The sequence below is a fragment of the Streptacidiphilus pinicola genome, assembly GCF_003258295.1.
GTDB lineage: Bacteria > Actinomycetota > Actinomycetes > Streptomycetales > Streptomycetaceae > Streptacidiphilus > Streptacidiphilus pinicola.
In genome coordinates, this window is the sequence record NZ_QKYN01000132.1 from 1 (window position 1) to 41,348 (window position 41,348).

The window sequence follows — 41,348 nt, forward strand, 5'->3', positions numbered from 1 at the left end:
GGGTGGGGCCCGCACGTGGGACTCGGGAGGGCGGCAACGCAGTGGGTGCGGGCGGTCGGCGCGGTGGGCGCCGGGGCGCGGGGGCGCCGTCAGGCGTGTGCTCCCGCCAACTCGGCCGCCAGGGCGGCGGTGCTCTCGCGGCCCAGCAGCCGGCTGGCCGGCACCTGGACGCCGAGGTCCTGCTCCAGCAGACGGCGGAGCTGAACGGCCATCAGGGAGTCGAGGCCGAGGTCACGCAAGGGCCGTCGCGGGTCGACGCGGTCGACCGTGGTCCCGAGGACCTGCGCGGCGTGCGCGATGATCCGGTCCTCGGGCAGGTGCGTGGCCTGGACCGCGGCGCCTGCCGGCTCACGCTGGATCACCCGCTCGAGGGACGGAAGCGCGGGGGCCGGAGGCGTCACGACGGGCACGGGCACGGGCATGGACGCAGCACGCGCCGACCGCACGGGAGCCCCGCCTGGCTGCCGCAGCAGCGTGATGCCCTGGAACTCCGCCAGCACGCGGTTGTCCGCGGTGGTGAGCGTGACGTCGCAGCGGGCACTGTCCCCGTCACCCTCGGGTGCGAACCGGACCAGGCACCAGACCTCTCCCTCCGGCTGCGCGACCAGCAGCACGCGCTCGAAGGAGAGCGGCACGTACACCGGCGGCGGACCGTCCGTGCCGGTGTGGTGCGGCCAGGCTCCGAGCATGGCCAGGAGCCCGGCCTCCAGTGCTCCGGCACCCGAGACGGCGGGGACCCGCAGGCGGGCCACCGCCTCGCCCTCCCGCCGCCACATCTGACGGATCAGCTGCAGCTCGGGGGCCACGGAGTAGCCGAACGCCTCGGCCCTGCGGTAGAACTCCGCCCCCGGGACGAACTCCGCGCAGCGGGTCAGCATCACGTCCAGCGGCACGGTCTGCGACGTGCCCACGGGCGGGGCCCCCTCGGCGCCCGCGTCACACATGGCCCGGGCGACGCCGGTCACGCACAGGACGCTCTCGCCCGACCGGTCGAACAGCGCCTCGGCCTCGAACCCGAGCTCTCCCCCGGCGCCCGGACGGGCGCCGCCGGTCGCGTCCTCCAAGCTGATCGCCAGGGTCGTCCCGGTGGCCTCCGGCACAGACGGCAGGGTGTCGCCGATGCGGACGTCCCGCAGCTCCACCGGGCCCTCGCCGACCAGGTCGCGCACCGTCTCGGCGACCGCCTGGAGGTACAGCACCGGGGGAACGGGCGTCATCCCACGGACGGTCACCCCGACGCCCGCCGCCGCGACTCCGAGCCGGGACAGCCGTATCAGGCGCTGCTGCCGGTCGGCGCGGCCGGGCGTCTCCACCGGGGCGCTCGACTCCGGCTCGGCACTGTGGTCCTCCGCGTCCCAGGGGTAGAGGGGCAGGGGCACACGGGTGGTGTCGTCGCCGTACCAGCGCCGCCAGTCGACCGCCGCGCCCAGGCCGAAGGCGCGGCCGAGCGCCCGCGCCGACTGGGCCGATTCGCTCTGGTTCCGTACCAGCGTCGTGACGACCGTCGCCGGCAGAGCCAGCGCTCCCTGCACGTCCTCGATCGCCTGGCTGAGCACGGGGTGCGGGCTGACCTCGACGAAGACCACCGTCCGGCCCTCGACGACGTGCCGGACCGCGTCGGCGAAGCGCACCGGCTGCCGCAGGTTGTCCGCCCAGTAGGCCGCGTCCAGGACGGGGCCCTCCACCGCGGCGGAGCGGACCGTGGAGAACATCGGGGTGTGCGGCGCCGACGGCTCGAGGGCGGCGAGCTCGGCCAGCAGGTCCTCGCGTATCTCATCCATCAGCGGGGCGTGGGAGGCGACGTTGACCTTGACCTGGCGGCACAGGATCTGACGCCGGTCCAGCTCCCGGGCGATCTTGTCGAGGAGGGCCGGGTCGCCGGCCAGCACGGTGGCGTGCGGGGAGTTCTCCACCGCCACACAGACCTCGTCGCCGTAGCCGGAGACGAGCTCGCGCGCCTGATGCGGGGACAGCTCGGTGGCGAGCATCGCGCCGCGTCCCGCGAGGCGCTGCATCAGCCGGCTGCGCCGGGCGATCACCCGGGCGGCGTCCGCCAGGGACAGCGCGCCCGCGACGCAGGCGGCCGCGGCCTCACCCATGCTGTGGCCGACGCAGAGGTCCGGATCCACACCCATGGCCCGCCAGTGCGCGGCGAGCGCGACCTCCAGGGCCCACAGCACGGGCTGCACCACCTCGACGGCGTCCGGGAGATCGGCGGACGCGTCGAGCAGCAGCTCCAGGACGGACCAGCCGAGCTCCTCGCGCAGGGCCGTGTCGCACTCGGCCATGGCCGCTCGGAACGCCGGGGAGGTCCGCAGCAGCTCCCGGCCCATACCCCGCCACTGCGACCCCTGGCCGGGGAAGACGAACGCCACCGCGTGGGCGCCGCCGAAGCCCGCCTCGTGCAGGCCGCCGTCCGGGGTGGGCCTGCCCTCGGCCAGGGAACGCAGCACGTCGGCCAGGGCGTCGTGGGAGTCACCGACGGCCCAGAGCCGGAAGGGGTGCTGATCCCGGCCGGTGGCTGCCGACCGGCAGATGTCGCGCAGGGCGAGGCTCCGGCCGCGGCCGTCGGGCCCGAGATACCGCGCGTGACGCAGCGCCAGGCGCTGCAGCGCGCCCGGCGTACGGGCGCTGAGGACGAGCAGGTGCGGCGCGGCGACGTCATCTGCGCCCAACCCGCCCGCCTCCGGCACACTCGCGAACCCGGCCCCGGGCCGGGCAGCGGACTGAGCAGCGGGCACAGCCGCCGGCTCGGGGACGTACTGGCCGATCACCGCGTGGGCGTTCGTGCCCGAGATGCCGAACGAGCTGACGCCCAGCACCGCCCGCTCGCCCCCGGGGCGCAGCGCGGTGTTGCGGTCGACGACGGCGACGGGGAAGCCGGGCTCGGTGAGCTGGGCCTGAGGTGAGCTCAGGTGCAGGGACGCGGGGACCGTGCCGCGCTCGGCCACCAGGACCGCCTTGATCAGCCCGGCGATGCCGGCGGCCGCCTCGGTGTGGCCGATGTTCGTCTTCACCGAGCCGACCAGCAGCGGCTCGGCCGGGCGCTCCTCGCCCATCGCCTCGGCGAGGGCGCGCAGTTCCACCCCGTCGCCGACGACGGTGCCCGTGCCGTGCGCCTCCACGTAGTCCACCTCGGCCGGCGTGACGCCGGCGCTGCGCCAGGCGGCGCGCAACATCGCCGCCTGCCCGGACACGGCCGGCTGCAGCAGCAGGCCGCTGCCGTCGCCGTCGTTGGTCACCGCGCTGCCCAGCAGCAGCGCCCGGACGGTGTCGCCGTCGGCGAGCGCGTCGGAGAGGCGCTTGAGCAGCACCACGCCCACGCCCTCGCTGCGCACGAAGCCGTCGGCCGAGGCGTCGCCGAATTTGCAGCGCCCGTCGCGCGCGAGCATGCGCCCCTGTGAGTAGGCGATGGCGTCGGTGGGCGAGAGGATGACGTTGACCCCGGCGGCGACCGCCAGGCTGCACTCCCCGGCGAGCAGGTTCTGACGCGCGGTGTGCACGGCGACCAACGAGGACGAGCACGCGGTGTCCATCACCAGGCTCGGCCCGCGCAGGTCGAACGCGTGCGAGACCCGGCCCGCCGTGACGGACCGGAGCCGGCCGCCCGCCATGGCCCGTACGTCGGCGGTGGTGTGACTGCCCGTCACCTCGGCGTACTCGGCGGTGGCCTGGCCGACGAAGACGCCACCACCGCCGCCCCGGACCGAGGCCGGCGGGATCGCGGCGTCCTCGAACGCCTCCCACACGACGTGCAGCAGGAGGCGCTGCTGCGGGTCCATGGTGCGGGCCTCGCGCGGCGAGATGCCGAAGAACGCGGCGTCGAAGTCGTTGACGCCGTCGAGGAAGCCGCCGTGCCGGGAGACCAGCCGGCCCGGGGTCCCGGGCTCGGCGTCGTACCAGGCGGTGACGTCGAACCGGTCCGACGGGACGGGCACCACGGCGTCGGAGTTGCCCTCCAGGAGTCTCCAGAACTCCTCGACCCCGGCCGCCCCCGGGAACCTGCATGCCATGCCGATGATCGCGATCGGTTCAGCTCGGTACATTCCAAGACCTCCCCCAGTGGATGATCCAAGCATATACCCGAGGCCAAAGTTGTCCTCCGATTTTCCCCGGACGAGTGACGGGAGCCGACACCCTGTCAAGCGCGCCGAAACGCCTTGAGCCGTCCTTTAACAGGGTTTTGACGCGCCGTGCACTCCGGGCGAGGGGGAAGTCCATGTCAGTCCGAGGGGTGATCGGGGCTTGACTGGAGTCGTCTGTTGGACTTGAGTTCATGAATGTGCTTCAGTTGAGACGCCGGCCGCTGCGAGCGGGCCGGCCCCGGCCGTAGGTCCTTCAGACTTCTCAGGAGCAGCCGTGGACACACCTCTTTGGCAGAAACACTGGTTCGACCGCCGCGCGCCGTTCGCGGACGAGTGCCGGCAGGCCCGGGACTCGTTGTTGACCGATCTCAAGCAACCGGCCCTGGCCCAGCAGCGCGTCCTCGCCGACGTCGTCGACATGAGCGCCGGCTCGGTGCACTGGCGGGAGCGGGGCTACGACGTCGTGGCCGACGACCACCGGCGCTTCCGCTCGGTGCTGCCGGTGATGCGCTACGACGACTTCGTCCCGGAGATCCAGCACGAGACCCGCACCAAGGGCGGCACCCTGACGTGCAGTCCGGTCCTGCGCTGGCTCAAGACCAGCGGCACCACCGGGGCGCCCAAGCTGGTGCCTTACACCCTGCACTGGCTCCTCACCTACCGCATCCCCGCGATGAAGGCGATGTGGGGGACGTACCTGGAGTACCACCCCGAGCTGCTGGCCCACCCGTACGCGACGCTCGACACCCAGACGGTGCGCGAGGACGTCTTCGACTTCGTGCACGGCATCGGCCACCAGGCGATCAGCAACCGGCACCCCCGCGTCAACAGCCGCGACTGGAACCCGCCGTGGTACGAGTCGCCGTGGTTCGGGCCCGAGGTGCCGAGCAGCCACGAGGGCCGCATGTACCACCGGATCCGGAACCTGGTCGGCAAGGAGCTGCACTACATCTCCTCGATCAACCCGAGCACCCTGATCTCGCTGCGCGACCTGCTGGCCGAGCACCGGGATCAGCTGGTGGACGACGTCCGCTCGGGGACGCTGGAGGGCCGGCCGTACGCGCGGCCGGACGTGGCCGGAGCCCGTCGGCTCGAGGAGGCGCTGTCCCGGCCGGAGTTCACGCTCACGGACGTGTGGCCCTCGCTCACCCTCTACACCTGCTGGCTCTCGGCCTCCGCCGGCCTGTACGCGAGCAAGCTCGACGCCATCTTCCCGGGCGTCGACCGGCTGCCCTTCATGAGCTGCGGCACCGAGGGCGTCACCACCATCCCGGTGGACGACTCGCTGCACAGCCAACCGCTGGCCGTGTCCCAGGCGTTCTTCGAGTTCGTGCCCGCCTCGGTCCCGCTGGGCGAGCTGCTGGAGACCGGGGAGCCGGTGCCGACGCTGCTCTTCGACGAGGTCGAGCCCGGCCAGGACTACCACCTGATCATGACTCAGGGGAACGGCCTCTACCGGCTGTGGACGGGGGACGTCTACCACGTCGACCGCGTCGTCGACGGCACCCCCTGGATCCACTTCGTGCACCGCGACGGGGTCTTCCACTCCTTCACCGGCGAGAAGCTCACCGAGTCCCAGGTCGCCTCGGCGGTCCAGCGGGGCCTCGCGACCGAGGGTCTCGGCCTCGGGCTCTACATGTGCGGCCCGCGCTGGTCGGAGCCGCCCTACTACGACGTCGTGGCCGAGGTCCCGGAGCCCTCGCCGCGGCTGGACCGGGCGCTGTCGAGGGCCGTGGACTCGGCCCTGCACGAGATCAACATCGAGTACGCCTCCAAGCGCGACAGCGGCCGGCTCGGCGCACCGGAGGTCGCCACCGTGCCGCGGGACGCCATCGCCGCCTACGTCGAGAGCCACCGTCAGGCCGGCAACACCACCCAGTACAAGTACCGGCCGTTCCAGCGGGACGTCGACTTCGTCACCGCGCTCACCGGTCGCTGAAAGGGAGTTGGGACGTGATCGAGACCAAGAGGCCGCCGCAGAACACCCGCAGGGAGATAGCGGCGTTGCCGGTCGACGGCACCGAGCTGGCCCTGCACCTGTGGCGGCCGCGGGGGCAGGTCAAGGGCGCGGTCTTCTATTTCCACGGGCTCCAGTCCCACGCGGGCTGGCTGTGGGAGGTCGGTCCGCAGTTCGCCGACAACGACGTCGCCTTCTACGTGCTCGACCGCCGCGGCAGCGGCATCAGCGGGGGCGACCGTCAGGACCTCCCCGACGTGGACACCGTGGTCCGCGACTACCTCACCGCCGTGGCGCACGTGCGGCGCGAGATCGGCGACGCGGTCCCGCTGTCGCTGTTCGGGCACTGCCTGGGCGGCTCCTTCATGGCCGCCCTGATGCACCATCCGGAGTTCACCACCCGCTACGACGCGGCGATCTTCTGCTCCGCCTGGCTGGGCAGGCTGCACGCCACCCTGGACGAGGAGCAGCGGCGCGCCCTCGCCGCCGAGACCTCCCTGGAGCTGTGGGACGCCGGGCTCAAGTCCGAGGACTTCACCGACGAGGTCCGCCACCGCCACTTCATCGACCACGACGACCTGGCGGTGCGCGCGCTGACCCACCGCTCCCGCGGGGTCCTGCTCGGCCTGGAGGAGCTCTACGTGCGGCCCCGCAAGCCGCTGCCGCCGGTCCCGGCCGCGTACGTCTCCGGGGCCAGGGACCCGATCATCGACCTCGACGACGCCCGCGTCGCGTTCCGGCGCATGACGGGGGCGAACGGCGCGCTGCTCCAGTACCCGACGGACAAGCACTACCTCTTCTACACCGACGTCCGCTCCCGGCTGGTCGACTGGGCGTCCACCTTCACCCTGATCCAAGGGGTGGACCGCGATGTCTGAGCCGGCCATGGCCGAGCTGTACCGGGTCGAGCTGCCCATGGCTGTCGGCTTCGACCATCCCGCCAAGCGACGTGCCACCGCGGACAGCCTGCTGCTGCGGCTGGAGGTCGACGGCACGGCCGGGCTGGGCGAGTGCGCCCCCCGGGCGTACGTCACCGGTGAGACGAGCCACTCGGTGGCGGCTGCGCTCCAGCAGGTCCCGCTGGACCGGCTCTTCGCCAGGTTACGCGAGGCCGACCCGGCCGAACTGCTGGCCCGGGTCCAGCAGGAGGGTGTCTCCGGAGCCTTCGGCCTGCACGGCGGCAACAACCTGCTCTGCCTGCTGGAGACCGCGCTGCTGGACCTGCTGGGCCGCCGACTCGGCCTGAACGGGGTCGAGTTGACGCCGGCCTCGGGCAAGCCCGCCGCCGGCCCGGCCGCGCTCCCGGTGTCGCAGGTGCTCGATCTCAGCCTCGACGTCGAGGAGTTCCTCGACACCCGCAGTCCGTTCCACTTCGTCAAGGTCAAGGCGGCCGACGACATCCGCCGCGATGTGGCCACGGTCGGCGCGATCCGCGCCCGCCTCGGGGACGCGGTCCCGATCATGGTCGACGCCAACATGAGCTGGTCCGCGGATGAGGCCCCGGCCCGGCTGACAGCCCTGGCCGACGCGGGCGCCGACCTCGTCGAGGAGCCCCTGGCCAAGGGCGCGTGGGCGGAGCTCGCCCGGCTGCGCGCCGGTTCCGGGGTGCGCGTCGTGCTGGACGAGTCCGTGTGCACCCTCCACGACGCCCTGACGGCGGTGGAGTTCCGTGCCTGCGACGCCTTCAACATCCGGGTCGCCAAGAACGGCGGCCCGGTGAGCGCGGCCCGGCTGATCGACGTCGCACGCCACGCCGGGCTGGGCTTCCAGATCGGGGTGCAGGTCGCGGAGGTGGGTCCGCTCATCCACGCGGGCCGGGCGCTGGCCTTCGCCCACCCCGACGCGTTCACCGTCGAGGCGGGCCAGTCGGACCGGTTCTTCCCCGAGACGGTCGTCACGCCCCGCCCCGCGGTGGACCGTTCGGCCAACACCGTCGAGCCGCCGCCCGGACCGGGCTTCGGCCTCGCGCTCACCGACCGCGCCGCGCCCTGGGCGGTGGCGCGGTACACCGAGGGGGCTCCGGACTGGGCTCCGCTCGCCACGACGCCGTCAGGAGGGGTCCACCGTGACAATCGTCTATGAGTGCGAGTACGAGGGCGAGCGCTGGCTCGGCCTCGGCCTGCCGAACGATCAGGATCCGCTGCTGCTCCACCCCTTGGGCGAGGCCACCCCGGCTGGGGTCAGCCCGGCCGGGGCCACCCTGGTCGGCGGGCTGCCCGCCGCGGGCGGTGACGTGGCGGCTGCGGTCGCGCGGCTCACGGAGGGCCGCACCCCCGTCGAGGTCTCCCCCGCCCGGCGGCACCGCGTGCGGATGCTGCCGGCCCTGCGGCCGGCTCACGCGGGAGACGCGCTGGTCAGCGGCTTCATGATGACCCACAACGTCAAGGTCGACGCCGAGGTGCCGGACCAGCCCACCTGGTTCGTCAAGGGCTCCGGCGACAGCCTCCGGGTCCCCGGCGAGCCGCTGGCCGTCCCCGCCGACGCGGTCGCCGTCTGCGAGGAGGCGGAGGTGGTGCTGGTGTACGTCGGCGACGAGACGGGCGTGCCCCGCTACGTCGGCTACACCTTCGGCAACGACCTCACCGACATCGGCCGCTTCAAGCAGCACCCCGGGCACCTGTCCTACGCCAAGCTCTGCGACGCCGGCCTGGCGCCGTGGCTGCACCTGGCCGAGCCGCCGCGCTCGGTCACCGGCGAGGTCGTGGTCGAACGCGACGGCGTCCCGGCCTGGAAGGGCACCTTCGCCACCGGCACCGACGCGCTCCACTACGACGTGCCGACCATGATGGCGCGCCTCTTCGCCCACCACGCCCTGCTTCGCCCGGGCCTCGTGCACTACGTGTTCCTCGGCGCCGACCGCAGCAGCTTCCACGCGGGCTTCCGCACCCAGGACGGCGACGTGATCACCATCGGCTTCGCCAGTCACGGCGTGACCTTGTCCCACCCGCTCAGGTTCCACCCGCACCACGGAGGTTGATCCACATGTCCCCTGCCGTCACCGCGCGGCGCCGGCTGATCCTGGCCACCAGTTGCCTGAGCATGTTCATCACGGCGCTCGACAACTCGATCGTCAACCTGGCCCTCCCGGCCATCCACCAGGATCTGAACGCCTCGGTGTCCAGCCTCCAGTGGATCGCGGACGCCTACACCATGGTGCTCGCGACGCTGCTGCTGACCGCCGGCGCCACCGCCGACCGCTGGGGCCGGCGGCGGGTCTTCCTGACCGGCCTGGCCGTGTTCACGGTCGCCTCGCTGCTCTGCGGCCTGGCGCCCTCCGGCGGCTGGCTGATCGCGTTCCGGGCGCTGCAGGCCGTCGGCGGGGCGATGCTCAATCCCATCGCCATGTCGATCATCTCCACCACCTTCCCCGAACCGGCCCTGCGGGCCCGGGCGTTCGGCGTATGGAGCAGCGTCTACGGCGCGAGCATGGCGGCCGGGCCGCTCGTCGGCGGGGTGCTGGTGGGGACAGTGGGCTGGCGGTCCATCTTCTGGGTCAACGTCCCCGTGGGCGTCCTGGCCATCGTGCTGACCCTCGTCTTCATCCCCGAGTCGCGCGCGGAGAGGGCGCGCCGCCTCGACCCGGTGGGGCAGCTGCTGGTGATGGTGTTCCTGCTGCCGCTGACCTACGCGGTGATCCAGGCCACCGGGGTGGGCTGGACCTCGCCGCAGATCCTGGTCTGCCTCGGCGTCTCGGCGGTCGCCCTGATCGCGCTGCTCGGCTACGAGACGCGCCGCACAGAGCCTCTGGTGGACCTGCGCTTCTTCCGCAGCATCCCGTTCTCCGGCGCGACCCTGACGGCGGTGGCCGCCTTCGTGGCGCTGGGCGGCTTCCTGTTCCTCAGCAACCTCTACCTGCAGGAGGCCCGGGGCTTCTCCGCCCTGCGCAGCAGCCTCTACCTGCTGCCGATGGCCGCCATGACGCTTCTACTGGCACCGGTGTCCGGGCGGATCGCCGGCGCCCGCGGCGCGCGGATCCCGCTGCTGCTGGCCGGCGTGGCCGTGATGCTGAGCGGGCTGATGCTGACCGCGCTCGGCCGCGACACCCCGGACTGGTGGGTCCTGGTCGCCTTCGCCCTGTTCGGCGTCGGGTTCGCCATGGTCAACGCGCCGATCACCTCGACCGCCGTCTCCGGCATGCCGCGCGCCCAGGCCGGTGTGGCCTCGGCGATCGCCTCCACGAGCCGCTTCGTCGGCCAGGAGCTCGGGGTGGCGATCATCGGCAGCGTGCTGGCCGCGGGCCTCCACGGCCAGGTGACCGGGGAGTTCGACGCGGCGAGCCACGCCGGCTGGTGGATCGTCGTCGGCTGCGGCGCAGTGATCGCGGTCCTCGCCGTGACCACCACCAGCGCCTGGGCCAAGGACACCGCCAAGCGCGTCGCCGACCGGCTGGACCCGGCGGCCCTCGTCGCCCCCGGCCCCGGTGTCGCCCCCCGCAGCACCACCGACACCGCCGTCGCACCCCGCACGGCGAACTGACCTCAGACCGACCCGAGATCGGAGCCTCCCATGAGCCAGAGCCCCGCCCTGCGTGTCCTCGTCCTGAACGGCCCCAACCTGAACCTGCTGGGCGAGCGGGACCCCGCCCTCTACGGAACCGCGACCCTCGCCGACGTCACGGACAACGTGACCCGGCTCGCCAAGGAGCTGGACGTCGCGGTGGACTTCGCCCAGCACAACTCGGAGGGCGACGTCGTCGACGCACTCCAGCGGGCCCGTCACGACTACGACGCGGTGATCCTCAACCCCGGCCCGCTCTCCCACTCCAGCCTGCCGGTCCGGGACGTGGTCCACGTCATCAGCACCCCGGTCGTCGAGGTGCACATCTCCAACGTGGTCTCCCGCGGCGGCTACCACGAGAAGCTCGTCACCGCGCCCGCGGCGGCCGCGGTCATCTGCGGCTGCGGCATCTACGGCTACGAGCTGGCCCTGCGGCTCATCGTCCAGCGCTACGCGCCGGCCGCGGCAGCCGACCGCCAGGCCTGACCGGACGCACCCCACACCCTCCTGGAGCGAACAGTGACCGCCTCCCCTTCCTCCCTCTCCCCTTCCTCGTTCGGTCTGGACGGCCGCGTCGTGCTGATCACCGGAGCCGGCAGCGGCATCGGTCAGGCGGCCGCGGTGGCCTTCGCCGAGGCGGGCGCCCACGTGGCGCTCGCCGGCCGACGCCTCGAACACCTCGAGGAGACCCGCAAGCTGCTGCCCGACCCCGACGACGCGCTCGTGCTGCGGTGCGACGTCGACCGCGAGTCCGACGTGGTGGCGCTCGTCGACGCCGTGGCCGAGCGCTTCGGCCGGCTCAACGTGGCGTTCAACAACGCCGGCACCTTCGGCCGGTTCGGCCCGCTGCACGAGGACGACGAGGAGAACTTCGACCTCGTGGTGGGCACCAACCTGCGTGGCCTGTGGCGCTGCATGCGCCACCAGGTGGCGCGGATGCTGCAGAACGGCGGCGGCTCCATCGTCAACTGCGCCTCCGTGGCGGCCCACCTGGGACACGCCAGGAGCCCCCTGTACTCGGCGACCAAGCACGCGGTGGTCGGCCTGAGCAAGTCGGCGGCGCTGCAGTACGCGGGCTCCGGCATCCGCGTCAACGTCGTCAGCCCCGGCTCGACCGACACCGACATGCTGCGCTCCCTGTACGAGGACGCAGGAGCGCTGCAGGCGCGCTCCAGCCGGGCACCGCTCAAGCGCCTCGGCACCCCGGCGGAGGTGGCCAACGCCGCGGTGTGGCTGGCCAGTCCGCTGAGCGGCTACGTCACCGGCCAGACCCTGCCGGTCGACGGCGGCGTCACGGCCGGCAGCAGCGCCTGACCGGCGGCCACCTCTTCATCCCCACGACCCCGAGGAGCCCCTGCCCCATGGCGTCCACCCTGTACCGCAAGGTGTTCGATCAGCACGTCGTCCGTGAACTGGGCGAGGACCAGTACCAGTTGTTCATCGGCCTGCACCTCATCCACGAGGCGACCAGCGCCCAGGCCTTCGCCATGCTCCGCGAACGCGGCCTCCAGGTCGCCTATCCGGAGCGCAACGTCGCCACGGTCGACCACATCATCCCGACCGACGACGTCGCGCGGCCCTTCGCCGACGCCCAGAGCGAGGCGATGCTGGCCGCGCTGGAGAACAACACCGCGTCGTTCGGGCTGCGTTTCCTCTCCGCGGAGCGGCGCGAGAACGGCATCGTGCACGTGATCGGCGCGGAGCGCGGGCTCACCCAGCCCGGCCTGACCATCGTCTGCGGCGACTCGCACACCGCCACCCACGGGGCCTTCGGCGCCCTGGCGTTCGGCATCGGCACCTCCCAGGTGCGGGACGTCCTGGGCACCCAGTCGGTGATCGTCAACCGGCTCAAGGTGCGCCGGATCGACATCACCGGCGCGCTGCGGCCCGGCGTCTCCGCCAAGGACGTCATCCTCTACGTGATCCACCGTCTCGGCCCCAAGGCGGGCGTGGGGTTCGCCTACGAGTTCGGCGGGGCGGTCGTCGACGCGATGTCGATGGACGAGCGGATGACCGTCTGCAACATGGTGGTCGAGGGCGGGGCCCTGGTCGGCTACTGCAACCCCGACGAGACGACCTTCGCCTACCTGCGGGGCCGGCCCAGCGCCCCCGAGGGGGAGGACTGGGACCGCGCGGTCGACTGGTGGCGCTCGCTCGCCTCCGACGCGGACGCCCCGTACGACGACCGGGTGGTCTTCGACGGCGCCGAGATCAGCCCGATGGTCACCTGGGGTGTCAACCTCGGCCAGTCGGTTCCGGTGGACGGACACGTCCCCGGCGCCGCCGCGGACGCGGCGGCGGAGGCCGCCCTGGCCGACGCGCGGACCTTCATGGGGGTGACGGCAGGGCAGCCGGTCGAGGGGATCGGCATCGACGTCGCCTTCCTCGGCTCGTGCACCAACGGGCGCCTGTCGGACTTCGTCGAGGTGGCCGAGGCGCTGCGGCGCAGCGGCGCCAAGGTGGCCGAGGGTGTGCGGGCGCTGGCCGTTCCCGGCTCGCAGGAGGTGCGGGCGCAGCTGGTCGAGCGCGGCCTGGACAAGGTCTTCGAGCAGGCCGGCTTCGAGTTCCGGCAGCCCGGCTGCTCGATGTGCATCGCGATGAACCAGGACCGCCTGAACGACGGCGAGACCGCCGCCTCCTCGTCGAACCGGAACTTCAAGGGCCGCCAGGGCTCCCCGACCGGCCGGACCTTGATCATGTCCCCGCTGTCGGTGGCAGCGGCGGCCGTGCGGGGCGCCGTGGCCGATCCGCGCGAGGTCTTCGCGACCAACCGCTGACCGCTCGCCCCGTCCAGCCGTTCCCCCCCAGCACCCGAAACAGCGTCAGAAAGGCAACCCCGCCGTGGTCTCCCTGCAGCCCGTCGTCACCGTCAGCGGCACCGCCATCGCCATGGAGGGCGACGACATCGACACCGACCGGATCATTCCGGCCCGCCATCTGAAGTCCCTCAGCTTCGACGCCCTGGGGCGGTTCGTCTTCGAGGGCGACCGCCGCAACGCCAAGGCGGCCGGACAGGTCCACCCCTTCGACGCACCCGAGCACGCCGGGGCCCGGGTGCTGGTCGCCGGGGAGAACTTCGGCTGCGGGTCCTCCCGCGAGCACGCGCCGCAGGCGCTGCACCGCTGGGGCATCCGTGCGATCGCCGCGGTCAGCTTCGGCGAGATCTTCCGGGGCAACTCCGCCACCATCGGCCTGCCCTGCGTGCTGCTCACGCCGGAGGTCTCGGCCGAGGCCCGGGCGGCGATCGCCGCCGACCCGACCGTCGAGGTCACCGTCGACCTCGAGGCCAAGCAGCTGCGGTTCGGCGGGACGGTCCGGCCGGTGCGGATCAACGAGTCGCTGCGGCAGCGCTTCGTCTCGGGCAGCTGGGACAGCCTGACCACGCTCGCCGAGGGGAGCGGGGCCGCCGCCGAGCTGAGCCGCCGGCTGCCCTACCTCAACCACTGGCACGCGGCCTGACCGGCACCCCCGGCCGACCAAGGAGCGACAGGAGCGACTGGTGCGACAACTCGTCATGCCCGACGCCACCGGGTATCCGCGTCTGGCGGAGCTGGTGCGCGGCTGCCCCGACGGCGACCGGGTCGAGCTCTTCGCCGAGCGGGCGCGCACCGAGCGGGAGCTCGCCGACCGGATCCGCGGATCCGCCGACGTGCTGCAGTTCTTCCACGGCACACCACTGCGGGCCGAAGCCCTGCTGGCGGCACGCCCGGCCCGCGTGCTGGTGGCCGGCCCCGCGGGCGGGGCGGTGGACCTGGACGCGGCCCGGTCCGCCGGGATCCACGTCTACGACACCCCCGGCCTGGCGGCCGCCACGGTCGCGGAGTTCACCCTCACCCTGCTGCTGGCCCTCGCGCGGCGCCTGCCCGCCGGGGTGGGCGCGGGTACCGCTTGGCGCCCCACGGCCGGGCGGGACCTCGCCGGGCGGCTGCTCGGAGTCGTGGGCTGGGGCGCGATCGGCTCGGCGGTCGCCCGGCTGGCCCTCGGCATCGGGATGCGGGTGGCCGCCTGGTCCCCCTCGCTGGACGCCGCGACCGCCCACACGGCCGGCGTCCAGCGCCTGGAGCTGGACGAACTGCTCGCCGCCGCGGACGCGGTGAGCCTGCACCTGCGGTCCGCCCCCGGAACGGACGGAATCGTCGACGCCCGTCGGCTCGCCCTGCTGGGCCCGCACGCCCTGCTGGTCAACACCGCCCGGGCCGCGCTGGTGGACATGGCCGAGCTGCGCCGCCGCCTCACCGCCGGCGCGCTGGGCGGGGTGGCGCTGGACGTGTTCGACGTCGAGCCGCTGCCCGAGGACGACCTGCTGCGCACGCACCCCGCCGCGCTGCTCACCCCGCACATGGCCTGGATGACCGACGACGCCGTCGGCCGCTTCCTGGCCGCCGCGATCGCCTTCGGCGTGCACGGCGACGACAGCCGGGTGCGGCGGCTCGCCTGAAAGAGGGCTCACCTGATCAAGAAAGGAGGTTCACCCATGCCCGCCGAGATCTTCGTCGGCGACGACCACGTGCTCGGGGACGTGCTGAACCGCGTGGCCGCACGCCTGCACGAGCAGGGGCTGACGGTGGTCCGCGGCCCCGCCGCGCCGCCGCCCCTGCGCACCGAGTATCCGCAGCCGGAGTGGCCGCACTACTTCGGCCGGGCCGAGGCGGCGGTGATCAGCTCCCGCACAGTGGTCACACCCGAGCTGATGAGCTGGGCCCCCCGGCTGCGGGGGCTGGTCTTCGCCTCCAGCAGCACCGCCTCGTGCGACCTCGACGCGGCCACCGAACGGGGCCTCGTCGTCGCTCACGGGGCCACCCCGCCGAACATGGAGGGCATGGCCGAGGCCACGGTCATGCTGCTCTCCGCGCTGATGCTGGACCTGCCGCTCAAGCAGCGGCAGTTGGCCCGGGGGCTGCCCCGCCCGGCCTCACACGCGCTGACGGCACGTCAGCTGGCTGGGGCGACGGTCGGCCTGGTCGGTCACGGCCGGATCGCCCGCGAGGTCGTCGCCCGGCTGCGGGGCTGGAAGGTGGCCCGGATCCTGGTCGCCACCCGGCATCCCGAGCGCCACCGGTCGGCTCCCCCGGTCGAGTTCACCGACCTCGACACGCTGCTCGCCCATAGTGACGCGGTCAGCCTGCACCTCCCGCTGACCCCCGCGACCCGCGGCGTCATCGGCCCGGCCGAGCTGGACCGGATGCGGCCCGACGCGGTCCTGGTGAACACCGCGCGCGGCGGACTCGTCGACGAGACCGCCCTGGCCGAGCGGCTCGCCTCCGGCCGGCTGCGCGGCGCGGCGATCGACACCTTCGACACCGAGCCGGTGCCGGCCGACCACCCGCTGCGCGGCCTCGACAACGTCGTCCTGACCGAGCACATCGTGGGCCACACCCGGGATCTCTTCGACTCCCTGGTGCCCACCGCGGTCGAGCACGTCCACGCCCTCCTCGCCGGCCGGCGCCCCCGCTACCTGGCCAACCCCGCGGTCCTCGACCAGGGCCGCCGAGCCGACCGACCACCACCCACCGCCACCAACCACTGACACCGGCCACACGACAACGCCACGCAAGGAGAGATGGGTATGCGCAAGCAGACGCCTTCGACGTACGACCTGGAGACGGACGTCGTCGTCATCGGTTACGGATACGCCGGCGCGGTCGCCGCGATCACCGCGCACGACGCGGGAGCCGAGGTGACCATCCTGGAGAAGATGGCCCAGCCCGGCGGCAACTCCCGGGTCAGTGGTGGGAACTGCGTCATACCCCGGGACAGCGACGAGGCGGTCGAGAGCTTCACCGACTACCTCGTGGAGCTCTGCTTCGGGACGACCCCGCGCGACGTCGTCGAGACCCTGGTCCGGGAGGCCCGCGGCCTGGTCAAGTGGTGCGCGGACCTCGGCGGCGAGCTGCACATCCCCGAGCAGCTGATCGTCGCCGGCACCTACCCGCGCACGGTCAAGGGCCCCGGCTTCCCCAAGGTGCCGGGCGGGCAAGGCACCTTCGACAAGTACTGCCTGCGCGGCGACGCCGAGGTGCCGCCGTCGCTGCGGCTGTGGAACCTGTTGTCCGCGAACGTGGCCGAACGGTCCATCGACGTGCAGGTGCGGACCGCGGCCCAGGAGCTGATCACCGACGACTCCGGCACGGTCGTCGGCGTGGCCGCCGAACGGGACGGCCGGCGCATGACGGTGCGGGCCCGCCGGTCGGTCGTGATGACCTGCGGCGGGTTCGAGAACAACCCGCGGCTCAAGCAGGACCACGTGCCCGCCAAGCCGTTGCGGTTCGCCGGGAACCCCGGCAACACCGGCGACGGGATCACGATGGCCCAGGGCGTGGGGGCGGACCTGTGGCACATGGCGCCGACCTCCACCATCATCGGCTTCCAGGCACCGGAGTTCGAGGCCGCGTTCGGGATCTTCTTCCCCTCCGACGGTTTCGTCTACACCGACCGGCACGGCCGTCGCTACGTCGACGAGACGGGCGTGGAGCTGCACGAGTTCACCCGTGTCTGCGCGCACTTCGACACCGAGGAGGTCGAGTTCCCGCGGATACCGAGCTGGGGGATCTTCAACGAGCAGACCCGCCTGGCCGGTCCGCTCACCTGGAATACCAGCGGGTACAACCGCGACCTGTACCGCTGGAGCCCTGACAACTCGGCCGAGATCGACCGCGGTTGGATCCTGCGGGCCGACTCGGTCGAGGAACTCGCCGAGCGGCTCGAGGTCTCCCCGGAGGTGCTCGAAGCCACCCTGAGCCGCTACAACGCGGCCTGCGAGAGCGGCGTGGACACCGAGTTCGGCCGCTCCGCGGAGACCCTCAAGCCCCTCGAACCGCCGTACTACGCCCTGCCGCTGCATCCGACCGTGCTCAACACGCAGGGCGGCGCCCGACGGGACCGCGAGGCGCGCGTCCTGGACCCGCAGGGCGAGCCGATCCCCCGGCTCTACTCCGCCGGCGAGTTCGGCTCCGCCTGGGGCTTCCTCTACCAGGGCGCGAGCAACATCACCGAATGCCTGGTCTTCGGCCGGATCGCGGGCACCAACGCGGCCGCGCAGGCCGCGAGCTGACTGAGCCTTCTTTCCCGCGGCCACAGCGGTGGCGCCCCCGTCCGGGCGTGCTGTGGCCCGGTGGCGGGCCGGGGCTCCCCCGTCCCCCCGGCCCGCCACTCTCCCGTTCCCAGCTGAGGAGGAGTCACCTCAATGACCGTTCGCACCGCCCTGATCGCCGGCGCCGCCGGGGGCATCTGCAGCGAGCTCGCCCGCGCGCTTGCCGTCCAGGGGCATCGGATCGCGCTGCTCGACCGCGACGCGGCCGCCCTCGAGCGGCTCGCCGAAGAGCTGTCCGCCACCACCGAGGTCCGCACCCTGACCGCCGACGTCCGGGACGCGGCCGCCGTCGAGAAGCAGCTCGCCTCGCTGACCGGCGGATGGGCTCCGGCCATCCTGGTCAACGGTGTCGGCGGCGACACCCGCGTGGTGGGGCTGGAGGACCTCGACGAGTCGTTCCTGACCGATTCCCTGGAACTCAACGTCCTGCCCGTGCTCACCACCATGCGCCTGTGCGCGCCGGCGATGAAGCGCGCCGGCTACGGACGGATCGTCAACTTCTCGTCCGCGGGCGGACGGACCTACAGCCACTTCAGTAACGCGGCCTACGTCGCCGCCAAGTCCGCGGTACTCGGACTGACCAAGCAGGCGGCCTACGAACTCGCCCCCTTCGGCGTCTGCGTCAACGCCGTCGCCCACGGTCCGATCGCCACCCGCCGCATCGCCGACGCCTGGGCCGTCCGCCCCGAGCAGGAACAGCAGGCGGTCCTCTCCCGCATACCCGTCGGCCGTCTCGGCACCGTCCCGGAAGCCGTCGGCAGCGTCCTCCACCTCTGCTCCGAGGAGGCCGGCTTCACCACGGGCGCCGTCATCGACGTCAACGGCGGCCTGTTGATCTAGAGCCGGCACGGCCACCGGCCGGGACGCCACCCCCCGTTCGGGTGGGACTGCCGGGCACCGGATGTGGGCATGAGCAAAGAACGGCGACTCAGCCGCCGCCTGCCAACCATCGATGGAGGGACAAGCCATGAGCCTGACGGTCGCGCAGGTCCTTGCCGCCAAGCCCGACGGTGGCCGCACCGTGCACACCATCCGCAAGGACAGTTCCGTCCTGGACGCGCTCAAGTTGATGGCCGAGATGAGGATCGGCGCCCTGGTCGTGGTCACCGCCGGGCAGATCGCCGGCATCGTCACCGAACGCGACTACGCCCGCAAGGTGGAGCTCTGCGACCGCACGGCCGCGACCACCCTGGTCGAGGAGATCATGACCCCACGGGTCCGCTATGTGGAACCCTCACAGAGCGCGGACGAGTGCATGGCGCTGATGACCGAGCACCGCATGCGCCACCTGCCGGTCCTCGACACCGGCCGCCTGAGCGGCATCGTCTCCATCGGTGACCTGCTCAAGCAGCAGATCGCGGACCAGCAGTTCACCATCGACCAGCTGGAGCACTACATCCACGGCGCTCCCAGCGCGGCCCACCTGCGGTAGCCACCCGACGGGCAGGGATCAGCCCTCCGCGTGCTCGAACGGGCCGAGCCTGCGACGGCGCGGGGTGACCGCGGTAACGGCGCTCTCGCGCAGCTCCGGGTCGGCGGCGGCGGCGCGTTCGTACCAACGTCCGTAGCGCGCCGCCAGCCCCGCGGCGGAGGTCCCGTGGAGCAGCACGCTGAGCCCGACCGTGACCGAGACGACGTCGCTGATCAGGCCCACGCCGTGGATGTGCTCCTCGGCGACCAGCAGTCCGAAGACGACGGAGGCCAAGCCGCGCGGGCCGAACCAGCCGACGTACGCGACCGTGGGCGGCTTCAGCCGGCCGCCCGCCAGGGCGAGCGCCACCGGGACCATCCGGATCACGGTGAGGCTGAGCACGGCGTAACCCACGATCCGCCAGCTGAGGTGCTCCAGCGCCGGGCCGAGCAGCACCGCGCCGAAGAACGTCAGGCTCAGCAGGCCGAGCATGCCGCCGAGGTACTCGGACAGCTCCGTGGTCGCGGTCACGTCCAACGGGCGCGAGGAGCCGCCGCCGCGCAGTGCCTGGGCGAAGAACAGCCCCGCGACCCAGGCCGCGATGAACCCGCTGCCGTCCGTCACCGCGCCCAGCATGTACGCGCCGACGGCGTCCGCGAGGACGAACAGCTGCCGCCACTCCCCTGTCACCCAGCCGCGGTCGTGCGACAGCGTCAGCAGCCGGCCGCCGATACCGCCGACCGCCACGCCGATCGCCGGGCTGAACAGCAGGGCGCGCCAGAACGCCCCGGACATTCCCTCCTGCGCGTACGAGGTGCCGGGCACAGCGGCGAGAAAGAGCACGAAGAACGGCAGCACCAGGCCGTCGTTCAGGCCGCTCTCCACGTTCAGCGCCTGCCGCACCAGGCTCGGCACACGGGTGTCGGAGATGGCGCTCTTGCCGAGCGCGGCGTCGGTGGGCGCGAGGATCGCTCCCACCAGCGCCAGTTCCCACACGCTCAGGCCCGGCAGGAGCGGCCAGGCCAGCAGCCAGCCGGCGCCGATGGTGAGCAGCAGGCCGACCGACAGCAGCCGCCCCGGCAGAGCCCCGCCACTGCGCAGGTCCGGCCAGCGCACGGTCGTCGCGTCGGTGAACAGGACCAGCGTCAGGGCGGCCTCCACCAGGGTGCGCAGTTGCTCGGTGTCCTGCCCCAGGCTCACCAGGTCCAGGCCGACCGGCCCGATCAGGATGCCGCAGCCGACGAACCACATGGCGGCGGAGACCGGGGTGCCGGTCAGCCGTCGGGACACCAGCGCATAGGCCGCGGTGACCCCGGCCACCGCCACCCCGGTCCAGGCGGCGCCGCTCATCGGGCCTGCCCTGGCGTGCTTCTTCCGGTCACAACGATCCCCACTCGCGCCGCGGGAACAGCCTGTGCGCCAACTCTGCGTCACCTCCTGGCGGCCTACCGGGACCGACACGTGACCGTCAGGGTGATCCGGCAAGGCTCCTGACGGACCGCCACCAGGTCACCTGTCCGGCCCCCGACGGCCACGTCCTCTGCGGTCGCGGCCGGACCCGGAGCTAGATTCGCACCAACCGAACCGGTCAGCGCGCCGAAGCGGTCGTGGAGAGCCGCAGCAGGCTCGGGCGGGCGCGCGGCGAGCGAAGGGCAGGACATGACGAGTCGCCCCAACATTCTGCTGATCGTCACCGACGAGGAACGCGTCTCCCTCCCGCGGCCGCAGGGCTTCTCCCTACCCGCTCGGGAACGGATCGCGGCCCGCGGCACCACGTTCGAGCGCTACTACACCGCCTCGGCGATGTGCAGTTCCGCGCGGTCCGTCATCTACACCGGACAGCACCTGCCGATCACCGAGATCTACGACAACGACAACATGCCGTACATCCGCCCGCTCAACCCCGAGCTCGGCACGCTCGGGACGATGCTGCGGTCCGCCGGCTACTACACGACGTACCAGGGCAAGTGGCACCTCTCCAACGCCTACCTCACCCCCGACCACCCGGACCCCACCACGGACGCACTGGAGCCGTACGGCTTCAGCGAGTTCAACGACTGGGGCGACATCGACGGCGGCGCCTGGGCGGGCCTCAAGATCGACCCGGTCATCGCCGGCCAGGCCGTCAAGTGGCTGCGCGGCCGGGCGCCGGTGGTCCGCGAGGACCAGCCGTGGTTCATGGCCGTCAACTTCGTGAACCCCCACGACATCATGAGCTTCGACTACGGCGGCAGGTCCCAGGTCCAGCTCCCCTTCGGGCTGGCCCACGCGGTGGTGGCCCGTGCCGCCGCCGACATCCCCGTCTACCAGCGCCGCTGGGACTTCGACCCGCCAGCAAGCCTGCACGACGACCTCTCCGGTGCGGCGCCCGCCGTGGCCGAGTTCGGGCGGATGCTCGACACCGTCTTCGGACCCGTCGCGGACGACCAGCACTGGTACGACGGCCTCAACTTCTACCTCAACGCCATCCGCGACGTGGACCGCAGCGTCGAGTTCGTCCTGGACGCCCTGGAGGCGTCCGGCCAGGCGGACCACACCGTCGTCGTCTTCACCTCCGACCACGGCGAGATGGCGGGCTCTCACGGTCTGCGGCAGAAGGGCAACCTCGTCTACGACGAGAACTTCCACGTCCCGTTCATCGTCGCCCACCCCGACGTGGCCGGCGGCGCCCGCACCGAGGCCCTCGCCTCCGCCGTGGACCTCGCGCCGACCCTGCTGGAGATCGCCGGGGTCGACGCCGCCACGAAGGCCGACCGGCACCCTGCCCTCAAGGGGCACTCGCTGATGCCGGTGCTGCACGGCGGGACCGTGCGCGAGGGCGCGCTGACCGCCGTCGAGTCGATCACCACGCTCGACGCCGCCTTCTGGTTCGAGTTCGCCGACCCGGAGGCGCCCCAGCGCATCGCCTCCGGCGACCTGCGGCCCGACTGGAACAAGCGCGGCTTCCTGCGCGGCTACTCCGACGCCCGCTACACCTTCGGCCGCTACTTCTCCCCGCTGAACCCGAATCGCCCCACCGACACCGAGGCCCTGCTGGCCGACAACGACGTCGTCCTCTACGACCGCGCCGAGGACCCGGCCGAGCTGATCAACCTGGCCGCCGACCCGGCCCACCGCGACCTGGTCGAGCGCTACCGCGCCCTGCTGGAAAGCCTCATCGACACCGAGATCGGCGCGGACACCCGCGCCTGGGTCACCGAACGCCCCCGTCTCCTCGGCTGGCCGACCTGGCACGGCGACACCGACCGCCCCGAGGCCCTCGCCGGCAAGAGCTGAGGCCGCCTGACAGCCGGTGGTTGTCGAAGCGGCCGATCGGCTGTTGGCCCGTGCTCCACGGCCCGGGGTCCACTGGTGATCACCACCACGGCCCCGAACGGAAGCTGGAGCGCCCGCTCACGATGACCGCCTTCTTCGACACCCCCGGGCTGCTGCCCGCCTTCGTCTCCACCAACCGCTCCCGCGTCGTCGGCGCGGGAGCGGACCCGTTCGAGTACGACCGCGTGACGGGCGCGCTGCAGGACCTGCTCGACTGGCCGCAAGCGCTGGAGCGGGCCGGGCGCGGCCATCTCGCGCGGGCGGTGGAGGCGGAGACGGCCGGCCACCATCTCTCGGCGGCAGCCGGGTATCGGACCGCCGCGGCGTGGCTGCACTGCGCGACGGTGCTGCCGCACCCGGACCGGGACGCCCTCGCGCGGGCCGAGGCCACCGCCGACGAGGCGATGGGACGCGCGCTCGCGCTGACGGAGCCTGACGCGGCACGGATCGAGGGCCACGGCTTCGTCGGGTGGCTGCGGTTCCCTTCCGGTGTGGTCCGCCCCCCGATCGTGGTGATCGTGCCGGGGATGGACTCCAGCAAGGAGGAGTTCCACGACGTCGCGGACGCGCTGCTGCCGCGCGGCGTGGCCGTCGCGGCCGTGGACGGGCCCGGCCAGGGGCTGCTCGCCACGCGTTCCACTCCCGAGCCGGCCTACGAGAAGGTCATGGGCGCGCTGCTGGACCTGCTCGGCGCCCGGGACGACCTGGACCAGGACCGCGTCGGCGTGATCGGCCTGAGCCTGGGCGGCTTCTACGCCGCCGTCGCCGCCGCGCGGGAACCGCGCGTGCGGGCGACCGCCACGGTCAGCGGCCCGAGCTCGCTGGACTGGTCGCAGCTGCCGCCCTTCGTGACCGAGACGCTGACCCAGCGGTGCGGATCCGCGGACGCCGCCCGTGCGTTCGCCACCCAGGTGCGCCTCGACCCGCTCGCCGCGACCATCCCCGGCCCGATCCTCGTCGTCGACGGCGGCCTGGACCACATCCCCGGCGCCACCAACGGCGCACCGCTCGCGCAGGCCGCCCCGCACGCCCGCTACCTCCTCGTCCCCCACGGCGACCACCTCCTCGGCAACGCCCGCCCCGACTGGCTCCCCGCCACCACGGACTGGCTGGCCACCCAGCTGGGAGCGGACCTGCCGAGGCCGTGACCCCTGCTCGCCCGCCGCTCCCACTCGCCCTGGCCGAACCCGCCCCGGCCTGAGCGGGCGTCACGCCCGGCAGGGGGTGCCCGGGGGCCAGGCGTAGGGGGCGGTGAGGCGGTAGGTGCCGGGTGCGCCGACGCGCAGGGCGGTCCAGTCGCCGTCGCGGCGGAGGCAGGCGGAGCCCGGGCCGTGGGCGGCGAGCCAGCGGGACCAGGGGACGCGCAGGCGGATCGTACCGGCGATGGGGACGGTCAGGAGCACCTGCGCGGCATCGGCCCGCTGGGTCCGGGCGGGCGGATCGGCCAGCGGCGTGGGGTCGGTGACCTCGTAGACCTGCCAGGAGTCGGACTGCCAGACGGGCCGCAGGAAGGGCGGGGCGGAGCGGATGAGAGCGACCTCGTCCAGCGCGGCCACGTCCGGCGGCGTCGCGGAGAGGACCACGTAGCGCACGGCCCAGCGGCGCAGCCAGGCGTGGTAGCGGTCCGGGGTGAGCGTGCCCTCGTAGAAGAGCGGGTCGCGCTGCGCGTCCAGCTGCCGGTTCCAGCCGCGGGCGAGCTGGACGGCGTCGGCCAGACCCCAGGACTCCCAGTGGTTGAGCATGGGCACCGCCTCGACCCGGGCCCGGTCGGCGTGCAGGCGGCGCAGCTCGTCGCCGAGCGCCGCCGCCCCGGCGGGCACGGGCGCGCGCGGCGGCAGCCCCACGAGGTCGGCCGCCACCACCCAGTACGCGGTGGCGGCGAAGGCGAGCGCCAAGGCGACCGAGCGGAGCGTGCGCCGGGGGCCGGGCGCGCAGAGGGCGGCCAGGAACGGGACGCTGGCCAGCACCATCGCCAGCCGCCCGACGTTCCCGCCGATCGGGGTGTCCACCACCCAGGTGGCGACCGCGCCGAGCGCGTAGACCGCGGCGGCGACGCGGGCGGTGCGCCAGCCGGCCGGGGCGAGCAGGACCAGCAGCGCGGCGCAGGCGACCGTCACCAGCACGGTCCAGCCGCTGTTCGGGTCGACGCCGTAGGAGGGGAACAGCAGCGCCGCGCCGGCGACGACGAGGACCGGTGGCACGGCCAGCGCCCAGCCGCCTGCCCGACGGCCCGTCAGCAGCAGAGCGGCAGCGACGACTTCGAGGAAGAGACCCGCCAGTGGGCTGGCGGCGGTCGCCAGCGCGGAGGCGAAAACGCAGCCCACGACCCGGCCGCGGCCGACGGGCGGCCCGCCGAGGGCCAGCACCACCGCCCCGAGGGCCACGGCCAGGCCGACCGCGAAGGAGACGCGCCCGGCGGCCAGATCGCACCAGAGCGCGAACGCGCCCCAGGTGGAGACGGTCCACGGCCGGTGCACACCGCTGCGCCGCACCAGCAGGGCCAGGAACGCCGCCCCGGCGACCACCGACGCGACGCCCGCGACCCGCACGCCGAGGAGCGCCATCAGCTGCGGCGCGGCCAGGCTGTAGGCGGCCGGGTAGGCGCCGCCGTACCAGGCCAGGTCGTCGGCGCTGCCGGGATGCCGGGCCACGAAGTCCGTCCACGCCGCCTGCGCGGCCAGGTCACCGCTCACGTCGGCGAGGAACCGCGCCCACACCAGACCCAGCGCCAGCGCTAGCAGCGGTCCGGGCCCGAGCGTCCGCAGGCCGTCCGCCGCGAGCCCCCGCACGTGCCCGCACACACTCCGCACCCGAACCACAGCACATGCTGACACGCACGCCGCGCGACGGCCTGACGGCGCGCCAGCGGGCCGCCGGAATGCGGCGCCCCCGCCCACCGTTGCAATCGACAGATTCTGAGCGGTGCCGGAAGAGGTGGGCAGCATGGCGACGACAGCAGAGGACCTCCCGCGAGAGGAGGTCACCACCGCCTGCGGGCGGCGGATCCGCATCGGTGAGTTCCGTGTGGGCGCGACCGCGGGCACACGCTCGCGCGTGACGCTCGACGTCGGACCGGAACCGGGCGGCCGCTCGCGCGCCTGGGCGGGCCTGACCCCGGCCGAGGCCCGCGCCGTGGCGGCCCTGCTCCTCCACCGCGCCACCCTCGCCGAAGGCGAGGACACAGCCCGCAGCGGCCGCTGAACGCCGGCCGGTCAGCGGCGGAAGCCGGCGGCGAGGAGGAGCTCCTTGGCGAGGCGGGCGCTGCGGCGGACCTCCTCCGGGTCCTCGGGGGCGCCGGGGACGGCCTCCAGGCCGGCGGTCAGCCGGTCGAGGATCTCGGCGAGGGCCGCGACCTGGCTCTCCAGGGCGGAGACCCGGTCCCGCAGGGAGGACTCCAACGACGTCCCGGCGTCGGTGGCGGCCGCGAACGGGGTCGCCGCCTCCGGCGCGCGGTCCGCGGAGACCGCGGTGATCAGCCCGTAGTGGCCGTCGTAGCGGCCGTAGAGGACGCTGCCGCGTCCGGTCTCCGCGTCCTTGAAGAACAGGAACGGGTAGTCCGTCGCGCCCAGCCTGGCCCGCGCCTCGTCCTCGGTCAGCACCGGAGCGGCGGTCGTCAGCACGTTGACGGGCACCCGGCGTGCGGTGACGCCCTCCGCGGGTTCGAGCTGGGCGAGGCGGAAGGGGCCGGGGCTGAAGCGGTAGATCACGCTGTCCTGGCCGCTGCCCGTCTCGGTGAAGAGATGGAAGTCGAAGTCCATCGTCTCCATGGTCAGCGCCGCCTCGTCGACGGACTCCCGCGCCAGCCGGTAGTCCTTCCGGCGGACCAGGGAGCGCTCCGCGCTCGGGACGTCCGCCCGCAGCGGGCGCCGTGCGGCCTCCGCGCCGTCGCGCCACTCCAGCGTGCCGGACTCGTCGTCCGCCTCGGTGAGGTCGTGGCTGCGGGCCCATTCCAGCCGGCCCAGCTGCACGGCCAGCCGCCGGGCGAGCAGCGAGATCGCGTCCGTCATCGTCTGGGCCGCCACCTGGACGCGCACCAGCTCCCCGTCGACGTCGACGAGGACCTGCGCCACGGCGGGCCGGCCCTCGCGCTGCGGCATCCGGGCCAGCCGCACCCGGGCGGAGCGCACCGGCCGCCGCGCCTCGTCCAGCACCTCCTGGACGGTGGTGCGGGCGAGGTCGCCGGTCACGGGCGAGAGGTCGCCCGTGACGAGCAGCTGCAGCTCGGGCAGCTCCTGCGGACGGTCTTCACGGTCCATGGCGTGCACCCCCGTGGTGTCGGGTCCTGCTACCACTGTGGGGGGTCCGCCGACCGGCGGCATTCCGACGCCGGTGGCGGCCCCCCACCAGTGGCGTCAGCTGGTGGTGTCCTTGCCGATCATCCACCAGCGCTGGACGCCGGAGCTGTCCATGGTCAGCGGCACCCCGGTGACGTCCGACTGCATCGCGGCGTACTGCAGGCTCTCCCAGATCGGCACCAGCGGCACGTCCTTGGCGATGCCCTGCTGGATCTGCGTGTAGTCCTTGCGGGCGTCCTCGCGCTTGGTCTGGGCCAGGCCGGAGGCGATCAGCGCGGACGGCGCGGAGTAGCCGTTGAAGACGAAGTTGTGCGGGCCGGCCAGCGGCGAGACGTAGTCGTCGATGTCCAGGTAGTCGGCGTACCAAGTCAGCATGTAGGCGTCGAAGTCGGGCTTCTTCAGGATCGCGTCCGACAGCTTGGGGTAGGTCAGGTAGTCGCGCAGCGTCACCTTGAACAGCCCGCCGGCCTCCAACTGCTCCTTGATCAGCTCGGCCTCGCGCTGGATGGCCGGGTCGCCCTTGCTGTAGTAGGCGAAGGTGAAACTGATCGGCCCGTTCACGCCGGCCTTGGCCAGCTCGTCGTGGACCTTGGCCGCGCTGCTCGGCTGGCGGCCGTAGGCGGAGAAGAACGTGGTGGTCGCGTTCGTGATCCCGGAGGGCACGATCGTGTAGGCGGGCGAGACGGTGTAGTTGAACGCGTTACTGACGATCGCGGGGCGGTCGATCAGCTGCGCCACCGCACGCCGCACGGCCTGCTTGGCGAAGACACCGGAGGTGGTGTTCAGCGCCATCATGTTGATGCCACCGCCGGGACCGGAGACCACCTGCAGGCCGGAACGCAGCTGCTGGTTCTGCTGCATGTGCACGACGTCGGAGGTGTTGAGGTCGGCGATGACCGCGTCGACCTGGTTGTCGTCCAGGGCCTTCTTGGTCCCGTTCTGGTCCGGGAAGTACTTCAGGTCGACGCCCGAGTTGCGCGGCGGGGTGTCCGAGCCCTGGTAGTCCGCGTTCAGCGAGAGGTGGACCTCGCTGGGGGACTTGTCCGCGCCCGAGCCGGTGAAGGTGACCGAATCGATCTTGTAACGACCGGAGCCGACGACGCCGGTGAAGTCCGGCGCGGCCTCCTTGGTGGCTGGCAGCGTCTTCGGGTCGATGATCGAGGCGACGCCGGCGCTGAGCCGGTCGGGCATGGTCGCGTCGGGGTCCTTCAGGTGGAAGAGCACCGTGTCGCTGCCCTGCGTCTCCACGGACTTGATGGTGCTGCTGAGGATCGCGACCGGCCCGTTCTGGTCGTTGATCTGGATCACGCGGTCGATGGAGTACTTGACCGCGGCCGCGTCGAGCGGGTCCCCGTTCCAGAACTTCATGCCGGGGCGCAGGACGCACTTGTACGTCAGGTCGCCCGAGTCGGTGTAACGGCAGCTCTTGGCCGCGTCCTCCTGCGGGAGGTTGGCTCCCGGACGGTAGCTCAACAGGCGCTGGTAGACGTTGTAGTACACGGTCCACGCGCCGTTGTCGTAGGCGTGCGCCGGGTCCAGGGTGGTGTAGGCGTTGGCCGAGCCCACCCGGATCACGACGTCCGGTGCTCCCGCCACCGCGCCCGTCGACTTGGACGAACACGCGGTGGTGGCGGCGATGAGGCCGACGCAGCCGAGTGCTCCCAGCCGCTTGAGTGCTGACATCTTTTCTGTTTCTCCTTGTCGGCGTGCAGCGACGCCGCGACATCACGTCCGATTGCCGCCGACCCCCTCGGCTCTGGCAACCGTCAAGCGGTGAAGGCTAGCTTTGATCGAGACAGGTCAACAAGGGGCCTGGGGGCTTTTCGCTCCTTACGGGACCCCCTGGACCGAAGCGCGCACGGACGGGCATCCCGTGCAAGCCGCGCAATCCCGGCATCGTTTGTCTACGGCCCAATTCCAGCCACACCGAGTGGCTCTCATGAAATTCTTACTTTTCGGCGGAGGTGGGACCGGGATGCGGGCCCTCGCCCGGGGGCCGAAGCTGGAGTGGCCGAAGTCGGGCACCGGAGCCCACCCGTGACGGGAGCCATTGATGAGCACAGCGCCGCCGACATCGCCGAAATCCGTCGTCGTCGGACTCGACCAGTCCGCCGGCGCCCGTGCCGCCCTCGACTGGGCCGCCGCCGAGGCGGTGCTGCGCGGCGCACCGCTGCTGATCGCCACCGCCTGGACCGGGATGGACCGCGAGGAGTACGAGCCGAACATCGCCGACCCCGTCCACCGCGCCGCCGTCACCTTCGTCGAGGAGGCCGCCGCGGACATGCGCGCCCGGCACTCCGGCCTGGACGTCGACACCTCGCTGATGACCGAGGACCCCGTCGGCGGCCTGATCCGGCTCGCCCAGGACGCGGACCTCCTGGTCGTCGGCCGGCGCGGCCTGAACGCGCTGCAGATCTTGCTGCTCGGCTCGGTGAGCCAGCAGTTGGTGGCACACTCCCCGGTCCCCGTGGCCGTGGTGCCCGAGAACTCACCCGCGACGGCGGCCGACGCGCCGGTGGTCGTGGGCGCCGCCCGTGAGCTCACCGAGCCGCTCGACTTCGCCTTCGCCGAGGCGCGGACGCGCGGCGCGCCTGTGGTCGCGGTGCGCGCGTGGTCGATGTCGAACCCCTATCTCGCGGCCATGGCCGACGCCGTGGACCAGCTTCAGGCCGAGGAGGGCCGGGAACTGGAGTCGCTGGTCGAGGCGGCCAAGCTGCGGCACCCGGCCGTCGAGGTCAGCACCAGGGTCGAGTTCGCGTCACCGGAGGCGGCACTGATCGAGGCGTCCGAGGGCGCCGCGCTCGTGGTGGTGGGCCGACACCGCCGGCACTCCCGCTACGGGCTGCCGATCGGCCGGGTCCCCCACAAGGTGCTGCACCTCTCCGACCTGCCGGTCGTCGTGGTTCCGAACTGACGTCACGCCGCATGCGGGACGATCACGACGCGGTCCGGGTCGAAGACGCTGCGCGGGCCGGTGACCGGCCCGACCTCGATATGACCGATCAGGTAGCGCCGCACGTCCGCCTGCTGCTCCGGCGGCAGCTGCCGCCACTCCGCGGGCGGCAGACCGGTCGCGAGCAGGCCCTCGACGGCGTCCGGGGCGCGCAGGACGACGGCGCGGTTCTCCGCGCGGATCCGGGCGGTCACCTCGGCGCGCTCCCGGTCCGCCGCCGGGTCGCCGGCGTCGAGTTCGGCGACGAGCTCCGCCAGCCGGGCCTGGTCGTGGCGCCGGGCCGCGGCCGTCCGCCCGTCGAGCAGCGCGGCCGGGGCGGCCTCGGGTGACGCGTGCGGACCCAGGGCGTCCAGCAGGTACGGGATCTGCTGGTCGACCAGCTCCTCCAGCCGGGTCGCGCTGATGTAGCGGAAGCAGGGCTCGCGGTCGGCGGCGCGGCGTCCGGTGCAGGCGTAGGTGGGGTACTCGTCCACGGTGGAGCCGACCATCCGGTGCCCGCAGCGGGCGCAGCGGACCAGGCCGGTGAGCGGGTAGTGGCGGTCCGTCAGCCGTCCGGCGCGGGCCTGGTGCCGGCTGCGCAGGCGCAGCTCCCTGGCCTCCTCCCAGTCGGCGAGGGGGACGCACGGCTTCCAGGCGCCGCGCACCGGCGTCCCGTCCGGACCGCGCACCAGCTCGCCGCCGTTGACGCGCAGCCCGGCATAGCGCGGCGCGTCGATGATCCGGCCGACCTTGGTCGAGGTCCAGCGGCCGCCCCCGGCGGTGGGGACGCGCTCGGTGGTGAGCTCGCGGGCGATCCACGACAGCGTGCGGCCCGTCAGGAACCAGGCGTAGACGCGGGCGACGACGTCCGCCTCCTCGGGGACCAGGTCGTAGTCGCCGAGGGTGTAGCCGAAGGCGCGACGCCCGCCACCGTGCGGCCGCCCCGAGGCCGCCCCCTCCGCCTGCGCGGCGCGCACCGAGTCGGCGAGCCGCCGCCTGCCACGGTCCGCGAGCCGGGCGCGGTCGAGCAGCGCACGGCGCCGGTCGGCGTGGTCGAACTCGGCCCCGTCCTCGGGCGCGGCGGGGTCGAGCAGCGTCAGGCCGTGTTGCTCGACGAGCGTCAACAGAGCCGCCAGGTCCTGGGGTTGGACGCGCTCCAGCTCGTGCACGCCGTAGACCACGGCGTGCGTGACCTGTCCTGAGGCCAGCTCGGCCAGCAGGGCCTCCCAGCCGGGCCGCGCCGCGCCCGCCGACCAGCTCGTCGCCTGCGGGTCGAGCAGGACCCGACGCGGGGCGACCCGGATCCCGGCGCGCGCCGCCAATGCCCGGCACTCCGCCTCGCGCTGATCGACCCCCACCTGCCGCGACGACCGCCGGTGCGCCACCCGGCAGTACACGGCACCCTCGCGCCCTCCGTCCGCCGCACCGTCCCGCACCACTGCCCTCCGCTCCGACTCGCGTGGTGGAATCGATGCTTCCTCTGAGTTTCCTCTGAGTCAACCTCAGACCGCTGTGAATCCGCCGCACACGAAGCGGGACTGCGGTGCCGACCTCGTGGATCACCGCGGGTCACAGTGGTTCAGACCTGCCGACGAGAGGAGCGCACGGTTCCTCTGAAATTCTTCTGAGCGCTCATTGACGCGCTCCGGCGCCCACTGGTTCCCTTTTCCCAGCAAGGTTCACCCCACCTTGTGGTGACATCCCTCCCCGCTCGATGCGTTCGGCCTGCCGCAACGCGTTCCTTGGCATGCCCACGCCATCGCATGGGGGGTTCTGCACGTCCGCTCGCTCCACCGACAGAGAGGACCCAGGATCTCCATGGGCATCGCCTTCTTGGGACGGTCCGGCGCCGCCGCCGCAGGCCTGACCGCCGCGGCCGTCGTCGGCGCGCTCGCCATGGCCGCACCCGCGTCCGCCGGCACGTCGACCGCGCACGTCAAGCACCTGTGCGCGGCCCCCGCGCACGCACGGATGATGTCCTGCCTGGCGCTGGCACGCACCGACATCGCCGAGCCGCACGCCCTGACCGCGAACGCGGTCTCCCCGGCAGCGACCCCCTCCGGCTACGGTCCCAGCGACCTGCTCAGTGCCTACAACCTGCCGGCCAACGGCGGTGCGGGCCAGACCGTGGCGATCGTCGACGCGCAGGACGACCCGAATGCGGAGTCGGACCTGGCTGCCTACCGCAGCCAGTACGGCCTGCCGGCCTGCACCACCGCCAACGGGTGCTTCAAAAAGGTCGACGAGAACGGCGGCACCAACTACCCGACCGCCGACTCGGGTTGGGCGGGCGAGATCTCCCTCGACCTGGACATGGTCTCGGCCGTGGCGCCCGACGCCCACATCATCCTGGTCGAGGCCACCTCGGCGAACATGAGCGACCTGGGCACCAGCGTCAACGAGGCCGTCTCACTGGGAGCGAAGTACGTCTCCAACAGCTACGGCGGCTCCGAGGACTCCACCGACCTGACCTCGGACAGCAGTTACTTCAACCACCCGGGTGTGGCCATCACCGTCTCGGCCGGCGACTCGGCCTACGGCGCCGAGTACCCGGCCTCCTCGCAGTACGTGACCTCGGTCGGCGGCACCTCGCTCAGCAAGGCGTCGAACAGCCGTGGTTGGAGTGAGAGCGTCTGGTCGACCTCCAGCACCGAGGGCACCGGCTCCGGCTGCTCGGCGTACGACCCCAAGCCCAGCTGGCAGACCGACACGGGCTGCTCCAAGCGCACCGTCTCGGACGTGTCCGCCGTTGCCGACCCAGCGACCGGCGTCGCGGTCTACGACAGCTACCAGGCCACCGGCTGGAACGTCTACGGCGGCACCAGCGCCTCCTCCCCGATCATCGCCTCCGTCTATGCGGACGCGGGCACCCCGGGCAGCGGTGACTACCCCGCCAAGTACCCCTACCAGCACACCAGCGCGCTGAACGACGTCACCAGCGGCAGCAACGGCACCTGCTCCCCCGCCTACCTCTGCACCGCCGAGGTCGGCTACGACGGCCCCACCGGGCTCGGCACGCCGAACGGGCTGACGGCCTTCACCGCGGGCACCAGCAGCGCCGAGACGGTCTCCGTCACCAACCCCGGCAGCCAGACCGGCGCGGTTGGCACGGCCGTCTCGAAGCAGGTCGCCGCGACGGACTCCGCGGGCAAGTCGCTGACGTACTCGGCGACGGGACTCCCGGCGGGCCTGAGCATCTCGTCCTCGGGCCTGATCTCCGGCACACCGACCACGGCCGGCACCTCCAGCGTGACCGTCACGGCGTCCTCCGGCAGCGCATCCGGCTCGACGTCCTTCTCCTGGACCGTCAGCTCCGGCGGCGGCACGGGAGGCTGCACCAGCACCGGCCAGAAGCTCGGCAACCCCGGCTTCGAGACCGGCACCGCCTCACCCTGGACCGCCTCCTCCGGCGTGATCAACGGTGACACGACCTCGGAGCCGGCCCACTCCGGCAGCTACGACGCCTGGCTGGACGGCTACGGCACCACCCACACCGACACCCTGTCGCAGTCGGTGGCGATCCCGGCCGGCTGCACCACCGGCTTCTCCTTCTGGCTGCACGTCGACACCGCCGAGACCAGCACGACCACGGCCTACGACACCCTCAAGGTCCAGGTCCTGAACGGCTCCGGCAGTGTGCTGGGCACCCTGGCCACCTACTCCAACCTGAACGCCGGCAGCGGCTACACCCAGCACTCCTTCGACCTGTCGAGCTACGCCGGACAGACCGTCACCCTCAAGTTCACCGGGAGTGAGGACGCGAGCCAGCAGACCAGCTTCGTCATCGACGACACCGCGCTGAACGCCTCCTGATCCACCCCTGATCCACCCGCAGAGCGCGCGAGGCCCCCTGCTCCCCCCGGCAGGGGGCCTCGCGTCGTCACCTCGCGTCGTCACCGCGCATCGACGACGGTGCTGATCCGGCCCGTGTCGACGTCGTGGACATGGCCGGAGACGCTCACCTCGGCGGGGATCAGCGGCGACAGCCGGAGCCGCTCGACGTCGGCGCGGACCGTGGCGTACGGGTCGGCCACCTGGGAGCCCGCGAGCGCCGCCTCGTCGAGACCGGTCGCGGTCGCCGCCTCACGACGGAACGCCTCGTCGGCGAGGAAGCCGGTGCCGCACTGGGTGTGATGGACGACGGCGACCTCGAAGAGCGGGCCCGACAGCCCGAACACGCGTCGGGCCAGGAACGCCAGATAGGCGAGGTCGCCGATCACGGCCGGGGTGACCCGGCCGCCGGCATTGCGGATCACGGGGGCCTCGCCGAGCCGGATCCCGAGGACGGTGGCCGGATCCACCCGGTGATCCAGACAGCAGACCACGATCAGCTGCGCGGTGGGCGGGGCGAGCGGGAGCGGGGCGTTGTCACGGGCGAAGTCCTCGTTGCGGGCGAGGAGCGGGCCCATCCTGGTCCGGCTGGTGCTGACGGGACCGGTCATGGCGGTTCCCTCCGAGCTCGACTCTTTGTGGACACTGTCCACGTTAGCTCCGAAAGTGGACGCCGTCCACGTTGCGCTATGGTGAGCCGGTGACCACGGTCCGACCTGCAGCGGAGCCACCCGAGCCGCCTACGTCCGCGTCCGCGACGCCGTCGGCAGGGCGCCGGCGACCGCGGGGAGCGGTCCGGGCCGGCCTGATCGCCGCCGGTGTGGAGCTGGCACGCACCGGCGGCCCGGACGCGGTGGTGCTGCGCGAGGCCACGCGCCTGGTCGGCGTCGTGCCCAACGCCGCGTACCGACACTTCGCCGACCGTGACGAGCTCCTCGCCGTCGTCTGCGTCGCGGCGATGACCGAGCTCGGCGACCGGATGGCCGCCGCGGTGGCCCGCGTCCCCGGGGCCCCGGACGATCCGCTCGCGGCCCGCCTGCGGCTCGGCGCGATCGGCACCGCCTACCTGGAGTTCGCCCGCGCGGAACCGGGCCTGTTCGCCACCGCCTTCGCCGTGCCGTCGCAGCACCTGTACACGGCCCCCGCCGACCCCGCGCCCGGCGCCGACCGCAGCCCCCTCGGCCAGCTGCGCACCGCCCTGGACGCGCTCGTCGCCGCGGGCGTCCTCGACCCCCGCCGCCGACCGGGGCTCGAGTTCCCGATCTGGTCCGCCGTCCACGGCTTGGCCGTCCTCACCAGCCAGGGGCCCCTGCGCGAGGTCGGCGCCCCCGAACGCGCCCGGCTGAACGAGCTGACGCTCGCCTTCATCGGCGAGAGCCTGGAACAGCGGGCGACGTGAGGGCAGGCCACAGGGGCTCGCTGACGGATCAGGTCGCTCCTTGCCGCACTGACCGGCCTCAGCCCGGTTTCCCCGCTGCCGCCCGCGCCGCGGCCATGTCGCGGCGCTCGTTGCGCACCGCCAGCGCGACGGTGACGGCGAGGCTCGCGGCGATGATGCCCTCGGCCCAGAAGAAGGCGACATAGTCCATCAGCGAGCCGATGGGCGGGCTCCCCGGCGCGGCGTTGCGCAGACCGACGAGGGCGAACAGGGTGGCGGCCATCCAGCCCAGCGCCGGCCAGACCATGCCGTGGCGTCGGCGCACGAGGACCTCCGCGCCACCGAGCACGGCGAGGGCCAGCGCCCACATCGCCGCCATCATGAACCAGGCCAGGATGAACGTCGCCCGCGAGCGTCCCGCCCTGGCGTCGAGCCGCGCGACCGTGCCGCCGCTGGCCGACTTCGTGGGGCGGACGACGAAGAACGGGTCGGCGTCGCTGTAGGTCAGGGACAGGGGAACGGTGTGGCCGTGGTCGGTGGCGACCCAGCCCACGGAGAGGTCGTAGCGGTCGAAGGGATAGTCAGTGGGGGTGCCGTTGTTGAGCCCGGCCGTGACGACCTGGAGCGGAGCGACATCTCCGGGTTTGGTGTGGAAGCTGGACACCGTCAGCCCCACGGCGGTGATCTCGATGTCCTTGGCGAAGACCGGTGAGTCGGGCTCCTCAGCGAGGCCGCCGTGCGGGAACGCCTGGACGGAGAGCGACAGGTCGAGCCCGGACGTGTTCACACCCTGGGCGGTGACGTCGAGTTCGATCCAGTCCGAGGCCGTCGGGTTGCCGACCACGCTGACCTGCTGGCGGCTGGTGCGCTCGTTGAGGTAGAGCCCGACACCCGCGCCGCACAGCACCATGACCAGCGCGACTACGAGGAGCGAAGGCGGAATACGCATGATGTCCCGTCCGGTGGCGATGCATCAGCGGCCATACATTCGGAACTTATGTCCTATTTGGGGCGAAAGCACCGCCCCTGGGCCGATCGGGCGAGAGGCGGGGCCTCGACCCCAGCGCCCCACGGATTTCGGTACTCCGATCCGCTCGACCGCTGTGCTAGCTTGATGTCCACTCGTCAAACAGACGAATGTGCGCGACTTGTGGCGATCTCATGTCCATGCGGAGCCAGGGGTGCCGCTCCTGAGCGCATTGTGAGCAGAATCTGGGTCAGCCGTGGCCAGCCGTCGTGCCACAGGACGACGGGGGATGTCATGCGAGGTTCGTCTGCGATCGGGAGCATTCCACCGTGTGGTTCCAACCCCGCCGTCCCGTCGGCGGCCCCAGGGCCGCTGACGCCCCCGACAGCAGTCGGATATCAGGACCCGGCGCGTCCGACCTTACCGGTGTCGCGGACGGTGCTCTCGACTCGACCCACGCCCGGACCTTCGCAGGCGGCCTCACGGACCGTGACGTCGCGCTGATCCGCACCAGTCTCGCCGTGGTCGAGCCGCTGGCGGCCGACATGGCGGTCTACTTCTACTCGATCCTGTTCACGCGCTACCCGCAGGTCAGGGAGATGTTCCCGCCCGGCATGGACACCCAGCGCGGACGCCTGCTGCGAGCCCTGCTGCACATCGTCGACCTCGTCGACGACCCCGAGGCGCTGGCCCGGTTCTGCGCCCATCTCGGACGCGACCACCGCAAGTTCGGCACCCAGAACGACCACTACGACGCGGTCGGGGAGTGCCTGCTGGCCGCGCTGGCCCGGTTCGCCGGCCCCGCGTGGAACCCCGAGGTGGCCGGGGCCTGGACCCGCGCCTACACCGCCGTCGCCAAGGTGATGACGCAGGCCGCGGACGAGGACGCGCAGGCGCGGCCCGCGGTCTGGAACGCCCAGATCGTGCACCGGCAGGTCTTCCCGCACGGCATCGCCGCCATCACCGTGCAGCCCGACAAGCCCTACGAGTACGCCGCCGGACAGTACGTCAGCATGGAGACCCCGTGGTGGCCGCGGGAGTGGCGCTACTACTCCCCCGCCAACGCGCCGCGCCCGGACGGCACCCTCACCTTCCACGTCCGCGCGATCCCGACCGGCTGGGTGAGCAACGCCCTGGTCCGGCGCTCCACCGTGGGCGACGTGATCCGGCTCGGACCGCCGCTCGGCGACATGGTGCTGGACCCGGAGTCGGGCCGCGACATCCTCTGCGTGGCCGGCGGCACCGGACTGGCCCCGATCCGCGCGCTGGTCGAGGAGAGCGCCCGCAACGGCGTCCAGCGGCAGATGGACGTGTTCATCGGCGCCCGCACCTCCGACGAGCTCTACGGCCTCGACGAGATGCTGCGGTTCGCGCAGCGCAACCACTGGCTGCAGGTGCGCGCCGCCGTCTCCGACGAGCACATCCTCGGGCTGAGCGGCTCGCTGCCGCAGGTGCTGCGGGAGTTCGGCCCCTGGTACCGGCACGACGCCTACCTCAGCGGCCCGGCCTCGATGGTGACCGCCGCGGCCGACACCCTGCGGCAGAACGGCGTCCCGCGCTCGCGCATCCGCCACGACCCGCTCGACGTGCCCGTCCTGTCCCTGAACTGACGCCGTGGGCCTCCCCCGGGCCCCGCACCGACCCGACCCCGGGAGCCATCCCCCGTGACCCACCACCGCTTCGGTTCAGCCGGCGAGCGCGTGCTGCAGCAGCGGCACGGCACCACGGAGCGCGCCGCCGAATTCTACGACCGGCAGGTGCACCCGTACCTCACCCCGACGATGCGCGCGTTCATCGACCGGATGACGATGGTCTTCCTGTCCACCGCGGACTCCGGCGGCGCCTGCGACGCGAGCTTCCGCGCGGGCCCGCCCGGCTTCGTCCAGGTGCTGAGCGACCGCACCCTGGCCTACCCCGAGTACCGCGGCAACGGCGTGATGGCCAGCGCGGGCAACATGACCGAGAACCCGCACCTCGGCATGCTGTTCCTGGACTTCACCCGCGACCACATCGGACTGCACGTCAACGGCACGGCGGCGCTCTGCTCGGACGCCGACCTGCGGCACCACCACCCGGAGCTCCGGGTGGACCCGGCGCCGGGCCGCCGCCCCGAACTGTGGATCCACGTCACGGTCGACGAGGCCTACATCCACTGCTCGAAGCACATCCCGCACCTGGAGCCCGCGGCGCGCCCGCGCGAACAGGAGTCGGTGCGCCCGCGCGACCAGCAGTACTTCACCGACGCGCGAGTGCCGCGCCAGCCCCTGCCGGTGGACTACACACCCGCCACACCCGTCCGCCAGGCCGAGGTGGCCCGCCAGCACCGCTAGCTGTCTGTTTGAGTCAGGACAAGGCGGCCACCACCGCAGCCGCCGCGTCCGCGACCAGCGGCTCGTCGGCGGGGGCGGTGGCGTCGTGCTGGGTGGACAGGACCGACAGCACGATCGGCCGGCGGCCGGGCGGCCAGGTGAAGCCGACGTCGTTGGTGGTGCCGTAGTCGCCGGTGCCGGTCTTGTCCGCGACCGTCCAGCCCTTGGGCAGCCCCGCCCGGAAGCGGTGCGCGCTGGTCGTGTTGGCCAGCAGCCAGCCGGTCAGCAGCTCCCGCTTGCGCGCCGTCAGGACGTCCCCGAGGACGAGCCGGGCGTAGGTGCGGGCGACGGCGCGCGGACTGGTGGTGTCCGTCACCCGCCACGGCTCGGCCGAGTTCAGTGCGGGCTCCCAGCGGTCCAGCCGGGTGACCCGGTCCCCGACGGACCGGCAGAAACGCGTCACCGCCTGGGGGCCGCCGAGTTCCCGCACCAGCAGGTTGCCCGCGCCGTTGTCGCTGTACTCGATGGCCGCCGCGCACAGCTCCGCCACGGTCATGCCCCGGGCGACGTTGTCGGCCGCTCCGGTGATCGGCGCGTAGCCGGCGTCGGTGACGTACGCCGCGGTGTAGTGGATCCGTTTGGCGAGGAACCGCCCGTCCCGGTCGAGATCCCGCAGCACGGCGGCGACGGCGATCGTCTTGACGGTCGAACAGATCGGGAACAGCTCGTCGGCGCGGTAGCGCACCGACCTGCCGGTGCCGGTGTCGTACGCGAACACGCCCAGCCGTGCGTCGTGCCGCCGCTCCAGCGCACGTAACCGTCCCTCGACCGCTTGGGCGCGCTCCGCGCCCCGGGCGACGGCCTGCCCGCCCGTCGGCAGCACGACGGTGAGGGCCGCCCCGGCGACCCCGGCCAGCACTCCACGACGACTCCGGTGCAGATCCATGCGGCCGACCTCTCTGTCAGTCATCAGTCCTATAGTTCGAGGCAATTCGATCCAACTGCTTCGATCTGGACGGAGGGATTCCGTAATCATGACGGCCTGGGCCGGCGGCATCGCCGCCAACACGCTCTTCGTGACCGATCTGACCGCTTCCAAGGAGTTCTACTCGACCGCGTTCGGTTCCACGCCGATCTTCGAGGACGACGATTCGGCCGTCTTCCGGCTCGGCCCCACGATCGTCAACCTGCTCCGCCTCTCCGCGGTGCCGGAGTTGATCGAGCCCGCCTCCGCCGCGGACCGCGGCGCGGGCGCGCGGCTGGTCTTCACCGTCGAGGTGGAGGACGTGGACGCCCGCGTCGGGCAGCTGACGGCGGCCGGAGTCAAGCTGCTCAACGGCCCCGTCGACCGCCCCTGGGGCCCGCGCACCGCCAGCTTCGCCGACCTCGACGGCTACATCTGGGAGATCGCCGCCAACCCGAAACCCTGAGAGGCCGTCGGGTCCGCCCTCAGAGGGTGACGGTCAGGCCCGCCCGGACGGCCAGGACGACGAGTTGGGCGCGGGAGCGCGCGTTGAGCTTGGTCATGGCGCGGGTCACGTGCGTGCGCACGGTGGCCGGGGAGAGGAACAGGGCGTCGGCGATCTCGTCGTTGGACCGCCCGGTGGCGACCCACGCGGCGATCTCGCGTTCCCGCTCGGTGAGGGAGTCCAGCCCCTCGACCGGCGCGGGCGGCGCCCAGCGCTGGGCGAAGGTGCTCACCAGCAGCCGGGTCACGGACGGCGACAGCAGCGCCTCGCCCGCGGCCACCACCCGGATGGCGTGCACGAGTTCGGAGGGGGCGGAGTCCTTGAGGACGAAGCCGCTCGCGCCCGCCTGCAGCGCCTCGAACACGTAGTGGTCGATCTCGAAGGTGGTGACCACGACGACCCGCACGCCCCGCAGGGCCGGGTCGACGGCGAGGTGACGCAGCAGCTCCAGGCCGTCCATGTCCGGCATGCGGATGTCCAGCAGCATCACGTCCGGCCGCTCGTCCGGCCGGTGGGCGCGGAGTTGCGCGAGAGCCTGACGGCCGTGCTCCGCCTCGGCGACGACCTGCAGGTCGTCCTCGCGGTCGATCAGGACGCGCAGGCCCATGCGGACCAGTTGGTGGTCGTCGACCAGCATCACCCGGATCACGCCCGTACCTCCTCGGGCAGCGGGAGCCGCGCCTCGACCCGGAAGCCGCCGCCGTCCAACGGCCCGGTCTCCAGTCGGCCGTGCAGGTCCTCGACCCGGCGGCGCATGCCGGTCAGCCCACGTCCGGGCGGCCCCACCGTGGCCGGGGTGCCGCTGCCGCGGTCGGTCACCCGGACCAGGACCTCGCCGTCCTGCCGGTCGATGCTCACCTCGGCCCGGGTCGGTCCGGCGTGCCGCAGCACGTTCGTGAGCGCCTCCTGCACGACGCGGTAGACGGCGGCGTTCAACGGCTCGGGCAGCTCGCCGCCCACGTCGACCGCCACCCCGACCGGCAGGCCACCGGCCCTGACCTGCCCGATCAGCTCCGTCAGCCCGGCGACGCCCGCCGGGCCGGGGGCGGCCAGCGCGGCGGGCATGGCCGGCGTGCGCGGATCCGGACGTGGATGGAAGGTGTCCAGCATCCGCCGCAGGTCGGCCAGCGCGGTGGAGCTGGTGTCGCGGACCGCCTCCAGCGAGCGGCGGGCCTGCTCCGGCTGTTCGTCGAAGACCAGCAGCGCCACCTGCGCCTGCATGGTGACCAGCGCGAAGCCGTGCCCGGCGATGTCGTGGACCTCTCCGGCGATCCGCATCCGCTCCTCCAGGGCCGTCCGCGCCACCAGGTCCTCGCGGGCCCGCGTCCGGGCGGCGTGCAGCACGTGGATCAGCGCGCCCAGCGACCACGGGAGCAGGCTCCATCCGGTCCAGGCCAGCGCCAGCAGCCAGGTGGCGTGATGGTCGCCGGTCACCCGGGCGAAGATCGTCGCCGAGGAGACCGCCGCGGCCACCCCGCAGGCCCGCGCCGAGGTGGCCAGCGGCCGCTGCCGCGCCACCTCGAACACCGCGACCATCAGCGCGAGCAGCACCGGGCCGTACGCGTAACCGGCCAGCAGGTACGCGTTGACCAGCAACGTCGTCGCGGCGAGCGCCCCGAGCGGCGACACCCGCCGCAGTCCGACGGACGCCAGGGCGGCCGCGGCCAGCAGCACCACGCCGAGCGCGTCCAGGCCGCGGACCCCGTTCTGCCCGACGGCCGCCCGGAACGTCCCGGCCACGACCACGGCGGCGAAGAGCACCGCGAGCGCCACGTCTGCCGGCGCCGGCCGCGCCGGCAGACGTGGCGCTCG

Annotated in this window: 34 protein-coding genes; 23 read left to right on the forward strand and 11 right to left on the reverse strand. The window is 72.9% G+C overall.

Annotated elements, in window-relative coordinates; genetic code table 11:
• Positions 1-89 precede the first annotated feature (89 nt).
• Positions 90-4,046 carry a type I polyketide synthase gene (locus DN069_RS30250; protein ID WP_165845708.1) on the reverse strand — a complete coding sequence of 1,319 codons (3,957 nt, stop codon included), beginning with the start codon at positions 4,044-4,046 and terminating at the stop codon, positions 90-92.
• 313 nt (positions 4,047-4,359) lie between these two features.
• Between DN069_RS30250 and DN069_RS30255 the strand changes: the two genes are divergently transcribed.
• From DN069_RS30255 to DN069_RS30320, 14 genes are all read left to right on the forward strand, one after another.
• Positions 4,360-6,024 carry a GH3 family acyl-acid amido synthetase gene (locus DN069_RS30255; RefSeq protein ID WP_111506382.1) on the forward strand — a complete coding sequence of 555 codons (1,665 nt, stop codon included), beginning with the start codon at positions 4,360-4,362 and terminating at the stop codon, positions 6,022-6,024.
• A 14-nt stretch (positions 6,025-6,038) separates the two neighbouring features.
• Entirely contained in the window at positions 6,039-6,920 is an 882-nt protein-coding gene (locus tag DN069_RS30260) for an alpha/beta hydrolase (RefSeq protein ID WP_111506384.1), read from the forward strand.
• Positions 6,913-8,124, forward strand: coding sequence for an enolase C-terminal domain-like protein (locus DN069_RS30265; protein WP_111506386.1), 1,212 nt, complete (start codon positions 6,913-6,915; stop codon positions 8,122-8,124). The genes DN069_RS30260 and DN069_RS30265 overlap by 8 nt, the downstream gene beginning before the upstream one ends.
• Entirely contained in the window at positions 8,108-9,019 is a 912-nt protein-coding gene (locus tag DN069_RS30270) for a fumarylacetoacetate hydrolase family protein (RefSeq protein WP_111506388.1), read from the forward strand. The genes DN069_RS30265 and DN069_RS30270 overlap by 17 nt, the downstream gene beginning before the upstream one ends.
• A gap of 5 nt (positions 9,020-9,024) precedes the next feature.
• The gene (locus tag DN069_RS30275; protein WP_111506390.1) at positions 9,025-10,518 is read left to right on the forward strand and encodes an MFS transporter; all 1,494 of its coding nucleotides are present in this window, start codon (positions 9,025-9,027) and stop codon (positions 10,516-10,518) included.
• Positions 10,519-10,548: 30 nt separating this feature from the next.
• Positions 10,549-11,025 (forward strand): type II 3-dehydroquinate dehydratase, encoded by a 477-nt coding sequence (locus DN069_RS30280; protein ID WP_111506392.1) that lies wholly within the window; start codon positions 10,549-10,551, stop codon positions 11,023-11,025.
• A gap of 33 nt (positions 11,026-11,058) precedes the next feature.
• On the forward strand, positions 11,059-11,853 hold the full coding sequence (locus tag DN069_RS30285; RefSeq protein ID WP_111506394.1) for an SDR family NAD(P)-dependent oxidoreductase: 795 nt from the start codon (positions 11,059-11,061) through the stop codon (positions 11,851-11,853).
• 47 nt (positions 11,854-11,900) lie between these two features.
• Positions 11,901-13,316, forward strand: coding sequence for a 3-isopropylmalate dehydratase large subunit (locus tag DN069_RS30290; RefSeq protein ID WP_111506396.1), 1,416 nt, complete (start codon positions 11,901-11,903; stop codon positions 13,314-13,316).
• A gap of 64 nt (positions 13,317-13,380) precedes the next feature.
• Complete coding sequence (locus DN069_RS30295) at positions 13,381-13,998, forward strand: 3-isopropylmalate dehydratase small subunit (protein ID WP_207892320.1); 618 nt, start codon at positions 13,381-13,383, stop codon at positions 13,996-13,998.
• Positions 13,999-14,038: 40 nt separating this feature from the next.
• Positions 14,039-14,977, forward strand: coding sequence for an NAD(P)-dependent oxidoreductase (locus DN069_RS30300; RefSeq protein WP_243639933.1), 939 nt, complete (start codon positions 14,039-14,041; stop codon positions 14,975-14,977).
• A 36-nt stretch (positions 14,978-15,013) separates the two neighbouring features.
• The gene (locus tag DN069_RS30305) at positions 15,014-16,066 is read left to right on the forward strand and encodes an NAD(P)-dependent oxidoreductase (RefSeq protein WP_111506400.1); all 1,053 of its coding nucleotides are present in this window, start codon (positions 15,014-15,016) and stop codon (positions 16,064-16,066) included.
• Between the two features lie 39 nt (positions 16,067-16,105).
• Complete coding sequence (locus DN069_RS30310; protein WP_111506402.1) at positions 16,106-17,590, forward strand: FAD-dependent oxidoreductase; 1,485 nt, start codon at positions 16,106-16,108, stop codon at positions 17,588-17,590.
• Positions 17,591-17,722: 132 nt separating this feature from the next.
• Complete coding sequence (locus DN069_RS30315) at positions 17,723-18,469, forward strand: SDR family NAD(P)-dependent oxidoreductase (RefSeq protein WP_111506404.1); 747 nt, start codon at positions 17,723-17,725, stop codon at positions 18,467-18,469.
• A 127-nt stretch (positions 18,470-18,596) separates the two neighbouring features.
• On the forward strand, positions 18,597-19,061 hold the full coding sequence (locus DN069_RS30320; protein ID WP_111506406.1) for a CBS domain-containing protein: 465 nt from the start codon (positions 18,597-18,599) through the stop codon (positions 19,059-19,061).
• A gap of 18 nt (positions 19,062-19,079) precedes the next feature.
• Here DN069_RS30320 and DN069_RS30325 read toward each other — a convergent pair whose 3' ends face one another.
• Positions 19,080-20,390: a cation:proton antiporter gene (locus DN069_RS30325; RefSeq protein WP_111506408.1), complete on the reverse strand. Its 1,311-nt coding sequence runs from the start codon at positions 20,388-20,390 to the stop codon at positions 19,080-19,082.
• A 309-nt stretch (positions 20,391-20,699) separates the two neighbouring features.
• Between DN069_RS30325 and DN069_RS30330 the strand changes: the two genes are divergently transcribed.
• Positions 20,700-22,316, forward strand: a complete 1,617-nt coding sequence (locus DN069_RS30330; protein WP_111506410.1) for a sulfatase family protein — start codon at positions 20,700-20,702, stop codon at positions 22,314-22,316.
• 122 nt (positions 22,317-22,438) lie between these two features.
• Positions 22,439-23,503 (forward strand): alpha/beta hydrolase family protein, encoded by a 1,065-nt coding sequence (locus DN069_RS30335; RefSeq protein WP_111506412.1) that lies wholly within the window; start codon positions 22,439-22,441, stop codon positions 23,501-23,503.
• Between the two features lie 60 nt (positions 23,504-23,563).
• Here DN069_RS30335 and DN069_RS30340 read toward each other — a convergent pair whose 3' ends face one another.
• Positions 23,564-25,144, reverse strand: coding sequence for an MFS transporter (locus DN069_RS30340; RefSeq protein WP_111506414.1), 1,581 nt, complete (start codon positions 25,142-25,144; stop codon positions 23,564-23,566).
• A gap of 154 nt (positions 25,145-25,298) precedes the next feature.
• Between DN069_RS30340 and DN069_RS30345 the strand changes: the two genes are divergently transcribed.
• Positions 25,299-25,556 carry a hypothetical protein gene (locus DN069_RS30345; RefSeq protein ID WP_111506442.1) on the forward strand — a complete coding sequence of 86 codons (258 nt, stop codon included), beginning with the start codon at positions 25,299-25,301 and terminating at the stop codon, positions 25,554-25,556.
• Positions 25,557-25,567: 11 nt separating this feature from the next.
• On the opposite strand, the gene DN069_RS30350 is transcribed toward DN069_RS30345, so the two are convergent.
• Positions 25,568-26,611: a sigma 54 modulation/S30EA ribosomal C-terminal domain-containing protein gene (locus tag DN069_RS30350; protein WP_111506416.1), complete on the reverse strand. Its 1,044-nt coding sequence runs from the start codon at positions 26,609-26,611 to the stop codon at positions 25,568-25,570.
• Between the two features lie 96 nt (positions 26,612-26,707).
• On the reverse strand, positions 26,708-28,333 hold the full coding sequence (locus DN069_RS30355; RefSeq protein WP_111506418.1) for an ABC transporter substrate-binding protein: 1,626 nt from the start codon (positions 28,331-28,333) through the stop codon (positions 26,708-26,710).
• A gap of 370 nt (positions 28,334-28,703) precedes the next feature.
• Here DN069_RS30355 and DN069_RS30360 point away from each other — a divergent pair, with 370 nt between their 5' ends.
• Positions 28,704-29,564: a universal stress protein gene (locus tag DN069_RS30360; protein WP_111506420.1), complete on the forward strand. Its 861-nt coding sequence runs from the start codon at positions 28,704-28,706 to the stop codon at positions 29,562-29,564.
• Between the two features lie 2 nt (positions 29,565-29,566).
• Here DN069_RS30360 and DN069_RS30365 read toward each other — a convergent pair whose 3' ends face one another.
• Positions 29,567-31,021: a recombinase family protein gene (locus DN069_RS30365; RefSeq protein ID WP_111506422.1), complete on the reverse strand. Its 1,455-nt coding sequence runs from the start codon at positions 31,019-31,021 to the stop codon at positions 29,567-29,569.
• Between the two features lie 379 nt (positions 31,022-31,400).
• Between DN069_RS30365 and DN069_RS30370 the strand changes: the two genes are divergently transcribed.
• Positions 31,401-33,395, forward strand: a complete 1,995-nt coding sequence (locus tag DN069_RS30370) for a putative Ig domain-containing protein (RefSeq protein ID WP_111506424.1) — start codon at positions 31,401-31,403, stop codon at positions 33,393-33,395.
• 80 nt (positions 33,396-33,475) lie between these two features.
• Here the strand turns inward: DN069_RS30370 and DN069_RS30375 are convergent, their stop codons facing one another.
• Positions 33,476-34,024 carry a carbonic anhydrase gene (locus tag DN069_RS30375; RefSeq protein ID WP_207892321.1) on the reverse strand — a complete coding sequence of 183 codons (549 nt, stop codon included), beginning with the start codon at positions 34,022-34,024 and terminating at the stop codon, positions 33,476-33,478.
• Positions 34,025-34,233: 209 nt separating this feature from the next.
• On the opposite strand from DN069_RS30375, the gene DN069_RS30380 reads away from it, so the two are divergent.
• Positions 34,234-34,812, forward strand: coding sequence for a TetR-like C-terminal domain-containing protein (locus tag DN069_RS30380; protein ID WP_243639934.1), 579 nt, complete (start codon positions 34,234-34,236; stop codon positions 34,810-34,812).
• A gap of 58 nt (positions 34,813-34,870) precedes the next feature.
• Here DN069_RS30380 and DN069_RS30385 read toward each other — a convergent pair whose 3' ends face one another.
• On the reverse strand, positions 34,871-35,740 hold the full coding sequence (locus DN069_RS30385; RefSeq protein ID WP_111506428.1) for a DUF4436 family protein: 870 nt from the start codon (positions 35,738-35,740) through the stop codon (positions 34,871-34,873).
• Positions 35,741-36,087: 347 nt separating this feature from the next.
• On the opposite strand from DN069_RS30385, the gene DN069_RS30390 reads away from it, so the two are divergent.
• Positions 36,088-37,368, forward strand: coding sequence for a globin domain-containing protein (locus DN069_RS30390; protein ID WP_243639936.1), 1,281 nt, complete (start codon positions 36,088-36,090; stop codon positions 37,366-37,368).
• A gap of 54 nt (positions 37,369-37,422) precedes the next feature.
• On the forward strand, positions 37,423-38,088 hold the full coding sequence (locus tag DN069_RS30395) for a pyridoxamine 5'-phosphate oxidase family protein (protein WP_111506430.1): 666 nt from the start codon (positions 37,423-37,425) through the stop codon (positions 38,086-38,088).
• Between the two features lie 13 nt (positions 38,089-38,101).
• On the opposite strand, the gene bla is transcribed toward DN069_RS30395, so the two are convergent.
• Positions 38,102-39,037 carry a class A beta-lactamase gene (gene bla, locus DN069_RS30400; RefSeq protein WP_243639937.1) on the reverse strand — a complete coding sequence of 312 codons (936 nt, stop codon included), beginning with the start codon at positions 39,035-39,037 and terminating at the stop codon, positions 38,102-38,104.
• 64 nt (positions 39,038-39,101) lie between these two features.
• Between bla and DN069_RS30405 the strand changes: the two genes are divergently transcribed.
• Positions 39,102-39,497 carry a VOC family protein gene (locus tag DN069_RS30405; RefSeq protein ID WP_111506434.1) on the forward strand — a complete coding sequence of 132 codons (396 nt, stop codon included), beginning with the start codon at positions 39,102-39,104 and terminating at the stop codon, positions 39,495-39,497.
• 19 nt (positions 39,498-39,516) lie between these two features.
• Here the strand turns inward: DN069_RS30405 and DN069_RS30410 are convergent, their stop codons facing one another.
• Positions 39,517-40,185 carry a response regulator gene (locus tag DN069_RS30410; RefSeq protein WP_111506436.1) on the reverse strand — a complete coding sequence of 223 codons (669 nt, stop codon included), beginning with the start codon at positions 40,183-40,185 and terminating at the stop codon, positions 39,517-39,519.
• On the reverse strand, positions 40,182-41,348 hold a 1,167-nt coding region (locus DN069_RS30415; protein WP_207892322.1), incomplete at its 5' end, for a sensor histidine kinase. The genes DN069_RS30410 and DN069_RS30415, both read right to left, overlap by 4 nt.

Excerpts from the sequence above, each read along its gene's own strand:
- DN069_RS30280 (WP_111506392.1), top strand. The coding sequence starts at position 10,549 with ATGAGCCAGAGCCCCGCCCTGCGTGTCCTCGTCCTGAACGGCCCCAAC.
- DN069_RS30310 (WP_111506402.1), top strand. The coding sequence starts at position 16,106 with ATGCGCAAGCAGACGCCTTCGACGTACGACCTGGAGACGGACGTCGTC.
- DN069_RS30355 (WP_111506418.1), bottom strand. The coding sequence starts at position 28,333 with ATGTCAGCACTCAAGCGGCTGGGAGCACTCGGCTGCGTCGGCCTCATC.
- DN069_RS30315 (WP_111506404.1), top strand. The coding sequence starts at position 17,723 with ATGACCGTTCGCACCGCCCTGATCGCCGGCGCCGCCGGGGGCATCTGC.
- DN069_RS30265 (WP_111506386.1), top strand. The coding sequence starts at position 6,913 with ATGTCTGAGCCGGCCATGGCCGAGCTGTACCGGGTCGAGCTGCCCATG.
- DN069_RS30335 (WP_111506412.1), top strand. The coding sequence starts at position 22,439 with ATGACCGCCTTCTTCGACACCCCCGGGCTGCTGCCCGCCTTCGTCTCC.
- DN069_RS30275 (WP_111506390.1), top strand. The coding sequence starts at position 9,025 with ATGTCCCCTGCCGTCACCGCGCGGCGCCGGCTGATCCTGGCCACCAGT.
- DN069_RS30385 (WP_111506428.1), bottom strand. The coding sequence starts at position 35,740 with ATGCGTATTCCGCCTTCGCTCCTCGTAGTCGCGCTGGTCATGGTGCTG.
- DN069_RS30325 (WP_111506408.1), bottom strand. The coding sequence starts at position 20,390 with ATGAGCGGCGCCGCCTGGACCGGGGTGGCGGTGGCCGGGGTCACCGCG.
- DN069_RS30250 (WP_165845708.1), bottom strand. The coding sequence starts at position 4,046 with ATGTACCGAGCTGAACCGATCGCGATCATCGGCATGGCATGCAGGTTC.
- DN069_RS30290 (WP_111506396.1), top strand. The coding sequence starts at position 11,901 with ATGGCGTCCACCCTGTACCGCAAGGTGTTCGATCAGCACGTCGTCCGT.
- bla (WP_243639937.1), bottom strand. The coding sequence starts at position 39,037 with ATGACTGACAGAGAGGTCGGCCGCATGGATCTGCACCGGAGTCGTCGT.
- DN069_RS30345 (WP_111506442.1), top strand. The coding sequence starts at position 25,299 with ATGGCGACGACAGCAGAGGACCTCCCGCGAGAGGAGGTCACCACCGCC.
- DN069_RS30370 (WP_111506424.1), top strand. The coding sequence starts at position 31,401 with ATGGGCATCGCCTTCTTGGGACGGTCCGGCGCCGCCGCCGCAGGCCTG.
- DN069_RS30375 (WP_207892321.1), bottom strand. The coding sequence starts at position 34,024 with ATGACCGGTCCCGTCAGCACCAGCCGGACCAGGATGGGCCCGCTCCTC.
- DN069_RS30350 (WP_111506416.1), bottom strand. The coding sequence starts at position 26,611 with ATGGACCGTGAAGACCGTCCGCAGGAGCTGCCCGAGCTGCAGCTGCTC.
- DN069_RS30320 (WP_111506406.1), top strand. The coding sequence starts at position 18,597 with ATGAGCCTGACGGTCGCGCAGGTCCTTGCCGCCAAGCCCGACGGTGGC.
- DN069_RS30405 (WP_111506434.1), top strand. The coding sequence starts at position 39,102 with ATGACGGCCTGGGCCGGCGGCATCGCCGCCAACACGCTCTTCGTGACC.
- DN069_RS30330 (WP_111506410.1), top strand. The coding sequence starts at position 20,700 with ATGACGAGTCGCCCCAACATTCTGCTGATCGTCACCGACGAGGAACGC.
- DN069_RS30360 (WP_111506420.1), top strand. The coding sequence starts at position 28,704 with ATGAGCACAGCGCCGCCGACATCGCCGAAATCCGTCGTCGTCGGACTC.
- DN069_RS30305 (WP_111506400.1), top strand. The coding sequence starts at position 15,014 with ATGCCCGCCGAGATCTTCGTCGGCGACGACCACGTGCTCGGGGACGTG.